This is a genomic window from Aeromicrobium sp. YIM 150415, from assembly GCF_016918125.1.
Taxonomy (GTDB): domain Bacteria; phylum Actinomycetota; class Actinomycetes; order Propionibacteriales; family Nocardioidaceae; genus Aeromicrobium; species Aeromicrobium piscarium.
Map to the genome: position 1 here is coordinate 1 of NZ_JAERWM010000037.1, position 44,334 is coordinate 44,334.

The window sequence follows — 44,334 nt, forward strand, 5'->3', positions numbered from 1 at the left end:
TGGTTCGAGGCCGAGTTCACGGGCGCGAGCGGGACGATCGGTCATGTTCCAGATGGTAGGAGACGCGCGGTCGGGGGGGGGGGGCCGGGGGGGCCCCCCCCCCCCCCCCCCCCCCCCCCCCCGGGGGGCGCCCCCCCCCCCCCGCCCCCCCCCCCCCCCCCCCGCCCCGCGCGCGGGCCCCCCCCCCCCCCCCCCCCCCCGCCCCCCCCCCCCCCCCCCCACCACTCGCGGTCGAGATTGCACCACTCGCACCCTCACGTACCGCTTTCGCCTATCCTTGGGTCCGGGCCGGTGTGGTGGAACTGGTAGACACGCAGGATTTAGGTTCCTGTGTCTTCGGACGTGCAGGTTCGAGTCCTGTCACCGGCACCCGAGCGGCGGTAGGCCATCAACCTCATCGCCTGGCGATAACGTTGATGACGTACCGCCGACCCTGAGCCGCCGCGTCAACCGGACACCATCGCCCGATTGGCTTAGGGTCGAGACATGCGCTGGTCGACACGTCAGAGTCTCCTCTGGTCGGCCATCACCGGGGCCCTCTTCGGCGTCTTCTTCGCCGCCTGGTCAGGCATCGTCGACGGCCAGACGGCAGCGCGAGCCGTGGTCTCGGGAGTCGTCGCCGGCCTCGTCTTCGGTGTGCTCCTCGGGCTCCTGCAGCTCCGCGAGTTCCGTGTCCAGGAGGATGACGGTGCGGACGAGCTCACCTTCCGCCAACGACGCCGAGTGACGAGGGCCGTCACCCGCGGTGACGTCCCCACCGATCCCGTCATGCGCAAGGCCACGCTGGCCGCGGCCCGGCGCCGCCTTCGCTGGTACGACGACCGCGCCGCCTGGCTCTACCGCATCTGCTTCGGAGCCCTCCTCATCCTCACCGTGATCTCTGCCATCGACGACTCCCCCGTCCTGTGGCTCGCTGTGCCCCTCTACGCAGGCCTCCTCGCCTACGCCGAATGGGAGCGGCGCATCCTGCCGCGACGGATCGCCCGGCTCGAGGCGTAGGCTGCCGGGGTGTTCCGCATCCTGTTCTTCGAGCCGCGTATCGCGGGCAATACCGGCAATGCGATCCGTCTCGCGGCCGCCACGGGCTCCGAACTGCACCTGGTCGACCCGCTGTTCGACTTCGAGGACACCAAGCTCAAGCGCGCCGGCCTGGACTACCACGATCTCGCCGTGGTGACGGTGCACGAGACCCTCGACGCCGCCCTCGATCAGCTCCTGCCAGCTCGGCTCTTCGCCTTCACCACGCAGGCCACGACCCGCCACACCGATATCGACTACGTGCCCGGTGACGTCCTGATGTTCGGGCCCGAGCCCACCGGCCTGCCAGCCGAGGTCCTCGTCGACCCACGCGTCACCGACCAGCTGCGCCTGCCGATGCTCGCCTCGCGCCGCTCGATGAATCTCGCCAACTGCGCCTCGATCGCGGTCTATGAAGCCTGGCGCCAGCACGATTTCGCCGGCGCCGTCTGATCTCCCGACTTGTGCCGGGTTCTGGCCCTTTCCGGCGCCGTAGGAGGGCCAGAACCCGGCACAACGTGCACCGAACGGCCCGATAGATTGGGGCCATGACGACTCCCGAGCATCCCGGCGCGTTCGGCTACGGCCTCGCCACCGTGACCCCCGACGGCACCGTCCTCGACGTCTGGTACCCCGAGCCGCAGCTCGGCGCGGCATCGGACTCGCTGAGCGAGCCCGATGACCTGGCTCGAGCCGCGGGCGACGACGAGATCCGCCAGGTCACCCGCGCGGTGGTCTTCACACAGATCGACGACCTGCAGGCCGCCCCCCAGGACGCCTACGACGTCTACCTGCGACTGCACCTGCTCTCGCATCGTCTCGTGCGCCCGCACGGCCAGAACCTCGACGGCATCTTCGGCCTGCTCGCCAATGTCGTCTGGACGAATCTCGGACCGTGCGCCGTGGACGGCTTCGAGCTGACCCGGGCTCGCGCACGCGCCGCCGGACACCATGTCAGCGTCACCAGCATCGACAAGTTCCCCCGCATGACCGACTACGTCGTGCCGACCGGCGTGCGCATCGGCGACGCCGACCGAGTCCGTCTCGGGGCACACCTCGCCACAGGCACCACCGTGATGCACGAGGGCTTCGTCAACTTCAACGCCGGAACGCTCGGCACCGCGATGGTGGAGGGACGTATCTCGGCCGGTGTCGTCGTGGGCGATGGCTCGGATGTGGGCGGCGGCGCGTCCATCATGGGCACGCTCTCCGGAGGCGGCAAGGAGACCATCAGCGTCGGCGAGGGCTGCCTGCTCGGCGCCAACTCCGGCATCGGCATCTCACTCGGCGACGACTGCGTCGTGGCGGCCGGCACCTATGTGACCGCCGGCAGCAAGGTCACGCTGCCCGACGGATCGGTCGTGAAGGGAGCCGAGCTGTCGGGCTCGAACGGCATCCTCTTCCTCACCAACTCCGAGACCGGAACCCTGGAGGCCCGCCCCCGCGAGGGCCGCACCTCCGTCGAGCTCAACTCGGCACTGCACGCCAACTGACGACCAAGAACGACGGCCCGGCCCCCGATCACAGGGGGCCGGGCCGTCGTCATCTAGCCGGACTCAGCCGATATCGCGGCGCAGGGTGATCAGGCGGGAGCCGACCGCGAAGATCGCGATGTAGACCGCCAGCACGAGGACGCCTGCCCACCGAGGCAGCATGTCACCCTCGGCCATCGTGCCGAAGAAGCTCGTGCCGAGGACCGCGTCGGCCGCCGCCCCCGGCAGGTACGCGCCGATGCCCTCGAGCCAGTCGACAGCGCTCGCCACGACGCGGGCGATCGGCTCGATGAACTGCGTGAAGCCGATGATGACGATGATCGCCGCCACCTGATTGGTCAGCAGACCGCCGATCGACACCCCCAGGATCGTCCAGATCGCCATCACGACGACCGACCATCCGAGCAGTTGCCAGACAGCCCCGGACCCGAGATAGGCGCCGTCACCGAGCAGGGACAGGATCGGCGCGGCGCCGGCGACGGTGCCGAGGGTGGCGAGCAGGCCGATCGCGAGACCGAAGATCGCCGCCACGATGAGCTTGGCGACGACGAGCAGCGTCCGGCGCGGCTCGACGAGCAGCGTCGGCGTGATCGTCTTGTGACGGAACTCGTTGGTGAACAGCAGGCTGCCGATGATCAGCGGGAACACATAGCCGAGCGGGCTGGTGACCGAATAGGCCATCTTCGCGGCATCGACGCCGAGAGGCAGCACGGCACCGGACTCGGCCGCCTCGGCCAGGTCCTGCTGCGACATGGAGCTGGCCTGGGCGAAGCTGAAGGCCATGACCAGGCCGATGAAGGCCAGATAGGCGAACATGCCCAGCGCGAGGATCCACCACATGCGGGTGGACAGGAACTTGCGGAACTCACTGCGAATAGCCGCGGTCATGCCCCCACCCCCTGCGTCGGCTCTCCGGTGAGTCTCAAGAAGACCTCCTCCAGGCCGACACCGACATCGGCCAAGCGGTGCAGCTCGATGCCGTCGGCAAAGGCCGCGGCGCCGATCGTAGCCTCGTCGACGCCGTGGATGCGCAGCGCGCCCGGGGCCTCCTCGAGGTTCCACTCCCGGCGCTGCGCGAGGTCGCGCAGCCGATCGGGAGTCGGGGTGACGATCTCGGTCGTGGTCTCGGTGAGATCGCGCAGACCGGCCAGACTCGACTCGTGCACGAGCCGTCCCTTCGCCACGATGACGACATCGTCGACCGTGCTCTGCACCTCGCTCAGCACGTGGCTGGAGACCAGCACGGTCTTGCCCTCGTCGGCGAAGGCGCGCAACAGCTGGCGGAGCCAGACGATGCCCTGCGGGTCGAGGCCGTTGGCGGGCTCGTCGAGGATGACGACCGACGGATCGCCGAGCATGGCGTACGCCAGCGCGAGCCGCTGACGCATGCCCATCGAGTAGCCGCCGACCCGCCGCTTCTTCGCTTCGGCGAGGCCGACGAGCTCGAGCAGCTCATCGCAGCGGGAGTCCGGCACGCCGACCTGCGGCGCGTACATGCGCAGGTGGTCCAGCCCGGAACGACCGGGATGGAAGGACGACGCCTCGAGCGTCGCCCCGACGGTCTGCGCGGGATGGCGCAGCTCGGTGTAGGTCTGGTCGCCGATGAGGGCGCGACCCGAGGTGGGTCGCATCAGACCCAACAGCATCCGCAGCGTCGTGGTCTTGCCGGCGCCGTTCGGACCGAGGAAGCCGGTCACCGCCCCCGGTCGCACCGCGAAGGAGAGGTCATCGACCGCCTTCACCTGCCCGAAATGCTTGCTGAGTCGATCTACGGTCACGGCGGCGGGCGCAGCCATGGGCGTCCTTTCGGTCGTCGTCAGGGGCAGTCTCGACCCTATCGTCCGGAACGACGACCGGCATAGCCGGGCGCGGGGCGCTAGCCGAGCACCTCCGACACGTCGACGACGCCACGGTCGTCGATCGCGTCGACCAGCTTCGCGAGGTCATCATCACTCAACGACACGCCGGCCTCGTCCAACCCATCGCGGAGTTCCTTCGCCGTGTCCCGATCGGGAGCCGACTCCTGGTACGCGCCGACCCGCTCGACCACGGCCTGAGCCGCCTTCAGATGCTCGTCACTGAGATGTGCCATGTCTCCACGGTAGGCACGGTCGCGGTCTCGCGCAGGCTGCCGCCGTCCACGATCGGTGCCCCCGGCGCTCTCGTCGCCGATCGCATCGAAATCGCCGTCCTCGACCCGCGAGGAGCCTCAGCACGGCACACCGAGGAGGACGACAGACGCCTCCCGGTCCACCACCGGGGCTCTCGACGATCGATCCTCGGCGTCGACGGTTGACCACTACCGCGCAGCGGCCTGACCACATCGCGGTGAGCCACCAACCACCACGGCTGCATCGGAGACGACCACCCTCGGTCAGGCTCGCCCCCCCCCAAACAGCCGGCAGGCCGAGCTCAGGCGAGGCGTTCGGCGGCGGCGGCGACTCGCTCGTCGGTCGCCGTGAAGGCGACCCGCACGTGCTGGCCACCCGCCGGGCCGTAGAAGTCGCCCGGTGCGACGAGGATGCCGCGCTCGGCGAGCCACTCCACAGTGCTCCGGCACGATTCGCCGCGGGTCGCCCACAGGTACAGCGAGCCCTCCGAATGAGAGATCTCGAAGCCCGCGCCCTCCAGCGCCGCGCGCAGCACGCCACGGCGGGCGGCATAGCGCGCACGCTGCTCGTCGACGTGGGCGTCGTCGCCGAGGGCCGCCTCCATCGCCACCGCCACCGGCCGCGGCAGCATGAAGCCGAGATGCTTGCGCAGCGTCAGCAGTTCGGCGACGATCCCCCGGTCTCCCACGACGAAGGCATCGCGATAGCCCGCCAGGTTCGACCGCTTGGACAGCGAGTGCACGGCCAGAAGACCGTCGAGCGATCCTCCGTTGATCTCCGGGTGCAGGATCGACGCGGGCTCGCCCTCCCAGACGAACTCCAGGTAGCACTCGTCGCTGACCAGCAGCGTGCCGCGCTCACGACACCACTCGACGACCTTGCGCAGGTGATCGGCGCCGAGTACCTGTCCGTGCGGGTTGGCCGGAGAGTTGAGGTACAGCAGTTGCGGCGCCGACGGCCCGAAGGCCACGGTGCTGTCCGCCGCGACCGGCGTGCAGCCCGCGTACCGCGCGCCCACCTCGTAAGTCGGGTACGCGAGGCTCGGGAAGGCCACGGTGTCGCCGGGGCCGAAGCCCAGCTGCATCGGCAGATTGCCGATGAGCTCCTTGGAGCCGACGGTCGGCAGCACGGCATCGGGTGTCACCCCGGTGATCGCGAAGCGACGCTCCAGCCAGTCCACCGCCGCCTGCCGCAGGGACTCCGGGCCCAGGACGGTGGGATATCCCGGTGAGTTCGAGGCCGCACGCAGCGCGTCCTGAGCGATCCGCGGCGTGTCGTCGACCGGAGTGCCGACCGAGAGGTCGACGATCCCGCCCGGATGCGCGCCGGCAGCCGCCTTGGCGTCGAGGATCGTGTCCCAGGGGAAGTCCGGGAAGCGCGAGGAGACCGGTGCGGGCACCGCGCGATCAGTCCTGATTCTGCGGGGGCAGTGCCTCGATGAACGGGTGATCGTCGTCGATCACGCCCATCTTGGCCGCTCCACCGGGCGAACCGAGCTTGTCGAAGAAGTGCACGTTCGCGTCGTAGTACTCCTTCCACTCCTCCGGCGTGTCGTCCTCGTAGAAGATGGCCTCGACCGGGCACACCGGCTCGCAGGCACCGCAGTCGACACACTCGTCGGGGTGGATGTAGAGCATGCGGTTGCCCTCGTAGATGCAGTCGACAGGACACTCGTCCACACAGGCACGGTCCTTGAGGTCGACACACGGCTGGGCAATCACGTAAGTCACGGAAACTCCTTCGGAACAGTCCCCACCAGTATCGCGCGGACGCCACCGCCCCCGCAGCGCAGGTCCACCTTATGGATACCCGCCGGGGACATGGGCCGACCTGTCATCGTGGGCTCCGTGCGGAACTCCCTCGGACGCGAGCAGATCGGGCAGCGCCTCAGTGTGCGCAGTCTCACAGGGGGTCAGGGTCCCAGCGGAGGCCCGGAGGCCACCGACACGATCGGCGTGCTCGTGGCCGTCGAGGCGGACAGCGTGGTCCTCGAGCGCCGTGACGGCAGCCGGACGAAGCTCCGGACCGACCGGATCGTCGCCGCGCGTATCGTGCCCCTCCGCCCGCGCCGACGTCAGCCGGCCGTGGCGATCGATGCCGACGCGTTGACGCGGATCACCTCGCGGGGCTGGCCGGCCGTCGTGAGCGAGCCCCTCGGCGACTGGGAGCTGCGCGCGGCGGGCGGATTCACCGGGCGTGCCAATTCCGCGGCCGTGCACGGCGATCCCGGAGTCGAGCTCTCCGAGGCGCTGTCGGCCGTGGTCCGGTTCGCCGAGCGTCACAGGATCGCCCCGCGGGCACAGGTCGTCCTCGGCTCACTGTGGGAGCGACGGTTCGCCGCGGCCGGATGGGAGCGCACGGACGGCCCCCGCCCGGGCGCCATCGTCCAGGTGGCCGATATCGGCGCGGTCGCGGCCGACCGTGATATCGAGTTCGCCTCCACGGCGAGCGATGCCTGGCTGAGTCGTTACGGCCGCGTCGAGGATCCGACGACCGCTCGCGCCGTGCTCGAGGGGCCGGACCGGGTCGCCTTCGCGACGCTCGACGAGGTCGCCATCGCCCGTGTCGTGGTGACCGGGACCTGGGCGGGACTGACCGCGCTCGAGGTGGAGCCCGGCCACCGGAGGCGCGGACTCGCCAGGAGGCTCGTGCTCGGCTGTCTCGCCTGGGCCGCCGAACGGGGTGCCGACAAGGCCTATCTGCAGGTCATGGAGGACAACGCCCCAGCGCTCGCGCTCTACGCGCCTCTGGGCTTCACGACGCACCACGCGTACGCCTACCTGCGGCCGCCGTCCTGACGATCGTCAGTCGTCGCCCCCGGGCTGCGGACCGCAGACCACCCGATCGGCGGCCTGGTAGTTCGCGGTGACCGACTCCCGGTTCACTTCCTGGCCGTTCTGGCGGAAGATCCGGATGATGTCGATGTCGAAGCCCTGGGTCGGTGCCTGCGGGACACACGCGCCCGTGTCGTCGTAACGGGTGCCGGGCTGGCGGAAGTTGCGTCGCGGCGACTCACCGGCCTCGATGTCGAACTGCTTGGTGCCCCACATCTCGACGGTCATCGTGCCTTGTCCGCCCGGACCGCTCGGGGAGATATAGGAGCGGATCAACACGCCGTTGTCGAGCGAGTTCTTGAAGCGCAGGTCCAGCGAGCCGTAGTAGACGGTCGCCTCGCGGCCGACCGGATAGCGGTCGATGTAGAAGGCGTGCGGGTGATGCTCGACATCCTCCAGCCCGGCGAAGAAGGCGGCGTTGTAGGTGGTGGTCACGACCTGCGAGACGCCTCCGCCCATCTCCTCGCGGAACACGCCGCCGTTGATGACCGTGCCGACCGCGAAGCCGTTCGCGACCGTCCGCTCGCCGACGGTGTCGTTGAAGCTGAAGGTCTCGCCGGGCTTCAGCAGCGTGCCGTTGATGATCTCCGCCGCGCGGCCCTGATTGATGTTCCGGTAGTCCGCATGCGGATAGTTGGTGCTGAAGGTCGAGATCTTCTCGGTGATCCCGAGCGCCTCGGCATCCTCGGTGGTGAACTGGGGATCGACGGGAGTGGCCTCGACCGTGATCGCCCGGGCTTCTCCCTCCTCGGTGATGACGGGCAGGAGCTCCGCGGCCATCGTCGCCGGATCGAGGCCGAGACCGGGCTGGCTGGGCGTGATCACGGGGGTGTCGTTCTCGATGGAGATCACCGCGTCGACGGCCTTCTCCCCGATTCCGGTCGTGGAGTCGGTCAACGGCTCGGCCAGCGCCTCCTCGTCGATCTTGGCCGCCATCGTGCCGTCCTCGACCTCGACGGTGAGCGCCGGCGTGTACGCCGTGACCGGCAGCTCGATCGACTGCTCGCCGACATTCAGGATGACCGGGCCGCTGACCGCGGGCTCGGCGATCGTGGACATCGCCTCGGCGAGTCCCTCGCTGTCGACCTGCGGCTCGACGGTCTCGACCGGGATCTCGACCGGATCGTCGCTCATCAGATAGGAGGTGCGGATCGCCTCGGCCAACGGCTCGTGTTCGACCAGCTCGCCGGCCTCGGGCTCACGCGGCTCGGGCGCCCCTTCGGGGAAGGAGATGAACGCCTCGACGACCGGCTGATCGACGGTCTCGGCGATCGTGTCGACCGCACTGGCCAGCTGATCGTCGTCGACCGTGAGGACAGGGTGGTAATCGCGATCGCCGAAGATCAGGCCCACCATGCGTCGCGGATCCCAGGAACGACCGCCCCCGGCGCGCTCGATGCTGGCCTCCGCGTCGAACTCGAGGCCGATATCGGCCGGGACGAGCTCGAAGCTCTGTTCGCCGCGCGAGACGATGATGGGGGCGTCGATCCGATCGGCCGTGCCCTCCTCCAGGGCGGCCACGGCGTCGCTGGGCGTCTTGCCCCCGACATCGACCTGCGCGACGGTGGTGTTGGCGGGCATACGGGAGCCGGTGAGGAAGTAGCCGGCGATGTAGAGGGCGGCGAGGAGAGCGAACACGCCCCCGAGCGTCCACCAGGGCCACCGGCGGCGACGTTTCGTCGAGGCGGTGGTCGTGGTCTTCTTCGTCACTGGGGTCCTCCGTAGACCGACTTCTCCGACTCCGAGGATCGCACGATCGTGCCGTAGTGGGAGCGATAATAGAGCAACGGATCGTCCGGGCCCTCGTTGACACGGGCATCTACGACCCGTCCGAAGAGGATCGTATGGTCCCCCGTGACCGTCGTTTCCGCCGTCTCGCACTCCAGCCAGGCGAGTGAGGCATCGAGCAGCACGACGCCTGTCGAGCCGCGATGGTGCTTGACCTCCTCGAACTGGGTGTCCAGCTCCCGGCCCCGATGCGCGAACCAGGCGGAGTCGTCGCGTCCCTCCTCCGCGAGGATCGAGACGCCCCACACCCTGGCCTGCGTGACGGCCTCGTGGAAGCGGTTGCGTTGGTCGACGCAGACGAGCACCAGCGGCGGATCGAGCGATACCGAGGTGAACGCGCTCGCGGTCATCGCGTGATCGACGCCGTCGACCACCGTCGAGATCACCGTCACGCCGCTGGCGAATCGCGAGAGAGCGCCGCGGAACGCGGTGGGGTCGACCGGTGTGGACACGCCACCCAGCCTAAGGCGTGGAACCTGACGTCCGGTACGCCGTCCACCCGGTGACGACGGCGGCGATCAGCAGGCCGCCGCCGAGGAAGCTCCATCCCAGCGCATCGCCCTGGATCCAGACATCGCGTCCGAGCTGCACGCCCAGCACCACGAGGGTCCACGCGCCGCCGGCCCAGGCCGACCCGAGCGGAGCCAGGTCGGCAGCCGCCAGCGCCGCCACCAGCAGGAGCGCCCAGGCGAGGAGCACGCCCCACGGCAGCGTCATCTCGACCAGGTCGTCTCGCTGGCGGTGCACCACCACGCCGATCGCGCCGGCCCACGCACCGAGACCGGCGGCGACGGCGCGACCGATCATCCGATGCCCGCGAAGAGATCGTCCTCGAACCCGTCCTCGCCCACCGGACCGCGCTCGCCCACGGCCAGGCGGTAGAACTCGGTGCCCCACACCTGGTTGCCGAGGTTATTGGAGAGGGCGAAGAAGGGGCCGTCGACGGCGATCTGCGAGGCGTGCGCCCGCATGGCGTCCAGCTTGGCGTCGACCCAGCGGTTGCCGTCGATACGGGCGTCGAGGTCGGCATCGGCGAGGGCGAAGGGCGGCATCTGATCGGGATCCCAGTCCTCGAAGGCCGTGTCGCCGCTCTCGCGCAAGGCGATCAGACCCTCGCGCATGTGCGAGGCCGACATCGCGGTCCAGTAGATCTTGTCGATCTCCCAGCGGGCACCGAGATCGCGGCGGTAGGAGCGCGTTCCGGCGAGCTGGGCGGCGTACATGGCCACACGATGGGCCTGGATGTGATCGGGGTGGCCGTAGTTGCCGAACTCGTCATAGGTGACGAGCACCTGCGGCCGGACCTCGCGGATCACCTCGACCAGCAGATTGGCGGCCTCGGTGAGGTCGGCGGCCCAGAAGGCATCCGGGCGCACGTTCTCACCGGCCGCGGCATTGCCGTCCTCGCCCCAGACCATGCCCGAGTCGCGGAACCGGCCGGGTCCGCCGAGGAAGCGATGGTCGGTGACGCCGAGTTCCTTCATCGCCTCGGCGAGCTCGCCGATCCGGTGCTCTCCGAGGCGGTCCTCGGCGTCGGCCGCGTAGTGCGCGATATCGGGAGTGAGGATCTCGCCCTCCTCGCCGAGCGTGCACGTCACCAGGGTGACGTGTGCCCCTTCGGAGACGTATCTGGCCATCGTCGCCCCGTTGTTGATGGACTCGTCGTCGGGATGGGCGTGGACGAGGAGCAGGCGGCGATCGGGCAGCGACATGGACCCCAGAGTACCCAGCACTCCCCCACCCGTTGAGTGGGACGTTTGGACGGCAGAAACCGGGAATCAGCCGTCCGAACATCCCACTCAACGAGTGAGGGACGATGCGCGAGGATGGGGGCATGACCGTCTCGTATCCGCGCCTGGCCGCTCGCACCGTCCGCTTCACCCTCGGGGTCCCCCGCAACCTGACGGTCGCGCCGGACGGCCGGACCGTGCGCTTCGTCCGCACGCCCGACGGCATCACCCGCACCGGCCAGATCTGGGAGTACGACGTCGCGACGCAGACCGAGAGCCTCCTGGTCGACCCGGCCGCCCTGCTCGGTGAGGGCGGCGAGCAGCTCTCGGCGGAGGAGAGGTCGCGACGTGAGCGCAGCCGCGAGTCGGCCGCCGGCGTCGTCGGCTACGACGTCGACGCGACCGGCCGCTGGCTGTGCTTCCCCCTGTCCGGACGGCTCTGGGCGACCCATCTCGGCGCCCGGTCGACCCGCGAGCTCCCCGCGCACGGCTCCGTCATCGATCCGCGCCTGGATCCGACCGGACGCCGCATCGCCTACGCCTCTGAGGGAGCGCTGCGGGTCATCGGGGTCGACGGCGAGGACGACCGGGCCCTCGCCGAGCCCGAGTCACCCACGCAGACCTGGGGGCAGGCCGAGTTCATCGCCGCCGAGGAGATGGAGCGCTACCGCGGCTTCTGGTGGGCGCCCGACGGCGGCTCCCTGCTGGTCGAGCGCTCCGACGACGCCCCCGTGCCGGTCTGGCACATCGGCGATCCCGAGCATCCCGAACGCCCCGGCGTCCAGCAGCGGTATCCGGCGGCGGGCACCGTCAATGCCGACGTGACCCTGTGGCACGTGTCCCTGGACGGCTCACGCACCGAGATCCAGTGGGACCGCGAAGCCTTCGAGTACCTCGGCCGGGTCTCCTGGACCGAGCACGGCAGCCCGGTGCTCCAGGTACTGAGCCGCGACCAGCGCCGCAGCCAGATCCTCTCGGTCGACGTCGAGACCGGCGCGACGACGGTGCTCACGGAGCTGAGCGACGATGCCTGGGTCGATCTGACGATCACGCCCCAGTACGGGCCCGTCGGCCGGCTGGTCTGGGCCGAGGACCGGGAGGACCGGCGGCGCATCGTCGTCGACGGCGAGGCGATCAGCGATGTCTCCTGGCAGATCCGGGGCCTGGTGGGCGTCTACGACGATGCCGTCATCGCCACCGCCTCCCAGGAGCCGACCGAGGTGCAGGTCGTGCGATTCGGCTACGACGGCTCGGCGACGCCCCTGACCGAGGGGCAGGGCGTCCACGGGGCGGTCGCGGGCGGCCCCACTACCGTCATCACCCGCGCGACGCTGGCCTCGTCGGTGCCCGAGGTGCTCGTGCATGCCGGGGACGACACGCCCGGGCGCCTCGAGGTGGTGATGGAGCAGCCGCCCTTCCATCCCGAGGTCGAGCTCGTGCGGCTCGGGGAGCGGGAGCTGCGCGCCGCCGTCCTCTTCCCCCGCGAGCACGACGGCTCGCCGCTGCCGATCCTGATGGACCCCTACGGCGGACCCCACGCGCAGCGGGTCATGGCCTCGGCCCGGATGTTCCTCGAAGCCCAGTGGCTCGCTGATCAGGGCTTCTGCGTCGTGGTCGCCGACGGCCGCGGCACCGGTGGCCGCGGCCACGAGTGGGACCGGGCGATCCTCGACTCCTTCGCCGAGGTGACCCTCGCCGACCAGGTCGATGCGGTGCACGCTGTGGCCGAGCGTTACGGCGAGCGGGTGGACGCGTCCCGGGTGGGCATCACCGGCTGGTCCTACGGCGGCTACCTGTCAGCACTGGCCGTGCTGGCGCGGCCCGATGTCTTCCATGCCGCGGTCGCCGGGGCCCCGGTCACCGAGTGGCGGCTGTACGACACCTGTTATACCGAGCGCTACCTCGGCGATCCGTCGACACAGCCCGAGGTCTACGACGCCAACTCGCTGCTGCCCCTGGCCGACCGGCTGGAGCGTCCGCTCATGCTCATCCACGGCCTCGCCGATGACAATGTCGTGGCGGCGCACACCTTGCGGCTCAGTTCGGCCCTGCTCGCGGCCGGCAAGCCGCACACGGCGCTGCCGCTGTCCGGTGTCACCCACATGACCCCGCAGGAGACGGTCGCCGAGAATCTCAAGCTGCTGCAGGTCGACTTCCTGCGCACCCACCTCACCCGGGAGCGGTGAGCTAGGCACGTCTCCGTCCCGTGGGCGGTGGTCTACGCACCTCTCAACAACGGCGAGACGTGCGTAGTCCACCGCTCCTTCGCGTGAGAGGTGCGTAAGTCACCGCCCAACGGTCGGGTCAGGGGTTCTTGAGGCGCCGGGGAGCAGCGGGGAGGTCGAGGGGCGCGGCAGGCGCACTCGGGCTCTCGCCCTGCGGCACCCAGCCGCCGAGCTCGTCGGCGCGCCCCATCGTGTCGGCATCGGGATCGTCGAGGACGACGACCCAGGCATGGTCCTCGTCGTCCTCCTCCCCCGCGAACCCGACCCGGCGGAGCTCCACGTCCCGATCGAGGCCCGCGATGAAGACATCGGCGTCGTCACGCTCGTCGAACCAGATCTCGGTCATGCCAGCTCGAAGTCGTCAAAATCGAATCCGGGCGAGACCAGGCAGCTGACCAGGGCCTCAGTCGTCCCCGGCAGCGTCCGCTGCCAGACCCCGGCCGGCACGAGCACCTGCGTGTCCTCCGAGGTCGATACCCGGGCCACCTCGCCGGCCACCGGCTGATCACCGTCGCCACCGAACTGCAGCTCGACGATGCCATCGTGGGCGAGCCAGATCTCATCGGAGGCGACCCGGTGCCAGGCCGACGACTCGCCCGGCGGCAGCAGGAACCAGATCAGGGTGGCGGTCGGCCGCACACGGCCGTCCGACACGGTCACCTCGACCTCGCTCCTCCAGGTCTGGCGGAACCAACCGCCCTCCGGATGTGGTTCGAGGCCGAGTTCACGGGCGCGAGCGGGACGATCGGTCATGTTCCAGATGGTAGGAGACGCGCGGTCGGGGCGGAGCGACCTCGTCGCCCCGCCCCCCCACCGTCTCGCTCAGGCCTGTCGCCGGCGCCAGGCCCAGGCACCGCAGCCCACGGCACCCAAGCCCAAAACACCCAGTCCCAGCGCGATCAGCAGCGGACCCACGGGGCTGCCGGTGCCCGGCAGCAGCCCGCTCACGCCCTTCCGGTCCCCCGACCGGCTCGGACGATCGGCGGCGGCCGTGTCGTCCGCGGCTGGAGGCTTGCCGGCACCACCGGGACCCCCTGGTACCGACGTACCCGGGTCCTGTCCTGGATCGTCTGGCCCGCCGGGCTCGCCGGGCACGCCCGGATCGACCGGCGGTCCCGGCTCGCCCTGGGCGCCCAGGAGCACCGGAACGGTGGCCACGATCGGTCCCGCCGCGGCGGCAGGCTCGACGAGCGCCCGCATCCGACCGTCGACCGACTCGTCCGGTGACGACGGCTCGTCCTCGGCCGGCGAAGCGGACGTCTCCTGAGACTCCCGCGGCGTCTCCTGCGGTGCGGGTTCCGCCTCCTCGGCCGACGCCTCCGGGGACGGCTCCGGTTCCGGCGTCACCTCGGGCTCGGGAACCGCCTCCGGCTCCGGTGCCGCCTCGGGCTCGGACTCCTGCGGGGGCGCCGGAAGCTCCGACCGCTGAGCCGGATACGGATCGGCCTGGGCCATCGGCACGATCTGTTCCTCGACCCGCTCCTCCAGCAGCGCACCCTCGGCGGCGCGCTCGCGGGCGTCGAGGGCCGAGATCCCTTCGCTCTGGCGCTCGGAGACCGAGCTGACCGCATACCAGTTCAGGCCGGCCTGCTCCGGCTCCCAGACATGTTCCACGATCTCGCCGGCCCGGGCCTTCTCGCGGCTCTCCTCGCTCGAGGTGCCCTGGACGATCCAGTTCGTGGTCGAGAACGAGGTCGACCGCGTCAACGACAGCTGCACGACGAACTCGTCGTCCTCAGGGCCGTAGCGCGCGCTCTCGCCACGGAAGTCCGGCTCGTCGTACTTCCATGCCTCGAAGCTGTCCAGGGTGGGCGAGTAGGCGTTGACACCCATGAGACCCGCATCGAGATCCAGTTGCAGCAGCCGCTGGAACCCGGTGTCGCGGTCGTGGAGGTCGCTGCGCGCCTCGGGCTGGGTGGAGCGGTAGCCCTGGTAGTCCGCCAACATCTCCACCACACGTCGCTTGCCCTGACCGACTCCGTCGACGACGACCGTGGACTCGTTCAGCTCCGTCACGTCGACCCGGTCGCCGGTCACCGGATCGGCCAGATTGGTCGCGACACCGTGGTAGTGCCCGCCGATGACGAGGAACACGTTGTCATTCGGTGCCACGACGGTGTCCCAGATGGCACGCCCTCGCGCGGTGTGGCGCCGATCGACATCCTCGACCGTCCCGTCGGTGTAGAGATACGAGTGCGTCGCGAGGACCACGTTGTACGACGGGTTGGCCCGCGCGACCGCGGAGGCCCAGGACATCTGCTCGTCCGACGGCCGGTAGGGCAGGTTCACGACGAGGAACTTCGTGCCGTCGTGTTCGAACCAGTCGTAGTGCGCGCTGTTGTCGCCCGGACGCCAGCTATTGCCCCACCACGGCTGGCCCTCGAACATCCCGGGGCCGAAGTACTCGTTGTAGAGGTCGTTGTTGCGTCCCCACAGGTTGTCGTGATTGCCCGGGAGCACGCCATTCGGCACCCCGGCGGTGTTCATCAGTCCCACGATGCGCGATGCGTCATCGAACTCGCGGCGGGCACGCACCGGATCGGCGTTGCCGCCGATCCAGTTCTCGATGATGTCGCCGGTCAGCGAGTTGTAGGCGATCTTGCGGGCATCGGCATTCGCGACGACCCACGCGACCATGTCGGTGAAGACCCCCACGAAGCCCTCGGAATAGAACTGGGTGTCGGTCATGTGGTTGATCGCCGCATCGTAGATGCCGGGATCGGCGAAGGCACCGTCGGTCACGCTCACCTCGTCGAACAGGCCGCCCTTGGTACGGGGCCCGTCGATCACCAGGATGTCCGCGCGGTCCTCGGTCACCATCGCCTCGGGGATGCGGCCGATGAGTGCCACATCGCCGTCGGCGGAGGGCTCGCCCGCGGTGACCAGCTCCCATTGCTCAGCGGACGGATTCCATCCGTACAGCTGGATCTCGTTGCGGTCCTGTGTGCGGCCGTTCCAGACCACTTCGATCCCCTCGACCGGCACCTCCTCGACCGCGATCTCGAAGCGCTGGAAGGGATAGTCGCCGGTGCCGCCCTCGGTCACCAGCGCATCGGTCGGTGCCAGCTGCCGTTCACCGTCGATCTCCCGGGCCGGCGGCGGGACCTCGCCGGTCGTGCCGGCCCAGATGCGCGTCGCCGCGGAGTCGAGAGCGACCGGTGTGGCCGACCGGAAGCTGACTTCGAGCTCGGCGCTGGTCGCGTGCTCGGTCCGGACCGCGGTCCGCAGGGTGCCGTCCTCGTGCGGCTCGGAACCGTCCGCCGTGGTGACCGGGGTCCCCGGACGGTAGGAGCGCTCGACGGTAGCGGGATCGAGCTGGCCCGCCCGCGGTGTCGCCGGATCGTGCCAGGCGTGATCGACGTACTCACCCGGACTGCGCTCGGCCTTGACGAAGTCGTCGTAGCTCCCGCCGGTCGAACGAGCACGCTGATAGGTCTCGCCGGTGTCGGCCTTGAGATTGTTCTGAGCGGTCAGCCCGCGTCCGCAGTGGTCCTGCCGGACGGTGTCGTAGACCCCGACCCCGTCGACGCGGGCCCCCTCGGCGTCGAAGACCACGGCTCCGTATCCGTCGGCCTCGTTGAGGCCGGTCCGGTAGGTCGCGTCGGGGTTTTCGATGGTCGAGGATCGGTGCGCGGCGACGAAGGTCTCACCGGGGGCGAGGGTGCGTCCGAGGTCGGCGACCTGCGGATCGGGGGCCATGCGGCCGGTGCCCTCGCAGCGGTGGAGCCTCCATCCGGTGAGGTCGACGGGATCCTGACCGAGATTCGTCAGCTCGACGAACTCGTCGCTGTTTCCTGCGGGGCCGCTGCCGGCGATCTCGGTGATCTGCAGCGAGCCCGCGTGCGGCGAGTCGGCGATCTCGACATCGGTGAGCTCCTCGGGTGCCGGCCACTCGCCGGGGGTGCGCTGCGCGGCGCGGAAGTCCTCGGCATTGTCACCGGTACGTCCGACCCGCTGGTAGCTCTCGCCGTCGAGGACCGAGAGGTCCATCGCCTTCGCGGTGCCATCGGTGCACGGTGAGACCCGGTCCGCGTACATGCTGAAACGATCGACGATGCGCTCATCGGGGGTCAGAACCATCGCCCCGGAGTTGATCCAGTGCACGCTGGTCGAATAGCGGAGATCCGCGGGTGTCGGCGAGCCGGACCGGCCGAGCGTGAAGACCTCCCCCGGTTCGAGCACGGTTCCCTCGGGCAGTCCATGGGACTGTGCGTACGTCTGCGCGTTGTCGCCGCAGCGCCAGACCTTCCAGCCGCTGATGTCGGCGGGACGATCGCCGGCATTGGCGAGCTCGATGAAGTCATCGCTGTAGCCGGCCGGTCCGCCCGGTGCGTATTCGCTGATGACGATGTCGCCGTCGGTGGTGATGTCCTCCCACTCCGTGGCGTTCTTCTCACCCGGCGTCCGGCCCGCGACGATCCAGTCCTTCGTGACATCGCCGCTGAGGCCGACCCGCTGATGGGACTGGCTGTGCGCCCAGCTCGCCTGGTGCTGCAGGCTCACCGGATTGCGGCAGTCGCTGTCGATGTTCTCGTGATAGAAGCCGACGCGGTCGAGGGTGCGACCCCGCGCGTCCTGCAGGAAGGCGCCGAAGCCGAAGGAATGCAGACTCGTCGAGTACGTCATGTCGCCGGTGCGGCCGTCATCGAGGTCTCCGCCCTCCCGCACGGCGGTGAACTGCTCCCCCGGAGCGAGCATCGTGCCGTCGGGGATGACCGCCTGCGGGCCGTAACCGTCGCCGGTCTGGCCACAGCGGAAGATCTTCCAGCCCGACACGTCCGTGGGAGCCGTTCCGTAGTTGGTGATCTCGATGAAGTTCTCCGCCGAACCGGGCCCGCCGGAGGCGACCTCGCTGACGAGGACTCCCGACAGCGGGGCTGCCGGTGCCGGTGGAGGAAGCTCGATGGACGGTGGCGGCGGGGGCTCGGCCGGCGTGGCGACTGCCACGCTCGGCACCAGTGCCATGAGGACCGCCGCGGCCGCCAGGGCCGCGGCACGTCGTTGGGACAACACGGAAAGTGCTCCTAGAGAGAGGTGGGTCGGCAAAGAACGACCTCACTCTGGCGAGCCCCGGCGACCCCGCCTCGGACACCGGCCTACGCCCTCGCGAACCTTGGATGTCTCCTCGGTGAACCGCGCCTGCGCCCGCCCGACGGCTCAGAGATTGAGCGCCTCGCCGACCGGTACGCCGCTGCGGCGGATCAGCCACCAGCCGACGAGGCCCATGGGCACCGTCACCGCGAGGATGATCCAGGAGGGCTGGGATCCGTCGACGAGCAGCCAGACGGCGGCGGCCGCGAACAGGGCGGTGCAGGCAAGCCCCGACCAGAGCAGCAGTGCTCCCCAGAAGGCGAGCCAATGGCGTCGACGAGATGACATCGGCTCACAGTAACCGGCGGTTTCCCACCTCTGCCGCAATCCACTAGACTGTCGGCGAACCGTTCCCGATCACGAGGTATCCATCACCGTGAAGCTCTAGGTCCGAGACCTGCGCCGCGATCCGCCGGCGCCCTCGTCGACCTCTGCTCACGACCGGTTCATCACCGCGCAGCGTCTCCTCGCGTCCCCTTTTTCTCTCTGGACCCTTCGAGGATGCCCATGCGCCCCATCTCCCTTACCGCCACCCATCTCACCTTCGTCTGGCCCGACGGCACTCCCGTCGTCGCGAATCTCGACCTCGCGATCGGCCCCGGCCGCCACGGCCTCATCGGCCGCAACGGATCGGGCAAGTCGACCCTGTTGCGACTGCTGGCCGGGGACCTGTCCCCGACCTCCGGTCACGTGCAGGCCGACGGCGAGCTCGCCTATCTGCCCCAGGACCCCGCGGCGGATCCTGGGCGGAGCGTGGCCGAGCTTCTCCGCGTCGATACGACGATCGCGGCCATCGCCGCGATCGAGGCTGGATCGGTCGATCCGGCCCACTTCGACGCCGTCGGCGACGACTGGGATATCGCCGAACGGCTCGAGGCCACGCTCGGTCGCGTCGGACTGGACCACCTCGGCCTCGACCGGTCCGTGGGCTCGCTGTCCGGGGGCGAACTCGTCCTGCTCAGCCTGACGGCGCTGCTGCTGCGCCGGCCCTCGGTGCTGTTGCTCGACGAGCCCACCAACAACCTCGACCGCCGGGCGCGTGAGCGTCTCTACGCTGTGGTCGACGGCTTCGCCGGCACCCTGGTCGTCGTCAGCCACGATCGCGAGCTGCTGGAACGCGTGGACGACATCGCCGAGCTGCGCGAGGGCGAGCTGCGCTGGTTCGGCGGCGGCTTCGGCGACTACGAGGCAGCGATCGAGGTCGAGCAGGAGGCAGCCGCTCGCGCCGTCGCGGCGGCGGCCTCGGATGTCCGGCGTCAGCAGCGTGAGCTCGCCGAGCAACAGACCAAGCAGGCCCGGCGCGATCGCCACGGCAAGCAGCACAATCGAGACATCCCGCCGATCATCGCGAACACGTACAAGCGGCGCGCCGAGGTGACCGCCGGACGGCTGCGCGGCCTGCACGAGGATCGGCTGACCGAGGCCCGCTCGACCCTCGACGATGCCGAAGACAAGGTCCGCAAGGACCGTGAGATCAGTGTCGACCTGCCCGCGACCCGGGTGCCGTCGCGCCGGCGCGTGCTCATGGCCGAGGGACTCCGGGCGGAACACAGCGAGGCCCACCTCGATCTCGATCTGCGCGGGCCCGAGCGCGTCGCGCTGACCGGGCCGAACGGCATCGGGAAGACCTCGCTGCTGCGCGTCCTCATCGGCACCGATCGGGCGACCGAAGGAACCTGCGAGATCTTCGTGCCGATGCGCTATCTCCCGCAGAACCTGCGCCTCCTCGATCCCGGGATGTCCGTGGTGGACAACGTGCGTCGCTTCGCCCCCGAGGCGGACCTGACCACTGTCCGGTCCCAGCTCGCGCGGTTCCTGTTCCGGGGGCGGACCGCCGACCAACTCACGGACACGCTCTCCGGTGGCGAGCGCTGGCGTGCGACCCTCGCCTGCCTGCTACTGGCCGAGCCCGCGCCGCAACTGCTCATCCTCGACGAGCCGACCAATAACCTCGACCTCGCCAGCGCTCGTCACCTCGTGGAGGCGCTCGAGTCCTATGAGGGCGCGCTCCTGGTGGTGAGCCACGACGAGCGGTTCCTCGACGACCTCGCCCTGGACCGTCGTGTGGATCTACAGTGAGGCATGTGCCGGAACATCCGAACCCTCCACAACTTCGAGCCAGCCGCCACTGACGACGAGGTCGACGCCGCTGCCCTGCAGTACGTCCGCAAGATCAGCGGCAGCACCAAGCCCTCGAGGGCCAACCAGGAGGCCTTCGACCGGGCCGTCCACGAGATCGCCCACGTGACGCGACATCTCCTCGACGAGCTGGTGACCACCGCCCCGCCCAAGGATCGTGCCGTCGAGGCCGAGAAGGCTAAGGCGCGCTCAGCTGCCCGCTTCGGCGCGGCAGGATCCACCGTGTCAGCATGAGGCCCCAGAGGGCGGCGTAGACGAACATCAGCAGTCCGTACACCGCCCCCGGGACCGACATCTCGACGCTGCCGAGCACCTCGACCGCGACATAGATCGCGAGCGTGGCGTTGTGGACGCCGATCTCGAAGGAGCAGGCGATCGCCTGGCGGTCGGTCACGCCCACGGCCCGCGGCACGAAGAAGCCCACCAGCAGGCTCGCCAGGCAGAACAGCGTAGTCACCACGCCCACCTGACCGAGGTAGTCGAGGACGTGCTCACGTTGGTCGAGCAGCACGCCGAGCACCAGGATGAGCAGGATCAGCGCCGAGGCGGTGCGGACCGGACGATCCATGCGGGCAGCGAAATCCGGCCAGCGCGAACGGACGATCATGCCGAGCACCACCGGCCCGAGCACCACGGCGAAGACCTCGACGACCTTCCGGAACTGCAGGTCGACCGAGTCGCCGAGCCCGAAATAGGCGATCGACAGATTGGTGATGAGCGGCAGCGTGACGATCGCCAGCACCGAGTTGACCGCCGTCAGGGACACGTTGAGCGCGACATCGCCGCGGAACAGATGACTGTAGAGATTGGCGCTGGTGCCTCCGGGGGACGCGGAGAGCAGCATCATGCCCACGGCGAGGAGCGGCGGCAGGTCGAGCAGGAGCACGAGACCGAAGCACACGACCGGCAGCACGAGCAGTTGGCAGAGCAGAGCGACCACGACCGCCTTCGGCTCCCGGCGGACGTCGCGGAAGTCCTGCACGGTCAAGGACAGGCCCAGCCCGAACATGATGATGCCCAGGGCGATCGGGAGTCCGATCGTGGTGAGCGCCGAATCCATGCCTCACCCTAACGTGACCCAGGTCACGCTAGGGTGCCTTCGGCGGGTCGCTCAGCCGAGGGCGTCGCGAATGGCGGGCAGCCGCGCCTCGAAGGCCGCGACGCGGTCGCGGGTCCGCTGGGGCTCTCCCTTGCGCTGCAGGTTGAGCATGCCCGGATCGCCGCGCTCGATCCCCGCGGCGATGCGCTCGGTCGCGGTGGTCATCCGGCGGACCACCGCATCGAGCAGGGTCATCGGCCCCCACTCGCCGTATGCGTCGACGACGAGGTCGATGCGGCGGGCCGCGTCCTCCACCGGGATCTCGCGGTAGAGCGGGATGCCCGTCCAGCACAGGAAGGCGAGATCGTCGATCGGCTCACCGGGCCCCGCGAGGTCCCAGTCGATCATCGCGACGAAGTGCCCGCTCTGGATGATCCAGTTGTAGGCCCCGGGATCGTTGTGGCAGATGATCTGCCCCGGCTCGAGCTCGACCTCGCCGGCCTGCCGCCACGTGCGTGGGCCCTCCGGCCGGAACCCCTCGGCGATGTCGTGGAAGTCGCGCAGCCAGGTGGCAGCCTCGACCAGGACCTCGTCGAGCACCACCTCGTCATCGACCGGGACGCCGCGGCCCTCGATATAGGAGACGATCTCGCGGCCGTCCTCGTCGATGCCGCCGACATGCGGGATCCCGCCGAGCCCCTCACGGCTCAGCCAGTTCAGCAGCTCGTGGACCGCCGGCGTCCACGGACCCGTGGGACGCCGCACGGTGCGGCCGACTTTCCAGACTCCGCCGGAACCGCCGGGGAGGTGTTCGGGTGCAGTGTCGTCGTCGCATGGCACTCTGTCATCGTGGCACATTCGCACGCGCACTCGTTCGAGGAACCTCGTCGTCCCCGGCTCGCCGGCGCATTGGCGGTCGTCGTCGGCATCGTCGCGATCGTCTCGGTGCTCGGGATGGTCCTGCTCTGGCCGAGCAGCGACGACATCCCCACCGGCGCGGGGCCCCTCTCGAACCCCGGCGTCTCGCTCGTCGACGCCACCGTGACCGGCGTCGAGCCCTTCGACTGCGGCAGCACCGGCATCGGGCCGGACAACACCCCGATGGTCGAGGGCGACTGCGCGCAGATCACCGCCACCACCGAGGACGGTGAGGACGCCGAGTTCACCCTCGATCCGACGCGCTACGTCGGGGCGGGCATGAACGACGGCGATGCGGTCCAGCTCATCCGCGACGCTCCACCGGAGCAGGAGGTCGTCTTCCAGTTCTACGACTACCAGCGCGGCAACCAGCTCCTCATCATGGCCGCGGTCTTCGCGATCCTCGTGGTGGCGATCGCGCGCTGGCGCGGCCTGTTCGGCCTGCTCGGCATCGGTGTGGCCATGCTGGTGCTTCTGCAGTTCATCCTGCCCGCCCTGCTCGCCGGCAAGCCGGCGCTCGCGATCGCGGTGGTCGGGTCGGTCGTCATCATGTTGGTGGTGCTGTATCTCGCCCACGGGGTGTCGATCCGCACCACTGCGGCATTGCTCGGCACCCTGTTCGGGGTGGGCTTCACCGCGGTCGCCGGAGCCTGGGCCACCAACTGGGCCCATCTGACCGGTGTGGGCAGCGAGGACGACCATCTGCTCGTCGCCAGCGCCCCGGGCATGAGCCTGTCCGGGGTGGTCGCCGCGACGATGGTCATCGCGGGGCTCGGCGTGCTCAATGACGTCACCGTCACACAGGCGTCGGCGGTGTGGGAGATGCGCGGGCTCCAGCCCAGCGCGGGGCCGGCGCAGCTGTTCACATCCGCCATGCGCATCGGCCGCGATCACATCGCGTCGAGCGTCTACACGCTGGTGTTCGCCTATGCCGGGTCGGCCATGACCGTCCTGCTGCTGCTCACCGTCTATCGCCAGGACCTCATGCAGTTCATCACCACCGAGCAGATCGGGCAGGAGATCGTCCGCACGCTCATCGGGGCCGTCGGTCTCGTGCTGGCCGTGCCCGCCACGACCGCCATCGCCGTCGCGCTCGCTCCCGCCGCACGAACGGAGACGGACCTCGATGGCGGCGACCATCGTCGTGCTCCGCACACCGGTGGCGCGCACGCGACCGACGCCTCCTAGCCTGTTCGGGTGTCTGACTCCCTCTCCCCCGCGCCGAGCGCCGATCGTCTCGGCAGCGGTCTTCGGACTCGCCATCTGACGATGATGGGGCTCGGCTCCGCGATCGGCGCTGGGCTGTTCCTCGGCTCCGGTGTCGGCATCGGCGTGGCGGGGCCCGCGGTTCTCGTCTCCTACGCGGTCGCGGGTGTCATCGTCGTTCTCGTCATGCGCATGCTCGCCGAGATGGCGAGCGCCCGGCCGGCGAGCGGCTCGTTCTCGGTCTACGCCGAAGAGGCGCTGGGTCCGTGGGCCGGGTTCCTGCTCGGCTGGCTCTACTGGTTCATGCTCATCATGGTCCTCGGCGCGGAGATCACCGGTGCCGCCCAGATCGTCACCGGCTGGGCTCCCGCGCTGCCCCAGTGGACCGTCGCGCTGGCCTTCGTCGCGCTCTTCGCCGTGATCAACCTGTGGGGAGTCCGGCAGTTCGGCGAGTTCGAGTTCTGGTTCGCCTTCATCAAGGTCGCCGCCATCATCGCCTTCCTGGTCGTCGGAGTCGCGCTGGCCTTCGGCTGGCTGCCGGGAACCTCGGCGGTCGGCACCGAGAACTTCCTCGGACAGGGCGGCTTCGCGCCGCAGGGGTGGAGTGGGATCGCGGCGGGCCTGCTGGTCGTGGCGTTCGCCTTCGGGGGTATCGAGATCGTCACGATCGCCTCGGCCGAGGCCGAGGATCCGCAGACCGCGGTCGGTCGCGCGACCCGCACCATCGTGTGGCGGATCCTGGTGTTCTACCTGGGCTCGATCGCGGTCATGGTGTTCGTGCTGCCGTGGGACTCTCCGGCACTCGAGGCGAGTCCCTTCGCCTCGGTGCTCGACCTCGCCGGACTGCCGATCGCGGCGACCCTGATGGAGATCGTCGTCGTCATCGCCTTGCTGTCGGCCTTCAACGCTCAGGTCTACGGCACGTCGCGGATGGCCTACTCGTTGGCCCGCCGTGGCGACGGACCGGCGGTTCTGACCCGCGTATCCCGGGCTGATGTCCCCTGGGTCTCGGTGCTGATCTCCATCTTCTTCGGCGTCGTCGCCGTGGGCCTCAACTGGCTGCTGCCCGAGACCCTGCTCGGCATCCTGCTCAACGCCGTAGGCGCTGCGCTCCTCGTGGTATGGGTGCTCATCGCGCTCTCGCAGCTGCGCCTGCGTCCCGTCCTCGCGGCCGAGGCGCGGGCCAGCGGTGAACCCCTGCGATTGCGGGCCTGGGGCTACCCGTGGCTGACCTGGGGCGTGCTGGTGGCGCTCGCCGCCCTGACCGCGCTGATGCTGACCGACACGGCAGCACGCAACCAGCTCTTCTCCACCGCCGGTCTGGTCGTGGTGATCCTCGCGATCTACGCCGTCATGGCACGGCGGAAGCGCTCGCGTCGCTGAAGTCGTCGTCGGTGGCGTGGGTGGCTGCCGGGTAGGAGGCGGTGGTGTCGGTCGTTGAACTCGTGGGTGACCGGGTCGATCATCAAGCTCCCGGCCTGAACGTGTCGGTGACATCTCGGACATAAGCTGATCAGGTTTGCCAGGTCGGTTCGCCCGCCTCTGGAGCACCGGATCACATGGTGAATGTGCACGACTGGTGCCCGACATCCCGGGGACGCGCACTCGGGTCCCTGGCCCTCGGACATCGACGTGCTCTCAAGTCTATGTACGGCGCTCACGATTCCCCGGACCGCGAGGGCCGGGAGCGTAACTGGTCAGCCGCACTCCAAACCACCGCCACACCGGAATCCGACCCATGACCGTCGTCGCCGTTGTCACTCAAGGCACCGCCACCTGGCACGCGTTGGCGCACCGAGTCAAACCAGCCGGCGCCTTGCGTTCCAATCCGGACAATGAAACACTATTTTAAAGGACTATAAAGTCCGGAAGGAGCAATCATGAGAACCCACAAGCACCTAGCGACACTTGCAGTGACGGCTGTTGCCTCGACAGGCCTTGTCACCGCAATGACGACACCGGCACACGCCCAGGAAGCCCGCATCACTGCCGAGGAGACCGAGGTCACCCCGGGACCAGGCATCGGCGCCGGTCGCATCATCGAGTCCATCACATTTCGCGGGTTCGGGCAGACGGTATTTGATGAGATTGTTGGCTCATACGAAGTCCGCATGACCTTCGGGGGGAGCAATTTACTCCTCTTTAGTGATGGGCAGTCAGTCACAAACACCACCGAAAACTCCCAGACCTGGCAAGTCCTCGAGGAGTACAAGCAGACAACCCTCACGGCAGAAGCCAGCTATAGCTTCTGGGAAGGCAACTCGCTGACGATTCGAACCGCGGAAGAGTCATTCCACGGTTTCGCGGGATAGCCGGTGCGCCTCTCGTCGCTGATGGCGGCGGCGAGCTGTGTACTTCTCGTTTCATGCAGCTCACCGCCACCAAAGCCGCCAAAGGATGACGACCTTGAGCTCGGGTTGGCACTTTCAACCGAACCAGACTTCTCGACTCGGATTTCAGACGACGAATTGACGTCATCTGATGGTGAGCTAAAGCTCTACGGAGAAGTCCGCTCAAACCATATAGACATTGAGGTTGGCCTGTACGCATTCCTGGGGGGGACTCCCGCCTCCTTCGACGGACCGAGTTTCATTGAGCTTGATCGCGAAGGGCAAGCCTCCTTCGAACTCACCGTCGCTGTGCCGGGTAGACCGACGGACCTTCGAATAGCCACGGCTCCGACCGCTCCGACCGCCGTCATGAACTCGGGCGTGATGATGCGCGGAGAAGTCGACGGCGCCACTCCGGACACCCCTGCCGAGGGCTGCCAAAGTGCCCGCGAGAATCGCGACCTCAAGGCAACAACCGAACGACCGACTGGCCTTAGCGTGGCGAGGGACGGTACGCGATACACGGTCGAATGGAACTCCCCCCGGCCGGAGCAGACAGCCTTGACAAGGGTCATTGTGCTTGAGACGTCCCGCAGCGAAGTTATAGACTGCTATGACATTTACGAATCGGGAACGTTTGAGTTTGAGAGCGGCCCCGCCGATTTCAGGATCTTCGCCCTCCCCTTCGGTGATGCGCTTCGTGGCGAACCAACTTTCGCGATCGGTGGCCAGATAACCACGGTATTTTCCGCGTCTTGAGGTTCCTTTTTTGGCTCTTCCCAGTTGAGGGTGTAGATCGGGTGGCGTGGTCCGGCGCGGCGGTGACGGGAAGGGTCGAGGTCTCCCGAGGATGAAGGTTCCTACGCCTGACATCCGGAAGACCTCGACGTGCCTGACGCTACTCCTGTGGCCACCTTCAGCCCCGCTGATCTGACGCCGTTCTGCCGGCTCGATGAGCTCGGGCTGGTCGTGACCGGGCAACTGCTCGATCCCGACCGGGCGGTGCTGACGTGTCGGGTCGCGGGCAACGACGGGTGGTGTCGGCGGTGCGGCTGCGAGGGCGTCCCCCGAGACACGGTGACGCGGCGGCTGGCGCACGAGCCGTTCGGGTGGTGTCCGACGACACTCGTGGTCACTATCCGCCGCTACCGGTGCGCCGACTGCGGGCACGTGTGGCGGCAGGACACCGCCCGTGCCGCGGAACCACGTTCCAAGCTGTCGCGTGGTGGGTTGCGGTGGGCACTCAGCGGGATCGTCGTCGCCCACCTCACGGTCGCTCGTGTCGGAGAAGGTCTGGGGGTCGCGTGGGACACCGCGAACGACGCTGTCCTCGCCGAGGGCCAGCGAGTGTTGATTGATGACGAGCGGCGCTTCGACGACGTCCGGGTGATCGGCGTCGACGACTCCACCGCCGCTACGCGCCCGATGCGGTGGCTCCATTGTCTGGAGACACACGCAAGGGCGACAAATACGTCACGGTGGTCATCGACCTGACACCGATCCGCGACGGCACAGGCCCGGCCAAGCTGTTGGACATGGTCGAGGGCCGTTCCAAGAGCGTGGGGGTACCGCCCTGGACGGAGTCCTTGGGGGAGTCAAGACCTGGCTCAGCGAGCGTCCGAAGGCCTGGCGTGATGGTGTCGAGGTGGTCGCGATGGATGGATTTCCCCCGCAAGCGGGAGGTGCCCCCACCGGGTTCAAGACCGCCGCTGCTGAGGAAGTCCCGGACGCGGTCGCGGTCATGGACCCGTTCCACGTGGCCCGTCGGACCCTGCACACCGGCACCGACCTGTTGACCGACAGTCAATGGGACCGTATTGAATCACTCTTCGCCCACGAACGGCACGTCGAAGTCGAGGCCACATGGGTTGTCTACCAGCAGATGATCGCGGCATACCGGAGCCCCGACCGCCGCGTCGGGCGGCGTGTGATGGAGAAGCTGATCACCGGGGTCAGCAGCGGCGTCCCGAAAGCATTGATCGAGGTCGCCACCCTCGGCCGCACGCTGAAGAAGCGCGCCGCCGACGTCCTGGCCTACTTCGAGCGACCCGGCACATCTAATGGCCCGACCGAAGCGATCTGTGAGTCTGGATTCGGCTGGTCTGGGACTGGCTGGTCAGGATGGATGTCAGTCGCGTCGACCCGAGTGTGACTCTCGAAACAATTGGCCCGCAGCGCGCGGTGTCTTCCCGTTGAATTGTCCGCTCGGGCTAGCGCGGCCGACACCGTCCGGCCCACCTCGGTGACCTCATCAGGAGACTGCCCGACCCTCGCGGGTCGTGGCCCATCACAGATTCGCCCCGGAGTGACCTCTTCCCGGACCGGCGTCGGCCGCTCAGCGACCGCGACCCTGTCGGTTTCGAAGAGAGGAGCGTCGATCGCCATAGCTATCGTCGCGCATACCCGTCCGTTCGTCATCGGCGTGGATACTCATGCCCGCAATCACGCCGTCTCGATCCTCGCCTGCCCGACCGGCGAGATCATCGTTGAAGCCCAGTTCCCCGCCACCGTGGCAGGACTGTCTCGCGCCGTATGCTGGGCCGGACGCCGCACCGGCGGCGACGTCGACGTGCTCTGGGTGATCGAGGGTACAGGCACCTACGGAGCACGCCTGGTCCGCGCCGCAGCAGATGCCGGATACGCCGTCGTCGAGGCACCCCGGATGAACGCACGAGCGAACCGCGGCATCGGTAAGTCGGATCCGCTCGCCGCCCGCCGGATCGCCGCAGCGGCACTCCCGCTGCACGAGACGCAGCTGCGCGAACCACGAGCCGACGAGGGCATCCGCGCAGCCGTCAAGGTGCTTCTCGCCTCCCGCGACTATATGAGCACCGAGCGCACCGCGACGATCAATGCGCTCACCGCGCTCCTGCGCGTCGTCGATCTCGGCATCGACGCACGTCGCCCCCTCACCCAGGCGCAAAATCACCACGATCGCTGCGTGGCGGACCCGAGACGAAGACCTCGCCATCGCTACCGCCAGAGGCGAAGCGAGCCGACTCGCCAAGCGCATCACCGAACTCGTCCGCCAGAGCCCCGCGGGAGAACTGCTCGACCAGCCCGGCATCGGCCCTGTCACCGCCGCCGTCGCTTTGACGTCGTGGTCACACCTGGGACGCATCAGATCCGAGGCCGCGTTCGCCAGCCTCGCCGGCGCCAACCCGATCCCCGCATCTTCGGGCAACACCGTCCGACACCGCATCAACCGAGGCGGTGACCGGTGCCTCAACCGTGCCCTTCACATGGCCATCGTCACCCGCATGCGCATGGACCCGAGAACCCCGCGCCTACGGCGAACGTCGCACCGCCGAAGGACGCACCCTCCGCGAAATCTGCCGATGCCTCAAGCGCTACCTCGCACGCGAAATCTATCGCCGCCTCAACGCCACAGCCCGGGCCGAACTCCCGGCTTGACAAACATAGGAGATTCAACGGACGGCTCGAACACCTCCGCGGCTCCGCGCTGGGGTTCCGGAATCTCACGAACTACATAGCGAGGAGCCTGCTCGAAACCGGCGGATTCAGACCCCAACTACACCCTGGATTGGGATGAGCCGCTTTTTTCACGTCGCCACGAGCGCTTCTCCTTCGGCCGTCGCCACTAGGCTCCGACCGTCATCCACGTTCTTGTGAGACGAACGGATAAACGTTCTGGCCAGCGTGCTACCGCAGCAGATTGAGAATAGCCTGACGCCGATCCCAGTAGGCCCGCGCAAGGTTAGCTGTGGAAAGGATGAGGGCAAGCAGAGAGACCCCCAGCGGCCCGAGCGCTATGCCCACGAGCGAGGCCACGACCAGGAACCAGGCCAGTTGACGGTCCCAGGTGATCTGTTGTCCTCCAGGCTTCTCTGGTTCGCCGTGACTCATCTCTCCATTATGCAAGATCAACACTCGAAAAGCAGGCGGGCGGCATTGACAGGTGACAGTCGGGCGACTCCGAAGCCTCTCACTCCGTTTCAACTATCGGACTGATGATCGACTCGGCGAGTGTATAAACGGCATCCAGAACGTTGGTTCCGATGGCGCGGATGAGGTCGGTGCCGCCTTCGGACCATCCGGCGATGTGCTTGTTGGCCACCGCCCATCCTACGCATCCGCAGCCGCTCCAGCAGCCACGGGAGCGCATTCCTCGTCAGCGTCGGCGGGGGACGGGGTCAGCGGAAGAAGGGGATGCCGTTGATGCGCACCGGTTGGCGGCGGCTGGCGCGCACGAGTCCGATGATGGTGAACACGATGTGCAGGACGGTCACGGCCAGCCAGGTGAGGATGATGAGCCCGAAGGGGAAGAATCCCTCGATCTCGCGCTGAACGAACAAGATGCTGAAGTGGGCGCCCACCAGCACGAAGGTCGCGAGCAGATAGGTCAGGCCCCAGTTCGCGGCCCGGTTGGCGTTCTCGCGGGCGAGGCCACCGTACTTGATCTGGGAGGTGGACGAGATGACCATCGCGATACCGGCGATCACCGAGCCGACGAAGGGAATCGGGAAGAAGACGAACAGTCCCAGCCCCCACGGCAGTGCCCCCGTGGGAGGCTCGGCCCGGTAGGGCGGCTCCGGGGGTCCGGACGGCGGCGGGTAGGGCGGTTGCGTCATCGATGCTCCTCTTCTCGGCCGGCATCTCGTTCGTCGATCACCGACACGTGGGCATCGGCCTGAACCCGGGCCACGAGCGTATCGAGCCAGGTTCCGACATTCCGCCTCGCCTCCGAGGTGTCGGGGTAGCGGCAGCGCAGGTGGAGACCGGTCTCGTCGAGCACGAACCACAGCATCACACCGTCGGTCCGGATCGCCGCGCTCACATACTGTGCCTCCAGACGGTGCGTGTCCACCCGAACCGGCAGCCGCCGCAGGTCGAGCCAGGAGATCGCGAACATCCCAGGCGCCTCGGGCATCCCATCCCAGGCACGCAGCACCTCCTCCAACGGCCAGGAGCCGAGGCGCACCGCCTCCTTGACCGCCGCGGCGGCGCTGCGAGGATCCGCATCCCGGGACTCGATGACGGCATTGGTGATGAACCAGCCGACCGCATCGTGCCAGGCGGCGTCGTAGCGACTGTGGACCGGGAAGACCGCTCGCAGCGGCACACCAGCCAGCTCACGCGTCACCTTCGTCATCGCGGAGATCATCAGGGCGAGGGTGGAGACTCCGTGCTCGCGGGCACGCGCCGAGTAGGCCGCGCTGTCATCCACCCCGAGCACGTCGCGCACCTCCACACGCTCCGGCTGCGGACCCGGGTCGCCGAGCGGCAGAGGGAACCGCGGCATGACATCGCCGCCGGCGGCGAGGATCTCGGCCCACCGGCGGCCGATGTCCTCGGGAGCACGATCGCGGTGCCGCAGGGCACGCGTGTGGTCGGCGAAGGCGGGAACCGGCGACGACCGCGGAGCACCAGAGGCCGCGAGGGCCGCCATGAGGTCGCGCAGGATCACCAGCATCGACCACATGTCCACATGCGCGTGATCGGCGGCGATGGTCACCGTCGGACCGACCGCGGTCTCCACGACGCACAAGCGGTGCGACGGTCGAGCGTAGGGCGTGCACGTCAGGTCGAGAGCCTCCCGCAGCGCATCATTGACCGCCTGCCCGGGCCCGATGGGGTGCTCCACCCAGTCTCCGGCACCGATCTCGACCTCGAAGGAACGCGGCACGCCGTCGTCCCCGGGAACGAAGACCGACCGCAAGGTGCCGTGTCGCGCGATCACCGCCAGCCACGCCTCCGCGAGCACGGCGCGGGGCACCGGGGCCGGCAGGCGGAACGACAGCGCCATCCACGAGCCCGGCCGATCCCCCGCGCCGACATGGCGGCGCTGGTCGAAGGAGACCGGCAGTTCCCGTCCTGGCGCGGAGACCCTCACGTCGTAGCCCAGCAAGCGTCCGAACGGGAGCCGTAGATGCGCGACATTCGTGAGTCGCATGGCGGTACCCTAGCCCCGATCACCGAGTGATGTGAGGAGCGACCGTGCCGAGATTCCCTGTGCCGGGAGCGGATCTCGCCGTGGAGCTCAGCGACGAGGGAGGCCCTCCTGTCGTGCAGCTCCACGGTCTCACCTCGAGCCGTTCACGCGATCGAGTACTCGATCTCGATCTCGGTCGCGGCCTGACCGGCACTCGGCTTCTCCGCTACGACGCCCGCGGCCACGGCGATTCATCGGGACGCGAGGTGGCCGACGACTACCGCTGGTCGTCGCTGGCCGATGACCTCCTGAGGCTGGTGGACCACTGGTTCCCCGGCGAGCAGGTACACGGCGTCGGTCCCTCGATGGGCGCCGCGACCCTGCTGCACGCCGCCGTGCGCGCGCCGGACCGGTTCAGCGGACTGACACTGCTCGTGCCACCCACCGCGTGGGAGACGCGTCCGGCGAAAGCCGAGGAGTACCGGGAGGCTGCCATCCTCGTCGAGAGCCGGGGAGTCGACGGCTTCATCGCCGCCGGACGCGACCGGCCCCGTCCTCCGGCGACAGCCGACGCGCCCGACACCAGCCCCGATGTCCCTGAACGACTGCTCCCCGCGGTCCTGCGTGGCGCCGCCCTGAGCGATCTTCCTCGCCACGATGACATCGCCAGTCTCGACATCCCCACGACGGTCCTCGCCTGGGTAGACGATCCCTCGCACCCCGTCTCGACCGCCCGGATCTTGGTCGAGCTGCTGCCACGCGCGACCGTGGAGGTCGTGTCCACACCCGGCGAGGTGCTCCGATGGCCGGACAGGCTGCGCGACGACGTCGCACGTCTCTCCTAGGACGACCGCACCTCGCCGTCGAGGTACCGCCAGCGCCCCTCCTCCTTGGCGAAGCGCGACCGCTCGTGCAGGATCCCCAGCTCTCGCCCGACGAGGTACGTGGCGCGGAATTCGACGGTGCCCGTGGCATCGTCCGGTCCCCCTTCGACTGCCTCGACGATCTGCAGGCCTCGCCATCGCGGATTGTCCGAGAGATCGATCTCGGCCGGCCGGGTCGAGGAGTGCCAGCTGGCGAGCAGCCAGTCCGCATCGCCGCGCCGGAATGCCTCGAACCTCGACCGCATCAGCGCCTCGGCCGTCACGGGCCAGTCCCCCGTCACGAGACCCCGATCCTGCCCTCGTCCGGTGAGGACGCCTGCGCCAGCGAGCGCCGGGGAATGCGCCCCGCGCGATAGGCATCTCGTCCCGCCTGGACCGCGGCGCGCATCGAGCGGGCCATGAGCGGAGCATCGTGTGCGCGGGTCACCGCGCTGGCCAGCAGCACGGCATCGCATCCCAGCTCCATCGCGAGCGCGGCATCCGATGCGGTCCCCACGCCGGCATCGAGGACCACCGGCACGCGTGCGGCCTCGGCGATCATCGAGATGTTGTGCGGATTGAGGATTCCCAAGCCGGTGCCGATGGGAGCCCCTGCCGGCATGACTGCCGCGACGCCGACATCCTCGAGGCGCCGCGCGAGGATCGGGTCGTCGTTGGTGTAGGCGAACACCGAGAAGCCATCGGCCACGAGCTCGTCCGCGGCGGTGAGCAGCTCCACCGGATCAGGCAGCAGCGTGTCCTCGTCGGCCACGACCTCGAGCTTGATCCAATCGGTCTCCAACGCCTCTCTCGCCAGCTGCGCGGTCAACACGGCATCGCGCGCGGTGAAGCAGCCGGCGGTGTTGGGCAGCGCGTGGACGCCGAGACGTTCGAGCATGGCGAAGACCGAATTGCCGGCGGCGGCGTAACGACGGATCGCCACGGTGGTCACCTGGGTGCCGGAGGCGACGAGCGCCTCCTCGAGCGTGGCGAGCGAGGTCGCGCCCCCGGTGCCCATGATGAGACGGCTGTCGAGCCGCACTCCCGCGATGTCCAACGCGTCGACCATGTCAGCCTCCCTGAGTGGCCGTGACGACGTCGACTGCGACTCCGTCCGCGAGTACATGGTCGTGCCAGTCGCCGCGCGGGACGACCATGCCATCGACAGCGACGGCGACGCCGAGACGCCCACCGTCGACCGGCGCGCCGGCGGCGTCCAGCTCACGCTCGATATGCCGGGCGATGATCTCGCGCAACGTGCTGCCGGTGGATACGTCTGTCTCTTGCCCGTCGAGGACGATGGAGATCGTGCCGGCGGTCATGGTGCTCCTCCTGTGGTCGGGTCGGAACGGTGGAAGCGGTACGGGTCCAGCGCGGCGAGCATCCCGGGCTCCACCGGCAGCCGATCGACGAGATCGGCGGTCACCTCGCTGCCGAGCGGAGCGAGCAGGATCCCATGACGGAAGTAGCCGGTCGACACGACCAGGCCCGGGTCGAGTCGGCCGACGAGCGGAACATCGTCGGGAGTGCCCGGGCGTGCCCGTGTCATGGTCTCGACGAGACGGGTGTCGAGCACGCCCGGTACGAGGCGCCACGCGTCGTCGAGGAGGCGGTGCACGCCCTCCGCGCTCGGACGCGGGTCGTCATCCTCGCGGGTCGTGGCGCCGAGCACGAGACTCCCGTCGCGCCGCGGCACGAGATAGACCGATCGACCGCGGACGAGGCCGCGGACGGTTCGGGTCAGCAGTGGACGGGCGCCGCGGGACGGCTCGAGGCGGAGGATGTCGCCATAGACCGGCCGCAGCGGCAGGCGCGGAAGCTCGGGCAGAGAACCGAGACCGGTGCAGAGCACCACCTGGTCGCCACGATGCTCGGTGCCGTCGACGAGCCGCACACCCCTCGTCGCGCCGTCCTCACGGAGCAATCCGGCGACCTCGGAGCGGATGACACGATCGCCCAGCGCCTCGATCAGTGCCACGCACATCGCGCGCGGATCGATCTGGTGATCGTCCGGGAGACTGACTCCTCCGGCGATGCCGGGCGCCAGGGCGCCTTCGAGCCGCCGGGCCGCAAGGGAGGACACGCGAACCGCACGCAGACCGAGCGAGGCCTGGAGCGCGGTGAGCTCGTCGAGGGCGGCGCGGTCGGCGTGATCGGCTGCCACGACCAGGGTCTCGGTCGGCAGGTAGCCGACCTCCTCGGGCCGGCCCGGCACGAGACGCTCGACGAGGTCGGCATAGCGGCGCGCGGACTCGACCATGAGCGGATAGAGCGACGGCTGACCCCACACGACCTCCGAGGCCGGCGCGAGCATCCCGGCGGCGGCACGTGTAGCACCGGAGGCGGGAGCGGGGTCGCAGACCGTGACGTTCCAGCCGCGCTCGACGAGTCGCCAGGCGGTGGTGAGGCCGATGATCCCGGCCCCGGCGACGATGACGTCCGCCATGGTGTCCCTTCCTCCGGCGGCATGATCCGCATCAGGTCTGGCGGTCGGCACGTGGCCCTCTCAGCCCCCTCCGGGGCTCCCGCGAACACCACTAGCCTAGAGGACATGACCGATGCTCCTTCGTTCGCCGCTGCCTCGCCCGCCTCGCTCGGGGGCGCCGAACGACGTCGACGGCTGGCCGATGCGCGTCTCTATGTGTGCACGGATGCGCGGACAGGTGGGGATATCGCGGAGTTCGCGGGCGCCGCCTTCGACGGCGGGGTCGACATCATCCAGGTGAGAGACAAGACGATCGAGGCCGCGGACGAGATCGCGGCTCTCACTGCAGTGGCCGCAGTGGCCCGGCGTCATGAAACGATGTTCGCGGTCAACGACCGCGCGGACGTGGCCGCGCTCGTGGGGGCCGATATCTTCCACATCGGGCAGCGCGATCTCACCCCGGCTCAGGCACGTGGACTGCTGGGCCCCGATGTGGTGATCGGGCGGTCGACCCATGCGGTGGAACAGATCGACGCGGCCGAGGCCGATCCGGAGGTGGACTACTTCTGCGTCGGCCCGGTGTGGGAGACCCCCACCAAACCCGGCCGAGCCGCGGTCGGCCTCGATGTGCTCCGCTACGCGGCCGCGATGGCGACGAAACCGTGGTTCGCGATCGGCGGCATCGCCGCGGGCGAGCGGCTCGATGCGGTGCTCACCGCCGGCGCCGAACGGATCGTTGTGGTCCGCGCGATCACACAGGCCGCTGATCCCGCTGTCGCGGCACGCGGCCTGCGAGCGCGCCTGGGCTGAGGTGTCTCACCGGCCCTGGCCGCGCACCGAGCGCCGGTCCAGCCAGCGCGGCACTCGTCGGGCGTAGTGGTCGTAGTCGGTGCCGAACGCGGCACGGAGCGCCTTCTCCTCGACGGGGATCTGGCACCGATCGACGACGGCTATGTACAGGGCGAGAGGGACTCCGGCGGTCCACGATCGTCGCCCCACCGCGTGTGCGAGCAGAAGCCCTGCCATTCCCACGTACATGGGGTTGCGCGACCTCCGGTAGGGGCCGGTCTCGACCAATGCGGTCACTCGATCGACATCCACCGGGTTCACGGTGGTGCCTTCACGGCGGAACCTGGCCGCCGATCCTCCCAGCATCCATACGGATCCCACGGCCAGCGCCGCGGCACCGGTGAGAGACAGCGGCGTGGGGGCCGAACGTCTGGCGCACACGCTTTGAGCGACGGCCGCGACGCCGGTGAGCAGGAGAGGCGGGATTCGAGGCACGCTCATGGTCTCGCTCCCGGAACCGATCGCCATTGCAGAACGGCTGCGGCGCCGTCGAAGAGTGCCGTCGTCGCCAGCAGCGCGGTTCCCCAGCGCGAAGGGCGATGTCTGAGCATCAACGCGCAGGTGCCGACCCAGCCGACGTTCACGAGCGCCGCCCGTCGCAGGTCTCGTGCTGTCGGCCGGGTACGCGCGGAGGCCAGCAGCATCACGCCGGTGGCCCCCAGAGCGGCCCCCGCGGGCGCTCTCCATGACGATGCCGGGAGAACGAGCTCCGCGACCGAATCGCTGGCCGCGGTGACGGCTGCGGCGGCGAGGCAGCCGGCGCCGTCGGCGACGAGAACGGATCGCGCATCGAGGACCATCGCCCTCAGCCGATCTGACCCGTCACCTGCGAGCGGAGCGCGGCGACATCGCTTCCGTCCGCCCCGAAGCCGAGACTCATGATCTTCTTGCCATCGGAGGCCTGGCGGAGCGTCTTTCCGTCGACACGCAGGTCGGTCGGTGATGCAACGGCATAGCGCTTGAGGGTCATCCCGAGCGGGTTGCGGATCTGGATCTCGTTCGGCTCGACCTTGGCCATCGGGTTGACCAGCATCAGCACCCCGAGCGCGACGAGGATGCCACCCGCGGCGGTGCCGAGGCCCTGGCCGGTCAGGATCGAGGTCAGGGCGAGGAAGGCTCCGATCACCAGCTCGGCGATCGCGAGGCCACGGTGGTAACGAATCGTCATCGGCGTCATGGCGACACCTTACGTGGGCCCCGGCCGTCCACGACCAGCTATCTCGCGGCATCCCAGTTGGCGCATGGCTGGACCGATCCTCGGCGAACACCCGCGCACGGCGGCATCCGTGCAGGAGGCTCCGCGTCGACCCATGTGTCGTAGCCGTCCGATCCCGGCTGCCAGTATCCGCCGGTCCACAGCCTCGACGCGGGGTGGAAGGCGTTCATGAACATCTCGCAATCGCAGCAGCACGCGCCCAGCACGGAGAGCCGCTGCAGTAATGCCGTGGCGCGCGGCGCGGCGTGATCGCGATACGCCATCGCGAAGCGGTGGGTGTTGTCGCAACCGAACTCGGCAAACTGCCGATCGACGTAGCACACCAGACACTCCCCCGGCTTCGGCGTCAGTAGTGCGTGCGAGCTCTCCAGCAGGATCTGCTCGGCTTCGTTCTCGATGAGTTCTCTGTCCATGTCGGCACCGTCCCAGAGAGGCCCGACATTCCGTGTCGCCCGGATGCCGGGTATCCACAGGGCGAATCAGCGATCAGTCGGGCGAGCACCCTTAGGATGAGGCAGCATGTCGACCGCCCCGTTCCCCGAACCCGGCTCCACCGATGATCTGCGTGGCCTGTTGCTCGACTATCTCGATTACTACCGAGCCGTCATCACGGACAAACTCGACGGACTCGGACCCGATCAACTCGTCAGCACGAACGTGCCTTCTGGGTGGACGCCTGCAGGACTGGTCAATCACCTGGTCCATGCGGAGCGGCGATGGCTGGTCTGGGGATTCCTGGCCGAGCCCGTCGACGATCCCTGGCGCGACATGGCGCCTTCGGGCGGATGGGTGACTCTCGAAACCCGGTACGACGAGCTCGAGAGGGCGCTTCTCGACGCCGGACGTCGTACGCGGGCCATCGTCGAGGAGCACGATCTCACCGAGACCGCTGGCGTCGGCGGCCGGTTCCCGGACCACGCGTCGGCACCACAGTTGCAATGGATACTGCTGCATCTGGTCCAGGAGTATGCCCGGCACGCCGGGCATCTGGACATCGCACGTGAGGTGCTCGACGGCCACGGCGGCGCCGTCACCGACCCATAGGGGCACCACCTGGGACTTCGGGAGGGCGAAGGCGTCACCTGACGAACCCCGTGGGTGAGGCCGACGGTTCAGCCGGCTCGTGGAAGACGGGTAGCTGGTGGGTGTGTGGGGAGGCGTCGCTTGTGGTGGCGTGGGTCGGCGCCGGGTAGGAGGCGGCCTTGGCGGTCGGTGAACTCGTGGGTCGTGGGGTCGATGACGAGTGTTCCGGCATGAACCGCCCGATGGCATCTGGGACAGAGACCGATCAGGTTGGCCAGGTCGGTGGGTCCACCGCGGGACCACCAGATGATGTGATGGATATGCACCACGGGCGCCCGACATCCCGGGGACGCGCACTCGTGTCCTTGTCGGGCGAGGACCGCAGTCCGTTGCCTGGGCGTCGCCAACCGGCTACTGCGCCCGACGTCCAGGACTCCGTCCTTACCCCCGACTGCGACTGGGGTGATGTCGGCTTCGCAGATCATCTCCTGCAGCTGCCGGATACCGATGGTCCCGAACCCCACCAACTCCCCAGACCCGGCATCGTTCATCAGGGTGCTGGCGTCGATCGTCAGGGCCAGGTGCGGACGCACCCCCTTGTCCCCGGGAAGACCACCCTCCAACACCGAGTCGAGGAGTCGTTCCAGCCCGTCGACTCGCCGCTGGGCGCTCGTGCGCGGATCATCCGCGCCCTGGGGCGCCGACAGCGACTGCAACAACGTGGTGAGTTTCGCGCCGGTGGTCGAATTGAGGAACCCGTTGATGTGAACACCGTCAGGGACGGGGTTCACCTGGATATCCTCACGGGCCATGCCATCGATCCACGCCTGATCCAGTTCATCGGGATACACCGCGTCCCGCAGCCTACGGACCACTTCACGTAGAGCGGCAGGCTCAGCGGCGGACGCCACATCGAGAAGTTCAGGGAGCAGGTCACGGGTGTGTCCCGGGCCGACATGCGTGACCGCATACGACAGGTGCTTCACATGCTCCAACGACACCCCACCCGCAGAAGCCAGTTCCGCGGCCTCGGGGATCTGCTTCAGCGTCACCCCAGACCTGACCAACTCACTCGCCCGACGCGAACTCACCCGCAACTGATCACGCAACCACGCCTTCACCGTCGAGTAACCCTCACCCTCGTGCTCCAGGGTCTCGGACATCTCAGCAGTCAGTTGAGCCTGGGCGGCATCGATCGCATTGCTCGCCTCTTCCAACGCCCGCAACGCATCGGTCGAAGGCGCGAACGCCTCCAACAACGCCGCGGTGTCCCGCAGCCGCTGCGCCAGATCCCCCGAACTCATACACCTATAATATCGAACAAGCGTTCGAACATCAAGAGGTGGTGGCAGACTTTTTCGTTGGCCTGCCAGGGTACGGAAGATGTGACTCCCTGGTAGTCATAGCAACCGCCGAGGCACATCCTTCGTCACCACCAGACGAGGCGGCCGCATCGTGAAGCGGCTCATAGATGGCCTCACCACGAACGCGGCGTTCAGCGAACAGACCTATGACTCGGCGAATACACCCAGCCGATTCCCACTCGGATCGACGAACTCGAACCGGCGCCCGCCCGGAAAGTCATAGGGTCCCGCCGCGATCATCCCGCCTGCATTCCGGACCGCCTCGACCGTGGCGTCCAGATCCTCCGAGAACAACAGCACGAGGGGACCGTCGCCGCCAGATGCCGAGCCAGCGGCCAGACCCCCGATCTCGCCCTCACCGTCCGGTGATCTGATCCCGCTGTACGCCGGGCCGTAGTCGTTGAACTCCCACCCGAAAGCCGCCGTGTAGAAGTCGCGAGCCGCGGCGAGATCGGTGACCCCGAACTCGATATAGCTGATCACATGATGCTTGGGTCCGGGCATAGCGCGACGCTACTGACCTTTGCCTCTGATCGCCACCTCACACGGCGACCCCACACAGCAACTTGACCCGGCACGTAATTGCTGGACACCACCCCGCCAGGGCACGGTGATCGACATGACTGACAACTCCCGCTCTGCCGCGACGGTGGAGCCGAGCGCGCCGCGCCCATCGAGCTTCGGACGTGTCATGCAGGCGATACTCGTGGTCGTCGCGCTGCTCCAGGTCATCCTGGTAGCCACGCAGGCGATGCTGGCCGGTATCGGGCTCGATGGCCGAGCCATCGGTGCAGACTTGCACGAGAGCAACTCGACCGTCGTCGCGATCGTCGGCGTCGTCCAGGTGATCGCCGCGGTGCTGTGGTGGCGCCCTGGCCGTGGGCGTGGGGCGGCGCCCCTGCTCGCCGCCGGACTGCTCCTGGCGGTGATGGCTCAGATGGTCGCCGGACAGAACAGTGTCCTGGCCGTGCACATTCCGCTCGGTATCGGGATCCTGCTCGGCAGCATCTGGCTGCTGCGGATCGCCCTGCGCCGGCAACCCAGCAGCACGTGAGGCCTCCGATGGGCATCCCAGCGGACGCGAGCCCGGCACGTGCAGCCATCGGACGGCGGTCCTTCCTGCGGCTCTCACTCGGTTCCGTCGCCGCCGTCACCCTCGCCGGATGCGGCTTGCTCGGCTCCCGCGACGACCTCAACACCGTCGGCACGATCACCTTCGACGAGCCGCTGAGCATCCCACCACTGCTCGAGGCGACATCGGCGGGAGGGCACCGCGTGTACGAACTGGTGACGCGGTCGGGCCGGTCGGTCATCCTCGACGGCGCCGAGACCCCGACCTGGGGAATCAATGGGCCGTTCCTCGGCCCCACGCTGCGTGCGCATCGCGGCGACACGATCCGGATCGACGTGCGCAACGAGCTGGACGAGGCGACGACGCTGCATTGGCACGGCATGCACCTTCCTGCCTCCGCCGACGGCGGCCCGCACCAGACGATCTCGCCCGGAGGGTCCTGGTCGCCCACCTGGACCGTCGACCAGCCGGCAGCGACGCTCTGGTATCACCCGCATCCGCACGGCGAGTCCGAGCGCCACACGTATCGCGGTCTCGCCGGGATGTTCATCCTGACCGACGACGTGGAGGCAGGGCTCGACCTCCCCCGCGACTACGGCGTCGACGACATCCCGGTCATCGTGCAGGACAAGACCTTCGACAGCCGGGGGCGATTCTCCGACGGAGACGACCAGTACGTCGGCAGCCTCGGCGACACCGTACTCGTCAACGGGACGGCCAACGCGTTCTTCGAGGTCACCGCCGAACACACCCGACTCCGCCTGCTCAACGCCTCCACGGCCCGCAGCTACGCTTTCGGCTTCTCCGATGGCCGAGATTTCGCGTTGATCGCGACCGATGGCGGCCTCCTCGAGGCACCCGTCGAGCTGTCCAGCATCCTCCTCACGCCTGGAGAACGCGCCGAGATCGTGGTGACGATGTCGGGGACGGATGACACGGTCACACTTCGCTCCTACCCGCAGGACCTCGGCGTCTCCGGCGGCCGAGCCCGAGGCGCGGGAGCCGACGATGAGCTGGACATCCTCCTGCTGACCACGGCGACCGATCTCGCACCCCGTCCCCGGATCCCCTCCCAGCTGGCCCAACTGGACGACATCTCACCGACCGACGACACCGCGACGCGGACGTTCGAGCTAGGCAATGACCGCATCAACGGGCAGCAGATGGACATGGCCCGCATCGACGAGGTGATCCCGGTCGGGACGACCGAAGTCTGGGAAGTGGTCAACACGCACTCACAACCCCATAACTTCCACATCCACGACGTCCAGTTCCGGGTCGTGAGCATCGACGGTCAGTCACCGCCGCCCGAGCTGCGCGGCCGCAAGGACACGGTGTACACGCCTCCCGGGTCGCGCATCCGATTGACCATGCGCTTCGACGACTATGCCGATCCCGAGACGCCCTATATGTACCACTGCCATCTACTCCGCCACGAGGACCGAGGAATGATGGGACAGTTCGTCGTCGTCGAACCCGGCCAGAGGCCGACCGAGCTCAGCCACCACCACGGCTGACGGCTGCAGCCTCCTCGGAGCTCGCCAACTGATGAAGGATCTCGCGGGTGGCGTCGTCTGCGGGAAAGAAGGTCTCTATGGCGAGCTCGTCGAGCGTAATGTCCCGAGGAGATCCGAAGACCGACACGACGTAGAGCAGCGAGAGCCGCCCGAACGGCGTGTCCAGCCGCATCGGCGTCACCATGTCGGTGTGATCGCCCGGCACATCCTCGCTGGGACGGTCAGGCAGCGGGTAGTTCTCCAACTCGTCAAGGAGATCGGCCAGGGCCGGATCGGCGGTGCGTTCGTATTGCCGGCGGACCCGTCGCACGGTGAGCGTGCGCCATTGGACCGGGTTGGCCAGCTGCCCGGCCATGCCGTCGGGGTGCAGGGTCGCTCGCAGCATGTTGAGGCGGGGTTCGCGCAGCCGCTGCGGCACCCCTGCCAGGAACCGCGACATCGATCGGTTCGAGGCGAGCAGCTCCCAGCGGGCGTTGACGGCGACCGAGGGATAGGGCTCGTGTCCGGCGAGCACCAGGTCGATGGCGCTCCTGGCTGCCCCGAGGTCGTCCAGGGGGTGCTCGGGATGGGGCGGTGCGAATCCGGCCGCCAGGTAGAAGCCGTTCCGGTCCCGCAGCGGCACATCGAGTTCGTCACAGAGACGGCCGATCATCGACCGGCTCGGTTGGGAGCGGCCGGTCTCGATGAAACTGAGGTGCCTGGTCGAGACATCGGCGGCGATCGACAACTCGAGCTGCGATCGCCGGCGGTGTTCCCGCCACCTGCGGATCAACGCGCCCACCGACTCGTGCTGACTCATGTGTCAAGACTATGAGCGGTGTCCATGACCTCGGAGGTCATCGACAACGCTCCTGTCCGCGCACATGCTGGTCGTGCGATCGATCGTGACCGCCCCGCTACTTCGCCGAGGAGAACCATGAGCCTGTTCGACGATATCGATCCCGCGCAGTTCATCGTCGAGTTCGACGAGCGGTTCCATGCCGCGGTCGTCGACGGTGACGAGGACCTCGCCGCCGTCGTCGATCGTTTCCACACCGCGGACATCCTCCAGGTCGCCGACGGACACCCGATGGACCGTGAGAAGCTCATCGCCCACGTCCGCCCGACACGCAAGCAACGGCCGAGCCTGCGCATCGAGATGGGCGATGCCCTAGCCGAGGAGGACCGTCTCGCGGCGAGATATCGGATGCACGTCGGACGCCCCCGTGGCGATGACGTGGAACGGCTGACCATCGACGTCCATTTCTTCGGTCGGTTCGCGCTGGATGGCCGGATGCGCAGCGCGCATATCCTCACGAGAATGGAGCGCCTCGGATCATGACCGTTGCCCAGACCTATACCGTCCTCGGCATGGCGTGCGGACACTGCGAGACCTTCGTCGCCGAGGAGCTTCGGCAGCTCGACGGCGTCGAGTCGGTCTCCGTCGACGTGGACGGAGACTCCGTCACCGTGATCAGCCGGCACTCGCTCGAGTCGGATCGGGTCGCCGACGCGGTGTCCCGGGCCGGTTACGAGCTCATCGTGACCGACCAGTGACACGGCCCGTTCGATGACGACGCATCCTTCACGGCTGCCAGAGGCCGCGAGCTCGCCTGGCGCTACCTCCGTCAGCTGAGTTCGCGTTTGAGGATCTTGCCCGTCGAGGTCATCGGGAGCTCGTCGCGGAACTCCACGATGCGCGGGTACTTGTAGGCCGCGAACTGCTCCTTGCCCCACGCGACCAGCTCGTCCTCGGTGACCTCGACACCGGGCTCGCGCACGACGACGGCCTTGACCTCCTCGCCGTGGGACTCGTGCGGCACGCCGATGACCGCGACCAGCGAGACCGCCGGATGCGTCATCAGCACCTCCTCGAGCTCACGCGGATACACGTTGTAGCCGCCGCGGATGATCATGTCCTTGCTGCGGTCGACGATGAAGTAATAACCGTTCTCGTCACGACGGCCCAGATCCCCGGAGCGGAACCACTCACCATGGATCGCCTCCTCAGTCGCGGCGGGGCGCTTGTAGTAGCCCTTCATGATGCCGTGACCCTTGATCGCGATCTCACCGATCGCCTCCGGGTCATCGGCAATCTCGTTCCACTCGTTGTCGATGAGCTTCATCTCCACCCCCTTGACCGGCGTGCCGATCGAACCCACCACCGGCGGCTTACCCCACGGCGAGAACGAGGCGACCGGCGAGGTCTCCG

At 68.6% G+C, this 44,334-nt stretch carries 49 protein-coding genes, 1 tRNA gene, 2 pseudogenes and 1 riboswitch; of the genes and pseudogenes, 21 read left to right on the forward strand and 31 right to left on the reverse strand.

Going from position 1 to position 44,334, the window contains the following annotated elements; translation table 11 throughout:
* Window positions 1–287 precede the first annotated feature (287 nt).
* The 4 genes from JL108_RS19340 (at window position 288) to dapD (ending at window position 2,510) form a co-directional block, all read left to right on the forward strand.
* Window positions 288–369, forward strand: a tRNA-Leu gene (locus tag JL108_RS19340).
* Between the two features lie 117 nt (window positions 370–486).
* Window positions 487–999, forward strand: coding sequence for a hypothetical protein (locus tag JL108_RS19345; protein ID WP_205199732.1), 513 nt, complete (start codon window positions 487–489; stop codon window positions 997–999).
* 9 nt (window positions 1,000–1,008) lie between these two features.
* Window positions 1,009–1,470: a tRNA (cytidine(34)-2'-O)-methyltransferase gene (locus JL108_RS19350; RefSeq protein ID WP_143914850.1), complete on the forward strand. Its 462-nt coding sequence runs from the start codon at window positions 1,009–1,011 to the stop codon at window positions 1,468–1,470.
* A gap of 95 nt (window positions 1,471–1,565) precedes the next feature.
* Window positions 1,566–2,510: a 2,3,4,5-tetrahydropyridine-2,6-dicarboxylate N-succinyltransferase gene (dapD, locus tag JL108_RS19355; RefSeq protein WP_205199733.1), complete on the forward strand. Its 945-nt coding sequence runs from the start codon at window positions 1,566–1,568 to the stop codon at window positions 2,508–2,510.
* Window positions 2,511–2,573: 63 nt separating this feature from the next.
* Here dapD and JL108_RS19360 read toward each other — a convergent pair whose 3' ends face one another.
* The 5 genes from JL108_RS19360 to fdxA all read right to left on the reverse strand — a co-directional run bounded on the left by JL108_RS19360 (window position 2,574) and on the right by fdxA (window position 6,351).
* Entirely contained in the window at window positions 2,574–3,398 is an 825-nt protein-coding gene (locus JL108_RS19360) for an ABC transporter permease (protein ID WP_143914848.1), read from the reverse strand.
* Window positions 3,395–4,306 (reverse strand): ATP-binding cassette domain-containing protein, encoded by a 912-nt coding sequence (locus JL108_RS19365; RefSeq protein ID WP_143914847.1) that lies wholly within the window; start codon window positions 4,304–4,306, stop codon window positions 3,395–3,397. The genes JL108_RS19360 and JL108_RS19365 overlap by 4 nt, the downstream gene beginning before the upstream one ends.
* A gap of 80 nt (window positions 4,307–4,386) precedes the next feature.
* Window positions 4,387–4,602, reverse strand: a complete 216-nt coding sequence (locus JL108_RS19370) for a hypothetical protein (RefSeq protein ID WP_205199734.1) — start codon at window positions 4,600–4,602, stop codon at window positions 4,387–4,389.
* Between the two features lie 320 nt (window positions 4,603–4,922).
* Window positions 4,923–6,020: a succinyldiaminopimelate transaminase gene (gene dapC / locus JL108_RS19375; RefSeq protein WP_143914845.1), complete on the reverse strand. Its 1,098-nt coding sequence runs from the start codon at window positions 6,018–6,020 to the stop codon at window positions 4,923–4,925.
* A 7-nt stretch (window positions 6,021–6,027) separates the two neighbouring features.
* Entirely contained in the window at window positions 6,028–6,351 is a 324-nt protein-coding gene (fdxA, locus tag JL108_RS19380; RefSeq protein WP_143914844.1) for a ferredoxin, read from the reverse strand.
* A gap of 117 nt (window positions 6,352–6,468) precedes the next feature.
* Here fdxA and JL108_RS19385 point away from each other — a divergent pair, with 117 nt between their 5' ends.
* Window positions 6,469–7,419, forward strand: a complete 951-nt coding sequence (locus JL108_RS19385) for an N-acetyltransferase (RefSeq protein ID WP_205199735.1) — start codon at window positions 6,469–6,471, stop codon at window positions 7,417–7,419.
* Between the two features lie 6 nt (window positions 7,420–7,425).
* Here JL108_RS19385 and JL108_RS20570 read toward each other — a convergent pair whose 3' ends face one another.
* Genes JL108_RS20570 through mshB form a run of 4 tightly spaced genes read right to left on the reverse strand, consistent with a single transcriptional unit; the run spans window position 7,426 to window position 10,955 of the window.
* Window positions 7,426–9,165: a VanW family protein gene (locus JL108_RS20570; RefSeq protein WP_205199736.1), complete on the reverse strand. Its 1,740-nt coding sequence runs from the start codon at window positions 9,163–9,165 to the stop codon at window positions 7,426–7,428.
* Window positions 9,162–9,695 (reverse strand): flavin reductase family protein, encoded by a 534-nt coding sequence (locus JL108_RS19395; RefSeq protein WP_221933805.1) that lies wholly within the window; start codon window positions 9,693–9,695, stop codon window positions 9,162–9,164. The genes JL108_RS20570 and JL108_RS19395 overlap by 4 nt, the downstream gene beginning before the upstream one ends.
* Window positions 9,696–9,705: 10 nt before the next feature.
* Window positions 9,706–10,050, reverse strand: a complete 345-nt coding sequence (locus JL108_RS19400; protein WP_205199737.1) for a hypothetical protein — start codon at window positions 10,048–10,050, stop codon at window positions 9,706–9,708.
* Window positions 10,047–10,955, reverse strand: coding sequence for an N-acetyl-1-D-myo-inositol-2-amino-2-deoxy-alpha-D-glucopyranoside deacetylase (gene mshB / locus JL108_RS19405; RefSeq protein ID WP_205199738.1), 909 nt, complete (start codon window positions 10,953–10,955; stop codon window positions 10,047–10,049). The genes JL108_RS19400 and mshB overlap by 4 nt, the downstream gene beginning before the upstream one ends.
* Before the next feature lie 122 nt (window positions 10,956–11,077).
* Between mshB and JL108_RS19410 the strand changes: the two genes are divergently transcribed.
* A complete protein-coding gene (locus tag JL108_RS19410) occupies window positions 11,078–13,159 on the forward strand; it encodes a prolyl oligopeptidase family serine peptidase (RefSeq protein WP_205199739.1) in 2,082 nt (693 codons plus the stop codon).
* 118 nt (window positions 13,160–13,277) lie between these two features.
* Here JL108_RS19410 and JL108_RS19415 read toward each other — a convergent pair whose 3' ends face one another.
* From JL108_RS19415 to JL108_RS19430, 4 genes are all read right to left on the reverse strand, one after another.
* A complete protein-coding gene (locus JL108_RS19415) occupies window positions 13,278–13,544 on the reverse strand; it encodes a hypothetical protein (RefSeq protein ID WP_205199740.1) in 267 nt (88 codons plus the stop codon).
* Window positions 13,541–13,951 carry a cupin domain-containing protein gene (locus tag JL108_RS19420; protein ID WP_205199741.1) on the reverse strand — a complete coding sequence of 137 codons (411 nt, stop codon included), beginning with the start codon at window positions 13,949–13,951 and terminating at the stop codon, window positions 13,541–13,543. The genes JL108_RS19415 and JL108_RS19420 overlap by 4 nt, the downstream gene beginning before the upstream one ends.
* A 69-nt stretch (window positions 13,952–14,020) precedes the next feature.
* Window positions 14,021–18,211, reverse strand: a complete 4,191-nt coding sequence (locus JL108_RS19425; RefSeq protein WP_205199742.1) for a lamin tail domain-containing protein — start codon at window positions 18,209–18,211, stop codon at window positions 14,021–14,023.
* 144 nt (window positions 18,212–18,355) lie between these two features.
* Window positions 18,356–18,577, reverse strand: coding sequence for a hypothetical protein (locus JL108_RS19430; protein WP_205199743.1), 222 nt, complete (start codon window positions 18,575–18,577; stop codon window positions 18,356–18,358).
* A gap of 213 nt (window positions 18,578–18,790) precedes the next feature.
* Between JL108_RS19430 and JL108_RS19435 the strand changes: the two genes are divergently transcribed.
* Window positions 18,791–20,368 carry an ABC-F family ATP-binding cassette domain-containing protein gene (locus JL108_RS19435; protein WP_240191531.1) on the forward strand — a complete coding sequence of 526 codons (1,578 nt, stop codon included), beginning with the start codon at window positions 18,791–18,793 and terminating at the stop codon, window positions 20,366–20,368.
* A 3-nt stretch (window positions 20,369–20,371) separates the two neighbouring features.
* Window positions 20,372–20,662, forward strand: a complete 291-nt coding sequence (locus JL108_RS19440) for a DUF2277 domain-containing protein (protein WP_205199744.1) — start codon at window positions 20,372–20,374, stop codon at window positions 20,660–20,662.
* Here JL108_RS19440 and JL108_RS19445 read toward each other — a convergent pair.
* Both JL108_RS19445 and JL108_RS19450 read right to left on the reverse strand, forming a co-directional pair.
* Window positions 20,607–21,488, reverse strand: a complete 882-nt coding sequence (locus JL108_RS19445) for a bile acid:sodium symporter family protein (protein ID WP_205199745.1) — start codon at window positions 21,486–21,488, stop codon at window positions 20,607–20,609. The genes JL108_RS19440 and JL108_RS19445 overlap by 56 nt on opposite strands.
* A gap of 51 nt (window positions 21,489–21,539) precedes the next feature.
* Window positions 21,540–22,307, reverse strand: coding sequence for a phosphotransferase (locus JL108_RS19450; RefSeq protein ID WP_240191532.1), 768 nt, complete (start codon window positions 22,305–22,307; stop codon window positions 21,540–21,542).
* A 9-nt stretch (window positions 22,308–22,316) separates the two neighbouring features.
* Between JL108_RS19450 and JL108_RS20575 the strand changes: the two genes are divergently transcribed.
* Both JL108_RS20575 and JL108_RS19460 read left to right on the forward strand, forming a co-directional pair.
* Window positions 22,317–23,573, forward strand: coding sequence for a YibE/F family protein (locus JL108_RS20575; protein ID WP_205199746.1), 1,257 nt, complete (start codon window positions 22,317–22,319; stop codon window positions 23,571–23,573).
* A 9-nt stretch (window positions 23,574–23,582) separates the two neighbouring features.
* A complete protein-coding gene (locus JL108_RS19460) occupies window positions 23,583–24,974 on the forward strand; it encodes an amino acid permease (protein WP_307837334.1) in 1,392 nt (463 codons plus the stop codon).
* On the opposite strand, the gene JL108_RS20650 is transcribed toward JL108_RS19460, so the two are convergent.
* Window positions 24,935–25,219, reverse strand: coding sequence for an HNH endonuclease signature motif containing protein (locus JL108_RS20650; RefSeq protein WP_205199747.1), 285 nt, complete (start codon window positions 25,217–25,219; stop codon window positions 24,935–24,937). The two genes, JL108_RS19460 and JL108_RS20650, sit on opposite strands and share 40 nt — an antisense overlap.
* A gap of 252 nt (window positions 25,220–25,471) precedes the next feature.
* Between JL108_RS20650 and JL108_RS19470 the strand changes: the two genes are divergently transcribed.
* From JL108_RS19470 to JL108_RS19485, 4 genes and pseudogenes are all read left to right on the forward strand, one after another.
* Window positions 25,472–25,903 (forward strand): hypothetical protein, encoded by a 432-nt coding sequence (locus JL108_RS19470; RefSeq protein WP_205199748.1) that lies wholly within the window; start codon window positions 25,472–25,474, stop codon window positions 25,901–25,903.
* 3 nt (window positions 25,904–25,906) lie between these two features.
* Window positions 25,907–26,680 carry a hypothetical protein gene (locus tag JL108_RS19475; RefSeq protein ID WP_205199749.1) on the forward strand — a complete coding sequence of 258 codons (774 nt, stop codon included), beginning with the start codon at window positions 25,907–25,909 and terminating at the stop codon, window positions 26,678–26,680.
* Between the two features lie 129 nt (window positions 26,681–26,809).
* Window positions 26,810–28,001, forward strand: a pseudogene (locus JL108_RS19480) (transposase); the annotation flags it as partial.
* 303 nt (window positions 28,002–28,304) lie between these two features.
* Window positions 28,305–29,335: pseudogene (locus JL108_RS19485) on the forward strand (IS110 family transposase).
* Window positions 29,336–29,867: 532 nt separating this feature from the next.
* Here JL108_RS19485 and JL108_RS20355 read toward each other — a convergent pair.
* The 3 genes from JL108_RS20355 to JL108_RS19500 all read right to left on the reverse strand — a co-directional run bounded on the left by JL108_RS20355 (window position 29,868) and on the right by JL108_RS19500 (window position 31,835).
* Window positions 29,868–29,999, reverse strand: a complete 132-nt coding sequence (locus tag JL108_RS20355; protein WP_275888739.1) for a hypothetical protein — start codon at window positions 29,997–29,999, stop codon at window positions 29,868–29,870.
* Between the two features lie 76 nt (window positions 30,000–30,075).
* Window positions 30,076–30,513, reverse strand: coding sequence for a DUF4870 domain-containing protein (locus JL108_RS19495; RefSeq protein WP_205199750.1), 438 nt, complete (start codon window positions 30,511–30,513; stop codon window positions 30,076–30,078).
* Window positions 30,510–31,835, reverse strand: a complete 1,326-nt coding sequence (locus tag JL108_RS19500) for a peptide synthetase (RefSeq protein WP_205199751.1) — start codon at window positions 31,833–31,835, stop codon at window positions 30,510–30,512. The genes JL108_RS19495 and JL108_RS19500 overlap by 4 nt, the downstream gene beginning before the upstream one ends.
* 44 nt (window positions 31,836–31,879) lie before the next feature.
* Between JL108_RS19500 and JL108_RS19505 the strand changes: the two genes are divergently transcribed.
* The gene (locus tag JL108_RS19505) at window positions 31,880–32,659 is read left to right on the forward strand and encodes an alpha/beta fold hydrolase (RefSeq protein WP_205199752.1); all 780 of its coding nucleotides are present in this window, start codon (window positions 31,880–31,882) and stop codon (window positions 32,657–32,659) included.
* Here the strand turns inward: JL108_RS19505 and JL108_RS19510 are convergent.
* From JL108_RS19510 to thiO, 4 genes are all read right to left on the reverse strand, one after another.
* A complete protein-coding gene (locus tag JL108_RS19510) occupies window positions 32,656–32,979 on the reverse strand; it encodes a YchJ family metal-binding protein (protein WP_307837335.1) in 324 nt (107 codons plus the stop codon). The genes JL108_RS19505 and JL108_RS19510 overlap by 4 nt on opposite strands.
* Window positions 32,976–33,746, reverse strand: coding sequence for a thiazole synthase (locus tag JL108_RS19515; protein ID WP_205199753.1), 771 nt, complete (start codon window positions 33,744–33,746; stop codon window positions 32,976–32,978). The genes JL108_RS19510 and JL108_RS19515 overlap by 4 nt, the downstream gene beginning before the upstream one ends.
* 1 nt (window position 33,747) lies before the next feature.
* Window positions 33,748–33,999 (reverse strand): sulfur carrier protein ThiS, encoded by a 252-nt coding sequence (gene thiS, locus JL108_RS19520; RefSeq protein WP_205199754.1) that lies wholly within the window; start codon window positions 33,997–33,999, stop codon window positions 33,748–33,750.
* The gene (gene thiO, locus JL108_RS19525; protein ID WP_205199755.1) at window positions 33,996–35,123 is read right to left on the reverse strand and encodes a glycine oxidase ThiO; all 1,128 of its coding nucleotides are present in this window, start codon (window positions 35,121–35,123) and stop codon (window positions 33,996–33,998) included. The genes thiS and thiO overlap by 4 nt, the downstream gene beginning before the upstream one ends.
* Window positions 35,114–35,216: riboswitch (TPP riboswitch) on the reverse strand. (Overlaps the previous gene by 10 nt.)
* Window positions 35,217–35,228: 12 nt before the next feature.
* Here thiO and thiE point away from each other — a divergent pair.
* The gene (gene thiE / locus JL108_RS19530) at window positions 35,229–35,912 is read left to right on the forward strand and encodes a thiamine phosphate synthase (RefSeq protein ID WP_205199756.1); all 684 of its coding nucleotides are present in this window, start codon (window positions 35,229–35,231) and stop codon (window positions 35,910–35,912) included.
* A gap of 6 nt (window positions 35,913–35,918) precedes the next feature.
* Here the strand turns inward: thiE and JL108_RS19535 are convergent, their stop codons facing one another.
* Genes JL108_RS19535 through JL108_RS19550 form a run of 4 tightly spaced genes read right to left on the reverse strand, consistent with a single transcriptional unit; the run spans window position 35,919 to window position 37,580 of the window.
* Window positions 35,919–36,392 (reverse strand): isoprenylcysteine carboxylmethyltransferase family protein, encoded by a 474-nt coding sequence (locus tag JL108_RS19535; RefSeq protein WP_205199757.1) that lies wholly within the window; start codon window positions 36,390–36,392, stop codon window positions 35,919–35,921.
* The gene (locus tag JL108_RS19540) at window positions 36,389–36,751 is read right to left on the reverse strand and encodes a hypothetical protein (protein WP_205199758.1); all 363 of its coding nucleotides are present in this window, start codon (window positions 36,749–36,751) and stop codon (window positions 36,389–36,391) included. Before JL108_RS19540 ends, JL108_RS19535 begins: the two co-directional genes overlap by 4 nt.
* A 5-nt stretch (window positions 36,752–36,756) precedes the next feature.
* Window positions 36,757–37,128, reverse strand: coding sequence for a hypothetical protein (locus JL108_RS19545; RefSeq protein WP_205199759.1), 372 nt, complete (start codon window positions 37,126–37,128; stop codon window positions 36,757–36,759).
* A 38-nt stretch (window positions 37,129–37,166) separates the two neighbouring features.
* The gene (locus tag JL108_RS19550) at window positions 37,167–37,580 is read right to left on the reverse strand and encodes a DUF2695 domain-containing protein (RefSeq protein ID WP_143914819.1); all 414 of its coding nucleotides are present in this window, start codon (window positions 37,578–37,580) and stop codon (window positions 37,167–37,169) included.
* A 106-nt stretch (window positions 37,581–37,686) separates the two neighbouring features.
* On the opposite strand from JL108_RS19550, the gene JL108_RS19555 reads away from it, so the two are divergent.
* Window positions 37,687–38,211, forward strand: a complete 525-nt coding sequence (locus tag JL108_RS19555) for a DinB family protein (RefSeq protein ID WP_205199760.1) — start codon at window positions 37,687–37,689, stop codon at window positions 38,209–38,211.
* Window positions 38,212–38,279: 68 nt separating this feature from the next.
* Here the strand turns inward: JL108_RS19555 and JL108_RS19560 are convergent, their stop codons facing one another.
* Window positions 38,280–39,494: an HNH endonuclease signature motif containing protein gene (locus tag JL108_RS19560; RefSeq protein WP_205199761.1), complete on the reverse strand. Its 1,215-nt coding sequence runs from the start codon at window positions 39,492–39,494 to the stop codon at window positions 38,280–38,282.
* 204 nt (window positions 39,495–39,698) lie between these two features.
* Window positions 39,699–40,058, reverse strand: a complete 360-nt coding sequence (locus JL108_RS19565) for a VOC family protein (RefSeq protein ID WP_205199762.1) — start codon at window positions 40,056–40,058, stop codon at window positions 39,699–39,701.
* 115 nt (window positions 40,059–40,173) lie between these two features.
* Here JL108_RS19565 and JL108_RS19570 point away from each other — a divergent pair, with 115 nt between their 5' ends.
* A complete protein-coding gene (locus JL108_RS19570; RefSeq protein ID WP_205199763.1) occupies window positions 40,174–40,608 on the forward strand; it encodes a hypothetical protein in 435 nt (144 codons plus the stop codon).
* 8 nt (window positions 40,609–40,616) lie between these two features.
* Complete coding sequence (locus JL108_RS19575; protein ID WP_205199764.1) at window positions 40,617–42,143, forward strand: multicopper oxidase family protein; 1,527 nt, start codon at window positions 40,617–40,619, stop codon at window positions 42,141–42,143.
* On the opposite strand, the gene JL108_RS19580 is transcribed toward JL108_RS19575, so the two are convergent.
* On the reverse strand, window positions 42,124–42,942 hold the full coding sequence (locus JL108_RS19580; RefSeq protein ID WP_205199765.1) for a helix-turn-helix domain-containing protein: 819 nt from the start codon (window positions 42,940–42,942) through the stop codon (window positions 42,124–42,126). The two genes, JL108_RS19575 and JL108_RS19580, sit on opposite strands and share 20 nt — an antisense overlap.
* Before the next feature lie 117 nt (window positions 42,943–43,059).
* On the opposite strand from JL108_RS19580, the gene JL108_RS19585 reads away from it, so the two are divergent.
* Together JL108_RS19585 and JL108_RS19590 are read left to right on the forward strand one after the other, a co-directional pair.
* The gene (locus JL108_RS19585) at window positions 43,060–43,464 is read left to right on the forward strand and encodes a nuclear transport factor 2 family protein (protein ID WP_205199766.1); all 405 of its coding nucleotides are present in this window, start codon (window positions 43,060–43,062) and stop codon (window positions 43,462–43,464) included.
* Window positions 43,461–43,679 carry a heavy-metal-associated domain-containing protein gene (locus JL108_RS19590; RefSeq protein WP_205199767.1) on the forward strand — a complete coding sequence of 73 codons (219 nt, stop codon included), beginning with the start codon at window positions 43,461–43,463 and terminating at the stop codon, window positions 43,677–43,679. The genes JL108_RS19585 and JL108_RS19590 overlap by 4 nt, the downstream gene beginning before the upstream one ends.
* A 71-nt stretch (window positions 43,680–43,750) precedes the next feature.
* On the opposite strand, the gene JL108_RS19595 is transcribed toward JL108_RS19590, so the two are convergent.
* Window positions 43,751–44,334: AMP-binding protein (locus tag JL108_RS19595; RefSeq protein ID WP_205199593.1), on the reverse strand; the 584-nt coding region annotated here is incomplete at its 5' end.

Excerpts from the sequence above, each read along its gene's own strand:
- JL108_RS19345 (WP_205199732.1), top strand. The coding sequence starts at position 487 with ATGCGCTGGTCGACACGTCAGAGTCTCCTCTGGTCGGCCATCACCGGG.
- dapD (WP_205199733.1), top strand. The coding sequence starts at position 1,566 with ATGACGACTCCCGAGCATCCCGGCGCGTTCGGCTACGGCCTCGCCACC.
- JL108_RS19360 (WP_143914848.1), bottom strand. The coding sequence starts at position 3,398 with ATGACCGCGGCTATTCGCAGTGAGTTCCGCAAGTTCCTGTCCACCCGC.
- JL108_RS19365 (WP_143914847.1), bottom strand. The coding sequence starts at position 4,306 with ATGGCTGCGCCCGCCGCCGTGACCGTAGATCGACTCAGCAAGCATTTC.
- JL108_RS19370 (WP_205199734.1), bottom strand. The coding sequence starts at position 4,602 with ATGGCACATCTCAGTGACGAGCATCTGAAGGCGGCTCAGGCCGTGGTC.
- JL108_RS19400 (WP_205199737.1), bottom strand. The coding sequence starts at position 10,050 with ATGATCGGTCGCGCCGTCGCCGCCGGTCTCGGTGCGTGGGCCGGCGCG.
- mshB (WP_205199738.1), bottom strand. The coding sequence starts at position 10,955 with ATGTCGCTGCCCGATCGCCGCCTGCTCCTCGTCCACGCCCATCCCGAC.
- JL108_RS19410 (WP_205199739.1), top strand. The coding sequence starts at position 11,078 with ATGACCGTCTCGTATCCGCGCCTGGCCGCTCGCACCGTCCGCTTCACC.
- JL108_RS19415 (WP_205199740.1), bottom strand. The coding sequence starts at position 13,544 with ATGACCGAGATCTGGTTCGACGAGCGTGACGACGCCGATGTCTTCATC.
- JL108_RS19420 (WP_205199741.1), bottom strand. The coding sequence starts at position 13,951 with ATGACCGATCGTCCCGCTCGCGCCCGTGAACTCGGCCTCGAACCACAT.
- JL108_RS19430 (WP_205199743.1), bottom strand. The coding sequence starts at position 18,577 with ATGTCATCTCGTCGACGCCATTGGCTCGCCTTCTGGGGAGCACTGCTG.
- JL108_RS19435 (WP_240191531.1), top strand. The coding sequence starts at position 18,791 with ATGCCCATGCGCCCCATCTCCCTTACCGCCACCCATCTCACCTTCGTC.
- JL108_RS19440 (WP_205199744.1), top strand. The coding sequence starts at position 20,372 with ATGTGCCGGAACATCCGAACCCTCCACAACTTCGAGCCAGCCGCCACT.
- JL108_RS19445 (WP_205199745.1), bottom strand. The coding sequence starts at position 21,488 with ATGGATTCGGCGCTCACCACGATCGGACTCCCGATCGCCCTGGGCATC.
- JL108_RS20650 (WP_205199747.1), bottom strand. The coding sequence starts at position 25,219 with ATGTCCGAGGGCCAGGGACCCGAGTGCGCGTCCCCGGGATGTCGGGCA.
- JL108_RS19470 (WP_205199748.1), top strand. The coding sequence starts at position 25,472 with ATGAGAACCCACAAGCACCTAGCGACACTTGCAGTGACGGCTGTTGCC.
- JL108_RS19495 (WP_205199750.1), bottom strand. The coding sequence starts at position 30,513 with ATGACGCAACCGCCCTACCCGCCGCCGTCCGGACCCCCGGAGCCGCCC.
- JL108_RS19500 (WP_205199751.1), bottom strand. The coding sequence starts at position 31,835 with ATGCGACTCACGAATGTCGCGCATCTACGGCTCCCGTTCGGACGCTTG.
- JL108_RS19515 (WP_205199753.1), bottom strand. The coding sequence starts at position 33,746 with ATGGTCGACGCGTTGGACATCGCGGGAGTGCGGCTCGACAGCCGTCTC.
- thiS (WP_205199754.1), bottom strand. The coding sequence starts at position 33,999 with ATGACCGCCGGCACGATCTCCATCGTCCTCGACGGGCAAGAGACAGAC.
- thiO (WP_205199755.1), bottom strand. The coding sequence starts at position 35,123 with ATGGCGGACGTCATCGTCGCCGGGGCCGGGATCATCGGCCTCACCACC.
- thiE (WP_205199756.1), top strand. The coding sequence starts at position 35,229 with ATGACCGATGCTCCTTCGTTCGCCGCTGCCTCGCCCGCCTCGCTCGGG.
- JL108_RS19535 (WP_205199757.1), bottom strand. The coding sequence starts at position 36,392 with ATGAGCGTGCCTCGAATCCCGCCTCTCCTGCTCACCGGCGTCGCGGCC.
- JL108_RS19540 (WP_205199758.1), bottom strand. The coding sequence starts at position 36,751 with ATGGTCCTCGATGCGCGATCCGTTCTCGTCGCCGACGGCGCCGGCTGC.
- JL108_RS19545 (WP_205199759.1), bottom strand. The coding sequence starts at position 37,128 with ATGACGCCGATGACGATTCGTTACCACCGTGGCCTCGCGATCGCCGAG.
- JL108_RS19550 (WP_143914819.1), bottom strand. The coding sequence starts at position 37,580 with ATGGACAGAGAACTCATCGAGAACGAAGCCGAGCAGATCCTGCTGGAG.
- JL108_RS19555 (WP_205199760.1), top strand. The coding sequence starts at position 37,687 with ATGTCGACCGCCCCGTTCCCCGAACCCGGCTCCACCGATGATCTGCGT.
- JL108_RS19560 (WP_205199761.1), bottom strand. The coding sequence starts at position 39,494 with ATGAGTTCGGGGGATCTGGCGCAGCGGCTGCGGGACACCGCGGCGTTG.
- JL108_RS19565 (WP_205199762.1), bottom strand. The coding sequence starts at position 40,058 with ATGCCCGGACCCAAGCATCATGTGATCAGCTATATCGAGTTCGGGGTC.
- JL108_RS19570 (WP_205199763.1), top strand. The coding sequence starts at position 40,174 with ATGACTGACAACTCCCGCTCTGCCGCGACGGTGGAGCCGAGCGCGCCG.
- JL108_RS19575 (WP_205199764.1), top strand. The coding sequence starts at position 40,617 with ATGGGCATCCCAGCGGACGCGAGCCCGGCACGTGCAGCCATCGGACGG.
- JL108_RS19580 (WP_205199765.1), bottom strand. The coding sequence starts at position 42,942 with ATGAGTCAGCACGAGTCGGTGGGCGCGTTGATCCGCAGGTGGCGGGAA.
- JL108_RS19585 (WP_205199766.1), top strand. The coding sequence starts at position 43,060 with ATGAGCCTGTTCGACGATATCGATCCCGCGCAGTTCATCGTCGAGTTC.
- JL108_RS19590 (WP_205199767.1), top strand. The coding sequence starts at position 43,461 with ATGACCGTTGCCCAGACCTATACCGTCCTCGGCATGGCGTGCGGACAC.